The organism is Lysinibacillus sphaericus, assembly GCF_000600105.1.
GTDB classification, from domain to species: domain Bacteria; phylum Bacillota; class Bacilli; order Bacillales_A; family Planococcaceae; genus Lysinibacillus; species Lysinibacillus sphaericus.
This window is the reverse complement of sequence record NZ_CP006837.1, coordinates 2,825,906-2,883,576: the sequence shown is the minus strand read 5'-3', so window position 1 is coordinate 2,883,576 and position 57,671 is coordinate 2,825,906. Positions and strand designations below refer to the sequence as shown.

56 protein-coding genes, 2 pseudogenes and 1 riboswitch (2 of these 59 running past the window's edge) are annotated in these 57,671 nt (G+C 38.1%); of the genes and pseudogenes, 50 read left to right on the top strand and 8 right to left on the bottom strand.

The genetic code is table 11. The annotated features are described in order from the left end of the window. Together T479_RS13785 and T479_RS13780 are read left to right on the top strand one after the other, a co-directional pair. A protein-coding gene (locus T479_RS13785) for a hypothetical protein (RefSeq protein ID WP_025219939.1) crosses the window boundary here: on the top strand, window positions 1-1,440 show its 3' portion. It extends 1,413 nt beyond the left edge of the window; only the last 1,440 of its 2,853 coding nucleotides appear in the window; the start codon falls outside the window, past its left edge; it ends in the stop codon at window positions 1,438-1,440. Window positions 1,441-1,723: 283 nt separating this feature from the next. Next, entirely contained in the window at window positions 1,724-2,701 is a 978-nt protein-coding gene (locus tag T479_RS13780) for a glutaminase (protein ID WP_025219938.1), read from the top strand. A 362-nt stretch (window positions 2,702-3,063) separates the two neighbouring features. Here the strand turns inward: T479_RS13780 and T479_RS13775 are convergent, their stop codons facing one another. Continuing rightward, window positions 3,064-3,513, bottom strand: coding sequence for a hypothetical protein (locus T479_RS13775; RefSeq protein WP_025219937.1), 450 nt, complete (start codon window positions 3,511-3,513; stop codon window positions 3,064-3,066). A 743-nt stretch (window positions 3,514-4,256) separates the two neighbouring features. Beyond that, entirely contained in the window at window positions 4,257-5,603 is a 1,347-nt protein-coding gene (locus T479_RS13770) for an amino acid permease (RefSeq protein ID WP_025219936.1), read from the bottom strand. Window positions 5,604-5,774: 171 nt separating this feature from the next. Beyond that, window positions 5,775-5,851: riboswitch (glycine riboswitch) on the bottom strand. A gap of 229 nt (window positions 5,852-6,080) precedes the next feature. Between T479_RS13770 and T479_RS13765 the strand changes: the two genes are divergently transcribed. Further along, complete coding sequence (locus tag T479_RS13765) at window positions 6,081-6,995, top strand: tetratricopeptide repeat protein (protein ID WP_025219935.1); 915 nt, start codon at window positions 6,081-6,083, stop codon at window positions 6,993-6,995. Window positions 6,996-7,168: 173 nt separating this feature from the next. On the opposite strand, the gene T479_RS13760 is transcribed toward T479_RS13765, so the two are convergent. Then, entirely contained in the window at window positions 7,169-7,555 is a 387-nt protein-coding gene (locus T479_RS13760; RefSeq protein WP_024361208.1) for a rhodanese-like domain-containing protein, read from the bottom strand. A gap of 124 nt (window positions 7,556-7,679) precedes the next feature. Between T479_RS13760 and T479_RS13755 the strand changes: the two genes are divergently transcribed. The 9 genes and pseudogenes from T479_RS13755 to T479_RS13710 all read left to right on the top strand — a co-directional run bounded on the left by T479_RS13755 (window position 7,680) and on the right by T479_RS13710 (window position 16,470). Beyond that, entirely contained in the window at window positions 7,680-8,510 is an 831-nt protein-coding gene (locus tag T479_RS13755; RefSeq protein WP_024361207.1) for an octanoyltransferase LipM, read from the top strand. 191 nt (window positions 8,511-8,701) lie between these two features. After that, window positions 8,702-9,493 (top strand): annotated as a pseudogene (locus tag T479_RS13750) (ribonucleotide reductase N-terminal alpha domain-containing protein); the annotation flags it as partial. Between the two features lie 209 nt (window positions 9,494-9,702). Continuing rightward, the gene (locus T479_RS23265; RefSeq protein ID WP_081769910.1) at window positions 9,703-10,554 is read left to right on the top strand and encodes an LAGLIDADG family homing endonuclease; all 852 of its coding nucleotides are present in this window, start codon (window positions 9,703-9,705) and stop codon (window positions 10,552-10,554) included. A gap of 77 nt (window positions 10,555-10,631) precedes the next feature. Next, window positions 10,632-12,413 (top strand): annotated as a pseudogene (locus T479_RS13735) (vitamin B12-dependent ribonucleotide reductase); the annotation flags it as partial. A gap of 553 nt (window positions 12,414-12,966) precedes the next feature. After that, window positions 12,967-13,317: a hypothetical protein gene (locus T479_RS13730; RefSeq protein ID WP_227665464.1), complete on the top strand. Its 351-nt coding sequence runs from the start codon at window positions 12,967-12,969 to the stop codon at window positions 13,315-13,317. A 178-nt stretch (window positions 13,318-13,495) separates the two neighbouring features. Next, complete coding sequence (locus tag T479_RS13725) at window positions 13,496-14,023, top strand: sigma-70 family RNA polymerase sigma factor (RefSeq protein WP_025219934.1); 528 nt, start codon at window positions 13,496-13,498, stop codon at window positions 14,021-14,023. Continuing rightward, window positions 14,013-15,011 (top strand): LCP family protein, encoded by a 999-nt coding sequence (locus T479_RS13720; protein WP_025219933.1) that lies wholly within the window; start codon window positions 14,013-14,015, stop codon window positions 15,009-15,011. Before T479_RS13725 ends, T479_RS13720 begins: the two co-directional genes overlap by 11 nt. 112 nt (window positions 15,012-15,123) lie before the next feature. Next, the gene (locus T479_RS13715; protein WP_025219932.1) at window positions 15,124-15,381 is read left to right on the top strand and encodes a DUF1871 family protein; all 258 of its coding nucleotides are present in this window, start codon (window positions 15,124-15,126) and stop codon (window positions 15,379-15,381) included. 180 nt (window positions 15,382-15,561) lie between these two features. Continuing rightward, a complete protein-coding gene (locus tag T479_RS13710; protein WP_025219931.1) occupies window positions 15,562-16,470 on the top strand; it encodes an NAD(P)H-dependent flavin oxidoreductase in 909 nt (302 codons plus the stop codon). A gap of 103 nt (window positions 16,471-16,573) precedes the next feature. On the opposite strand, the gene T479_RS13705 is transcribed toward T479_RS13710, so the two are convergent. After that, a complete protein-coding gene (locus T479_RS13705) occupies window positions 16,574-17,548 on the bottom strand; it encodes a DUF1385 domain-containing protein (RefSeq protein ID WP_029747087.1) in 975 nt (324 codons plus the stop codon). A 174-nt stretch (window positions 17,549-17,722) separates the two neighbouring features. Here T479_RS13705 and T479_RS13700 point away from each other — a divergent pair, with 174 nt between their 5' ends. From T479_RS13700 to T479_RS13640, 14 genes are all read left to right on the top strand, one after another. Then, complete coding sequence (locus T479_RS13700; protein ID WP_024361195.1) at window positions 17,723-18,148, top strand: hypothetical protein; 426 nt, start codon at window positions 17,723-17,725, stop codon at window positions 18,146-18,148. Between the two features lie 62 nt (window positions 18,149-18,210). Further along, complete coding sequence (gene aroQ / locus T479_RS13695) at window positions 18,211-18,645, top strand: type II 3-dehydroquinate dehydratase (RefSeq protein WP_024361194.1); 435 nt, start codon at window positions 18,211-18,213, stop codon at window positions 18,643-18,645. A gap of 2 nt (window positions 18,646-18,647) precedes the next feature. Further along, window positions 18,648-19,709 carry a M24 family metallopeptidase gene (locus tag T479_RS13690; protein ID WP_024361193.1) on the top strand — a complete coding sequence of 354 codons (1,062 nt, stop codon included), beginning with the start codon at window positions 18,648-18,650 and terminating at the stop codon, window positions 19,707-19,709. 17 nt (window positions 19,710-19,726) lie between these two features. Further along, window positions 19,727-20,284 carry an elongation factor P gene (gene efp, locus T479_RS13685; RefSeq protein WP_024361192.1) on the top strand — a complete coding sequence of 186 codons (558 nt, stop codon included), beginning with the start codon at window positions 19,727-19,729 and terminating at the stop codon, window positions 20,282-20,284. A gap of 146 nt (window positions 20,285-20,430) precedes the next feature. After that, window positions 20,431-21,432 carry an NAD(P)H-dependent flavin oxidoreductase gene (locus T479_RS13680; protein WP_025219930.1) on the top strand — a complete coding sequence of 334 codons (1,002 nt, stop codon included), beginning with the start codon at window positions 20,431-20,433 and terminating at the stop codon, window positions 21,430-21,432. A gap of 99 nt (window positions 21,433-21,531) precedes the next feature. Next, entirely contained in the window at window positions 21,532-21,741 is a 210-nt protein-coding gene (locus T479_RS13675) for a hypothetical protein (protein WP_008179863.1), read from the top strand. Window positions 21,742-21,745: 4 nt separating this feature from the next. Continuing rightward, on the top strand, window positions 21,746-22,123 hold the full coding sequence (locus T479_RS13670; RefSeq protein WP_024361190.1) for a hypothetical protein: 378 nt from the start codon (window positions 21,746-21,748) through the stop codon (window positions 22,121-22,123). 12 nt (window positions 22,124-22,135) lie between these two features. Beyond that, window positions 22,136-23,047, top strand: coding sequence for a stage III sporulation protein AE (locus T479_RS13665; RefSeq protein ID WP_025219929.1), 912 nt, complete (start codon window positions 22,136-22,138; stop codon window positions 23,045-23,047). A 1-nt stretch (window position 23,048) separates the two neighbouring features. After that, a complete protein-coding gene (locus T479_RS23945; protein WP_162832708.1) occupies window positions 23,049-23,192 on the top strand; it encodes a hypothetical protein in 144 nt (47 codons plus the stop codon). Between the two features lie 62 nt (window positions 23,193-23,254). Next, the gene (locus T479_RS13660) at window positions 23,255-23,674 is read left to right on the top strand and encodes a SpoIIIAG-related protein (protein WP_025219928.1); all 420 of its coding nucleotides are present in this window, start codon (window positions 23,255-23,257) and stop codon (window positions 23,672-23,674) included. Next, window positions 23,675-24,235 carry a SpoIIIAH-like family protein gene (locus T479_RS13655; RefSeq protein ID WP_025219927.1) on the top strand — a complete coding sequence of 187 codons (561 nt, stop codon included), beginning with the start codon at window positions 23,675-23,677 and terminating at the stop codon, window positions 24,233-24,235. A gap of 200 nt (window positions 24,236-24,435) precedes the next feature. Beyond that, window positions 24,436-24,933: an acetyl-CoA carboxylase biotin carboxyl carrier protein gene (gene accB / locus T479_RS13650; RefSeq protein WP_025219926.1), complete on the top strand. Its 498-nt coding sequence runs from the start codon at window positions 24,436-24,438 to the stop codon at window positions 24,931-24,933. A 12-nt stretch (window positions 24,934-24,945) separates the two neighbouring features. Then, entirely contained in the window at window positions 24,946-26,307 is a 1,362-nt protein-coding gene (gene accC / locus T479_RS13645) for an acetyl-CoA carboxylase biotin carboxylase subunit (RefSeq protein WP_024361185.1), read from the top strand. Between the two features lie 139 nt (window positions 26,308-26,446). Continuing rightward, window positions 26,447-27,220, top strand: coding sequence for a class I SAM-dependent methyltransferase (locus tag T479_RS13640; RefSeq protein WP_025219925.1), 774 nt, complete (start codon window positions 26,447-26,449; stop codon window positions 27,218-27,220). Between the two features lie 120 nt (window positions 27,221-27,340). On the opposite strand, the gene T479_RS13635 is transcribed toward T479_RS13640, so the two are convergent. Beyond that, the gene (locus T479_RS13635; RefSeq protein ID WP_025219924.1) at window positions 27,341-27,550 is read right to left on the bottom strand and encodes a hypothetical protein; all 210 of its coding nucleotides are present in this window, start codon (window positions 27,548-27,550) and stop codon (window positions 27,341-27,343) included. 330 nt (window positions 27,551-27,880) lie between these two features. Here T479_RS13635 and T479_RS13630 point away from each other — a divergent pair, with 330 nt between their 5' ends. After that, on the top strand, window positions 27,881-28,291 hold the full coding sequence (locus T479_RS13630) for an Asp23/Gls24 family envelope stress response protein (protein ID WP_024361182.1): 411 nt from the start codon (window positions 27,881-27,883) through the stop codon (window positions 28,289-28,291). Window positions 28,292-28,363: 72 nt separating this feature from the next. On the opposite strand, the gene T479_RS13625 is transcribed toward T479_RS13630, so the two are convergent. Beyond that, the gene (locus T479_RS13625; RefSeq protein ID WP_025219923.1) at window positions 28,364-29,533 is read right to left on the bottom strand and encodes an MFS transporter; all 1,170 of its coding nucleotides are present in this window, start codon (window positions 29,531-29,533) and stop codon (window positions 28,364-28,366) included. 186 nt (window positions 29,534-29,719) lie between these two features. Next, window positions 29,720-30,562, bottom strand: coding sequence for a MerR family transcriptional regulator (locus T479_RS13620; protein ID WP_024361180.1), 843 nt, complete (start codon window positions 30,560-30,562; stop codon window positions 29,720-29,722). Between the two features lie 328 nt (window positions 30,563-30,890). Between T479_RS13620 and nusB the strand changes: the two genes are divergently transcribed. The 16 genes from nusB (at window position 30,891) to T479_RS13540 (ending at window position 46,924) form a co-directional block, all read left to right on the top strand. Further along, window positions 30,891-31,271 carry a transcription antitermination factor NusB gene (gene nusB, locus T479_RS13615; protein ID WP_024361179.1) on the top strand — a complete coding sequence of 127 codons (381 nt, stop codon included), beginning with the start codon at window positions 30,891-30,893 and terminating at the stop codon, window positions 31,269-31,271. A 34-nt stretch (window positions 31,272-31,305) separates the two neighbouring features. Continuing rightward, window positions 31,306-32,169: a bifunctional methylenetetrahydrofolate dehydrogenase/methenyltetrahydrofolate cyclohydrolase FolD gene (gene folD / locus T479_RS13610; RefSeq protein WP_024361178.1), complete on the top strand. Its 864-nt coding sequence runs from the start codon at window positions 31,306-31,308 to the stop codon at window positions 32,167-32,169. 367 nt (window positions 32,170-32,536) lie between these two features. After that, window positions 32,537-33,889, top strand: coding sequence for an exodeoxyribonuclease VII large subunit (gene xseA, locus T479_RS13605; protein WP_025219922.1), 1,353 nt, complete (start codon window positions 32,537-32,539; stop codon window positions 33,887-33,889). A gap of 2 nt (window positions 33,890-33,891) precedes the next feature. After that, window positions 33,892-34,125 carry an exodeoxyribonuclease VII small subunit gene (gene xseB, locus T479_RS13600; protein WP_024361176.1) on the top strand — a complete coding sequence of 78 codons (234 nt, stop codon included), beginning with the start codon at window positions 33,892-33,894 and terminating at the stop codon, window positions 34,123-34,125. A 5-nt stretch (window positions 34,126-34,130) separates the two neighbouring features. Beyond that, on the top strand, window positions 34,131-35,012 hold the full coding sequence (locus T479_RS13595; RefSeq protein WP_024361175.1) for a polyprenyl synthetase family protein: 882 nt from the start codon (window positions 34,131-34,133) through the stop codon (window positions 35,010-35,012). Between the two features lie 163 nt (window positions 35,013-35,175). After that, complete coding sequence (gene dxs / locus T479_RS13590; RefSeq protein ID WP_024361174.1) at window positions 35,176-37,077, top strand: 1-deoxy-D-xylulose-5-phosphate synthase; 1,902 nt, start codon at window positions 35,176-35,178, stop codon at window positions 37,075-37,077. Continuing rightward, window positions 37,077-37,895: a TlyA family RNA methyltransferase gene (locus T479_RS13585; RefSeq protein ID WP_025219921.1), complete on the top strand. Its 819-nt coding sequence runs from the start codon at window positions 37,077-37,079 to the stop codon at window positions 37,893-37,895. Before dxs ends, T479_RS13585 begins: the two co-directional genes overlap by 1 nt. Window positions 37,896-37,996: 101 nt before the next feature. After that, complete coding sequence (gene ahrC, locus T479_RS13580; protein ID WP_024361172.1) at window positions 37,997-38,446, top strand: transcriptional regulator AhrC/ArgR; 450 nt, start codon at window positions 37,997-37,999, stop codon at window positions 38,444-38,446. A 117-nt stretch (window positions 38,447-38,563) separates the two neighbouring features. Beyond that, the gene (gene recN / locus T479_RS13575; protein WP_024361171.1) at window positions 38,564-40,255 is read left to right on the top strand and encodes a DNA repair protein RecN; all 1,692 of its coding nucleotides are present in this window, start codon (window positions 38,564-38,566) and stop codon (window positions 40,253-40,255) included. A gap of 127 nt (window positions 40,256-40,382) precedes the next feature. Continuing rightward, window positions 40,383-41,330, top strand: coding sequence for a SpoIVB peptidase S55 domain-containing protein (locus T479_RS13570; protein WP_024361170.1), 948 nt, complete (start codon window positions 40,383-40,385; stop codon window positions 41,328-41,330). Between the two features lie 355 nt (window positions 41,331-41,685). After that, window positions 41,686-42,477, top strand: a complete 792-nt coding sequence (gene spo0A / locus T479_RS13565) for a sporulation transcription factor Spo0A (RefSeq protein ID WP_024361169.1) — start codon at window positions 41,686-41,688, stop codon at window positions 42,475-42,477. Between the two features lie 285 nt (window positions 42,478-42,762). Then, a complete protein-coding gene (locus T479_RS13560) occupies window positions 42,763-43,401 on the top strand; it encodes an NAD(P)-dependent oxidoreductase (protein ID WP_025219920.1) in 639 nt (212 codons plus the stop codon). A gap of 149 nt (window positions 43,402-43,550) precedes the next feature. Beyond that, complete coding sequence (locus T479_RS13555) at window positions 43,551-43,928, top strand: PH domain-containing protein (protein ID WP_024361163.1); 378 nt, start codon at window positions 43,551-43,553, stop codon at window positions 43,926-43,928. Between the two features lie 82 nt (window positions 43,929-44,010). Next, window positions 44,011-44,211, top strand: coding sequence for a hypothetical protein (locus T479_RS13550; protein WP_024361162.1), 201 nt, complete (start codon window positions 44,011-44,013; stop codon window positions 44,209-44,211). 420 nt (window positions 44,212-44,631) lie between these two features. Next, on the top strand, window positions 44,632-46,203 hold the full coding sequence (locus T479_RS13545; protein WP_025219919.1) for a flagellar assembly protein A: 1,572 nt from the start codon (window positions 44,632-44,634) through the stop codon (window positions 46,201-46,203). Beyond that, window positions 46,196-46,924 carry a glycerophosphodiester phosphodiesterase gene (locus T479_RS13540; protein WP_025219918.1) on the top strand — a complete coding sequence of 243 codons (729 nt, stop codon included), beginning with the start codon at window positions 46,196-46,198 and terminating at the stop codon, window positions 46,922-46,924. The genes T479_RS13545 and T479_RS13540 overlap by 8 nt, the downstream gene beginning before the upstream one ends. Window positions 46,925-46,977: 53 nt before the next feature. On the opposite strand, the gene T479_RS13535 is transcribed toward T479_RS13540, so the two are convergent. Continuing rightward, a complete protein-coding gene (locus T479_RS13535) occupies window positions 46,978-47,214 on the bottom strand; it encodes a DUF2627 family protein (RefSeq protein WP_010859733.1) in 237 nt (78 codons plus the stop codon). Between the two features lie 309 nt (window positions 47,215-47,523). Between T479_RS13535 and T479_RS13530 the strand changes: the two genes are divergently transcribed. From T479_RS13530 to scpA, 7 genes are all read left to right on the top strand, one after another. Further along, window positions 47,524-48,618 carry a Leu/Phe/Val dehydrogenase gene (locus T479_RS13530; protein ID WP_025219917.1) on the top strand — a complete coding sequence of 365 codons (1,095 nt, stop codon included), beginning with the start codon at window positions 47,524-47,526 and terminating at the stop codon, window positions 48,616-48,618. 239 nt (window positions 48,619-48,857) lie between these two features. After that, window positions 48,858-50,285, top strand: coding sequence for a dihydrolipoyl dehydrogenase (lpdA, locus tag T479_RS13525; protein WP_025219916.1), 1,428 nt, complete (start codon window positions 48,858-48,860; stop codon window positions 50,283-50,285). 122 nt (window positions 50,286-50,407) lie between these two features. Beyond that, window positions 50,408-51,424, top strand: a complete 1,017-nt coding sequence (locus tag T479_RS13520; RefSeq protein ID WP_024361157.1) for a thiamine pyrophosphate-dependent dehydrogenase E1 component subunit alpha — start codon at window positions 50,408-50,410, stop codon at window positions 51,422-51,424. Then, window positions 51,424-52,407: an alpha-ketoacid dehydrogenase subunit beta gene (locus T479_RS13515; protein WP_024361156.1), complete on the top strand. Its 984-nt coding sequence runs from the start codon at window positions 51,424-51,426 to the stop codon at window positions 52,405-52,407. The genes T479_RS13520 and T479_RS13515 overlap by 1 nt, the downstream gene beginning before the upstream one ends. A gap of 181 nt (window positions 52,408-52,588) precedes the next feature. Next, on the top strand, window positions 52,589-53,932 hold the full coding sequence (locus T479_RS13510) for a dihydrolipoamide acetyltransferase family protein (protein ID WP_025219915.1): 1,344 nt from the start codon (window positions 52,589-52,591) through the stop codon (window positions 53,930-53,932). Between the two features lie 132 nt (window positions 53,933-54,064). Next, window positions 54,065-55,756, top strand: coding sequence for a methylmalonyl-CoA mutase family protein (locus tag T479_RS13505; RefSeq protein WP_374116213.1), 1,692 nt, complete (start codon window positions 54,065-54,067; stop codon window positions 55,754-55,756). Next, window positions 55,753-57,671, top strand: the 5' portion of a protein-coding gene (gene scpA, locus T479_RS13500) for a methylmalonyl-CoA mutase (protein WP_024361153.1). 235 nt of this gene lie beyond the right edge of the window; only the first 1,919 of its 2,154 coding nucleotides appear in the window; the start codon lies at window positions 55,753-55,755; its stop codon lies off the right edge, out of view. Before T479_RS13505 ends, scpA begins: the two co-directional genes overlap by 4 nt.

Below are 57,671 nucleotides of genomic sequence, written 5' to 3'. Positions count from 1 at the left end.
GAGCAGGATATGATCAATCGTTTGAATGCGGAAATTAAAGCGTATATTGGTGATAAGCAATATCAAATTAAGCCTACAGCAGATTCATGGCAAGGCTATGTGAACAATATTAATAAAATCGTATCGGATTATAAAAGTTTAACAAAAAATTCAGCGGCTAAAATTATCGACTATGATCGTATTTTAATCTTGCAAAAAGACTTTAAAGCGGCAGAAAAAGTGATTAAAGATATAGATGGCTATAAAAAGCTTGCTAACACGGCTGGCGTGACAGAAAGTAAGCTGAAAACAAGCTACAGTAATACACTAAAAGCATACAATAAATTAACGACTTTACAGCAATCACTTGTTTATAATGCGCAGGAATTTTTAAATAGCTCTCCTAATATAACGGTAGGGAATAATGGCAATGAACCTACTGACAAGGCAGATGCGGAAGCACTGAAAGTTAAAATACAAGCTTTCGCCAATGTAACAAGTTATACATTTACGCAATTTGAAGCGGAAGTAGAAGAGGCAACAAAGCAATATAAAAAATTATCATCTCCAGCACGAAAATATGTAACAAACTATGATTTATTAACTACAGCGACAAAAGATCTTACTGGGGTAAGAGCATTCCATAAAAAAGTACAAGCAGCTCGAGAAGAACTAGATGTTGCAAAGCAAACGAAAAAAATTGAATCAGTCGAAGCGGCTTATGCGAAACTGCCTGCTAATCAACAGCATTTAGCGAAAGCGCAGTACGAGGATTTATTAAAAAATCGTTTAGTAGACACGACTGCACCTGATATTTCGAAATTAATACAAGATATTGCGGCAATTGAAACGGATGATTTATATAAAGTATCCATACAGGATATTCAAAACTTGGCGAACCAATATAATAAACTAAGTTCCAGCGATAAAAAACGCGTAACAAATGCGGCAATTTTAACAGCAGCTATTGCAGATGTTAAAAAGGTAGAGTCATTTATGAAGCAATACGATAAGTCGTTTGTAAGCAATCCAACAACGGTTATTAAAGCATTTGCGAAGCTAACATCTAAACAAATGAGTTTAGTCAGTGAAAATGTTCGCCAACAAATTATCGCCAAGGAGAAAGAACTTCAGCAAGCAAACGATATTGCATTAACGTTAATAGAGGACATTAATTCACTTGTCCAAAATGGCGATTATATTGCGAATTTAGAAGCGAAAGTGATGCAAATTCGCACTGCTTACGATAAACTAACTGCTTCTGAAAAAAGTGTCGTGAAAAATTATTCGAAGCTGACACAGGCAGAGAATGACTTGAAAAAAGTAGCAGAGGTTCATGCGCTATATGTACCTGATACAAATGGCAATGAAGCTGCTCGCAAAGCTTGGCAAACAGCCTATGGTAAACTCTCTAAAAAACTAGAAAATCTGTATAAGAATATGTACGCAGGCGATCTGTAAGCAGACTTCTGTGTAATCTTTAAAAATAGTATGTAAGGGGAAAGACAAACCTTACATACTATTTTTGTCTTAGTCTAACAGGGGCTAATTTGGTATTATATTTAAGGTAAGGTTTGAGAAGACATTCATTGTGTATACTAAGTCAGTAACTGTTTAGACATTTTCTTTTGTCATAATTTATGACAGACGCTACAATACATGGTTGACTTAGATGAATCAAATAGAGTCTTCGTAGTTCAAGCTATGAGGGCTCTGTTTTTAACTAGAAAAGGAGAGCACAGCAATGCGAATACATCATCATCAAGTTGAACATCACGATAGTCAATCGATAGGGCAGTGGGTTGAGCAGTTCCGTCCCTTTGCTAAGGAAGGGAAATGTGCCAGCTATATTCCAGCTTTAGCACAAAAAGATCCACAACAACTAGCCATCTCCATTATCGGACCGAATAGTGAACAAATCGTTGGAGGAGATGTAACGGAATTATTTACCCTCCAAAGTGTTTCAAAAGTTGTGACCTTTATTTTAGCTTGTATGGACCGAGGGTTGCCTTATGTTTTAGAAAGGGTAGATGTTGAGCCTACTGGGGATACGTTCAATTCCATTATTCGTCTTGAAAGTCATCAGCCTGGGAAACCTTTTAATCCGATGATTAATGCAGGAGCGATTACAGTGTCCTCAATGCTGGATGGCAATTCGCCACAGGAGAAAGTGGCGAAAATCCTGTTGTTTTTAGAACAAATGGTTGGCAAACAGTTAAAGGTAAACGAAGAAGTGTTTCAATCTGAATGGCAAACAGCTAATCGCAATCGATCATTAGCCTACTATTTAATGGATTCGGGCTTTTTAGATTGTCCAGTTGAAGAAGCATTGGAAGTTTATTTGAAGCAATGTGCAATTGAAGTCAATGTTTCGGATTTAGCAATGATTGGCTTAGTAATCGCGAATGATGGCTACCATCCACAGCGGAAAATTCAGCTCTTTCCAAAACAAGTGGCTAAATTAGCGAAAGCCCTAATGGTGACATGTGGTATGTATAATGCATCAGGTAAGTTTGCTGCTTTTATAGGTTTGCCAGCTAAAAGTGGTGTCTCTGGTGCCATTGTTGCGGCTGTTCCCAATCACGCAAGCTTGGAATCACCTTTCCCAGCTGGTTGTGGCATCGGGATTTATGGGCCAGCTATTGATGATATCGGAAATAGTGTAGCAGGTGTAAAATTACTTAAGCATGTTGCAGATGAGTGGAATATGACGATTTTTTAATGTTGATAGTGGTGAATAATTACATTACAGGAGGGCGCTTTCCATAGGCATATACGTAAACCGCAACCGTCGTAAATGACAGATTGTTGCGGCTTACGTTCCCACACAATGGAGAGAAATACATTTAATTTGTACTTGATGGCTGGTGCTATAAATTTCATATACCTTGTGAAGTCATGTTTAAGAATGTCTTTTTCTTTTATAGTGGTTCAGTCATGCCAAGTATGCCTGGATTTGAATGTTTGCAGAGTGAAAGTTTTTACTAAAAATCACTTTAACAGAATTGAAACATAGTTTCACAATCTACAACAACTATTATATTAATTTAAACATCCACCTGCTGCTGAGGCTCCTAACCACACTCATCCAATTGCAGCACCGAGAGCCCATCCTACTGGACCGCCAACACCTGCGAGTGTCATAAGTCCTGTAAATGCTGTTGTATGTGCAGCCGCCGCAAGAGCGGCTGCTCCACATCCACTAATTCTTGTCATCACAACAGCAGAATTTGCTTGATGTATAATATCCTCCTTCAGCTTTTTACCTTCTGGACTAGCGATAACATGATTTAGTTTTTCCAATGTTTGAACCAATTCACTAAAATAATCTTCACCGATTCGTGCTTTTAGTTCTTGCTCTTTTTCAATGATAACGGTTTCGCTAATTTCATCTAGTTTTAAATATTCAGTCACTATATAACTTACTTCGTCTAATGTTAAATTTGCAACTACTGCATTATTTTGTGGCAAAATTATTATACTAATCATTAATAGTAAAGTAATTAATATAAAAGATAGTTTTTTCTTCAACATTAAAATCTCTCCTATTCATGAAATAATTTTTAATCACATTAATACCCACTACAAAATGATTGATTATAAATATAAAACTATAGAAACACTCTTTGATATTTACTGTATATTTTTCTTTTTAGAAATTAAAGACATACATAGATTGATAATAAAACCTATGATTATTAATACTTGTAATAACGGCCATGTAATGCTTTCTTTAACTAAGCTTATTATGAAAAACACAATGACAACACTAACTAATGTAATCAATAGATTTTTCATTTTCATTGTTTCTGCCCCTTTGTATGAATAGTGGATGTTTGAATATCAAGTTCGCATACTTGCGCACCAAGCCTACATAGATTAACGATTAAAACATGTGGGTACAAATTTCTTAGGGAGATTATAATAAAATAACTGAAAATTTTCAATATATAAATAAATGAAATTACACTATTTTTCTTTCTATTAATCACTCTAAAAAGTAGGTTATTTTTCGTTTTATTATATGTTTATTTTGGAAAAGATGAAGTTTGTAAGAGGAGAGACTTTTGTTGAAAACGTTTATTTGTCATCCCTATTATCGCCTGACAACTTGATAGTATAAGGCGATAGCAATATTAGTTCTATAGCTACATATAGTAGTTTTGGTTAATTGGAGAACTGTAGGCGGTTTAATCATCTATTATAATGAAAGACAAGACGCAATGCATTGTGATTGCGTCTTGCTGTGGATTTGTTGCGAATTTATAAAATTGCTGTTATCTATTGTTGATATTTTTGCTTTTATAAAGAATGAAAAGAACGATAAACCAGATAGGTGTTAGTAAAAGCGCTGTTCTAGTCGCTTCGGAAATCAACATAATTACTAACAAAAACGCGAAGAAAGCAAGTACTAAATAGTTCACAAAAGGTGTCAATGGTGCTTTAAAAATCGACGCTTCGTGGAGTGCGCGGTTTTTACGTTTATAGATAATATGCGAGATTAGAATAATACTCCATACCCAAATAAAACAAATAGCACTAATCGTTGTTACGACGCTAAAGGCGTTTTCTGGCATGAGCTTGCTCAGTAATGCCCCTATTGATACAACGATGGCTGAAAGAACAAGTGCGTTACTTGGCACACTGTTTTTATTTAGCTTAGCAAAAGAAGCGGATACTTGCTTGTGACGGCCAAGATTATAAAGCATACGACTTGTAGAAAATAAACCACTATTGCCTGCTGAAGCCGCAGATGTCAGCACAACAAAATTGATAATACCTGCTGCGATAGGTATACCTGCTAATGAAAATACTTGTACAAATGGACTGCTTGTAGCAGACATTTCATACCAAGGGTTGATGCATAAAATGACTGTTAATGCGCCTACATAAAATAGTAAAATACGCAGTGGAATTTTATTAATGGCAGATGGAATATTTTTTTTCGGATCTGCTGTTTCTGCAGCAGAAACACCGACTAGTTCAACTCCTACGAAAGCAAAAACAACCATTTGGAAGGCCATTAGGAAGCCATAAATACCGTTCGGGAACAGCCCGCCATGTGCCCAAAGATTGTTTACTGATACAGTGCCAGAAGTTGTTTGAAAGCCTGTGAATAGCATGAATAATCCAATAATTATTAATGCAACAATTGTTACAACTTTAATCAGTGCGAACCAAAATTCGAGTTCTCCAAAAAGCTTTACTGTCAATAAATTAAGAAATAATAGCAGTACTAGACAGCCAATAGCGGGTATCCATTGCGGAATATTAAACCAATATTGTACGTAGACACCGACGGCAATAATATCTGCCATCGCGGTCATTATCCAACAAAACCAGTAGGTCCAACCAGTGACATACCCAGCCCAAGGGCCGATGTACTCTGTGGCGAAATCTGTAAATGATGTATAGCCTGCGTTTGATAATAGTAGTTCGCCTAGTGCCCGCATGACAAAAAATAAGGCGATCCCAACAATGAGGTAAGCCAAAATAATCGAAGGCCCTGCTAAAGCAATCGCTTTACCTGATCCTAAAAATAAGCCAGTCCCAATTGTTCCGCCAATTGCAATAAGTTGCACATGGCGATTTTTTAATTCTCGTTTTAACTGATGTTGTTCCAAGTTTATTCCCCCATAAGATGCGTAGAAGCGCTAGCTGGAAAATAAAAAAGAGACTAGTAGCAACACTAGTCTCGTAAACGTCAGAATAAAAATACCGTGACTGAAGGTTTAGTTTGTAACATATCCAATGCAACATTCGTCGTGTGGTATAGCTTTCATGGTGAAAGTTTATCTTACTCCTCTGTCCTTTTGCCTGAGATAGTGAACCCTTCGGCGACGCTAATTGCGCTCTCTCCAGAAATGCTCCTGCTATAGTTTCATCCATAGCATTCATAGCTTCAATCTTTATTTTAAGATATTATTTATCCTACCAATGACGAGCCAATAATACAAGGGTCAATTTTCAGTAGTATGCAGGTAAAAAGAAGAATTGGTTTCATGATGATATATTTGTTACAAAAAATAGTTATTTTAGACATAGAGTAATAAATACATTATCATTATTTTTACAACTACAAAGCTAAAAGAGGTGGAGGAATGGAGCGAGTAAAAGAAGCAGCACGATTGTTAGCACAAGAAGGGGTGAGTGAACAGGCCAAATTATTATTGCTAGATGCATTTTCTGAACAGCCCAATTGTATTGTTGCGCATAATTTGGCAGATTACCATAAAGAACAGGATCAATACGAAGAAGCATATCACTATGCATTGCAGGCTGTGGCATGGCAACCAAAAACGTATTCCCCATATGCATTATTAGGCGAATTGTCTATGCGCCAAGGTGACAATCATTCGGCACAGCAATGGCTAGAAAAAGCATATAACCGATTTCAATCACCGGTCGTAGCGCATAATTTAGCAACTCTATACAAGGCACAACAAAAATATGAACAGGCTGCTCAGCTTTTTATAAAATCGTATGAAAGCGAGGACTATGGGCTGATGCATGCTGTCGAATGTTTTGTGTTAGCCAACGATTTTCAGCATGCTAAAAAGTGGATAGCAATCATTGAACAAGAACAGCAACGATTTATCGGTGAAGTAGAGCTAGGAGAGTTGTACGGGCGAATGGGAGATTATCAGAAATCCGCGATGTGGTATGCAAAAGGCTACCAACATTATGCCCATACAGGTGAATGGATCGCAGATTATATATGGGTACTTCACCAATTAGGAGATGAAGCGCATAAGAAAGCAGTGATTGCAACGTTTATGGAGCAATGTACGCAAACAATAGCTGACTTGGCAAATAAGACGTTGGAATATGGCTGGACGGAAGAAGAAGTAGCAGAAGAAGAGGCGCAGCTTAGAGCGAATATGGAGCGGGTGAACAGTGCCCATTTACAGCACCACATTATGTTGCAAAATGAGCCGAGTATCGCTTCACGCTGTTATACTTTTTTCTGTCCGATGCATGATGAAGGACATGGTGACAGCGAACTAGATGGTTAGTCGTTAGACAACTACTATTATATAGAAGAAACTCTGAATATTAGCAAAAAGAATCCTTTACCAAAACATTTGGAAAGGATTCTTTTTATGAAAAAACCAAGCGCTAGTATCCTACTTCACTGAGGAAAGGACTATGTTAAATAGTCGCTATAGCCTGATTGAATTCACTTTGCTTATTGTTTTTTTGTTTTAATTTTACCAGTCCAATTACGGAAGCCGCCTTCAAGCTGGTAGATTTGATTGTAGCCACGTTTTTTTAGGTAAAGAGCAGCACGCGCGCTACGGCCTGTATTTTGACAGTATAAATATACTGGTAAATCTGGGCGGATTTCTTTATAACGTTGACGTAATGCTGTAGAAGGAACGTTTCGTGCGCCAAGGATATGACCTGCATCAAATTCTTTTTGTTCACGCACATCGATTAACTGCGCTTTACGGTAGCCTTCAATAAATTGTTCTTGTGTTAGGTTGGTTACGGCTTTTTTTAGTCGCATTGCATTAATCGCGATATATGCAATTAGCACTACTAAAACGACACCAATTGTGATAAGTATATCCAATTTCTTCTTACCCCTTTCTATCTTCTTTATTATTATAAAAGATGCGCTGGCGATAGTCCAATGAGTTTGATAAAATTAACTAGATTGTGGCTAGAAATGATTGATAGATGTAGGAGATGACATAATGACAACTTGGTATTTTCTAAATTCAGGAAAATGTAGTCCCTCTTTTAATATGGCACTAGATGAGGCATTGCTTGATTGGCATAGTGAGGGTTTAATTCCCCCTGTTATTCGTTTTTATGAGTGGGAGCCAGCGACATTGTCGATTGGTTATTTCCAACAAGCGAAAAGAGATATTAATTTAGATGCGTTACGTGAACAAGGAATAGGATTTGTTCGTCGTCCAACGGGTGGTCGAGCAGTATTACATGAACATGAGTTAACATATAGCGTTATTGTTACGGAAAGCTATCCAAATATGCCTGAATCCGTAACAGAGGCGTATCGAGTACTAAGTGAAGGGATATTGCAAGGCTTTCATAATTTAGGAATGGATGCCTATTTCAGTGTGCCTGACACAGAGGAAAAAAAGGCAGATTTGAAGCAGCCAAAAAGTGCCGTGTGTTTTGACGCACCGAGTTGGTATGAACTTGTCGTTGAAGGGAAAAAAATAGCGGGTAGTGCACAAACTCGTCAAAAAGGTGTTATTTTGCAACATGGCGCGATTTTACTTGATCTTGATGAGGATAAATTATTATCTGTTTTTAATTTTTCAAGTGAAGCGGCGAAAGAACGTATGCGCAAAAAGCTACCAGAGAAGGCAGTTGCCATTAATAGTCTTGTAAAAGAACCTGTGTCCATTGAACAATGTGTTACTGCTTTTCGAGATGGTTTTGCAAAATCGTTGCAAATTGAATTAAAACCATTTACACTTTCTGAGGAGCAATTAAAATATGTGCATGAGTTAGCGGAAAAAAAATATGCGCATGATGATTGGAACTTTAAAAAGTAAAATGTGGTATAAGAAAAATATTTTTTCACCGTTTAAACCTTGTAATGGCAAGCAGTAACCAATCTATTCGAAATTGCAAGAGTTGAATTTAAAAACTATATATAGTATCTTTTTAAAAGCGACATACACAATATGTAGTGTTTAACGGCACATGATATTGTGTATTTATTATTGTAAGGGGAGGCAAAACGATGGTACTTACAAATCATCAACCCGATGTAAACAAACAAATTGAACAGTTAAACAAAGATATTGAGCAATTCCCACAGGTTCACCCTGTCACGCCTGATATGCATATCACACATAAAGGTGTATCAAGACTTGTGATGATCGACCGCTACTCGTTTAAGGATACGGAAAAGAAAACGCTAAAAGCTGGTGATTTCGTCGTATTAACAGTGAAGGCAGATCCAAAATTCCCCGCACGTGGTTTAGGAACAATTCAACATATTGATAAGGCTACAAAAACAGCAGATATTTTGATTGAAGAAGACTACCGTAGCGCATTAGATGATCCAAAAGAGCAGGAAACAGGTGTGATTACACGTTCAATTGACGTGCTAGAAAAGCCTCTTGAAATTTTTTATGAACAAATTGCTAAACGAAATGCAACAGGGCTTGCTTCTGTTGAAAAAACAGCTGAAAAACGACAAGAATGGTTTGAAAAATTTTATCAGCAACTCGTTTCTTTAAAATTTGTACCAGCTGGTCGTGTCATATATGGAGCAGGATCTGAAACAGATGTAACTTTCTTTAACTGCTATGTAATGCCGTTTGTAGCGGACTCACGTGAAGGAATCAGTGATCACCGCAAGCAAGTAATGGAAATTATGAGCCGTGGTGGTGGTGTAGGAACAAATGGTTCAACACTTCGTCCTCGCAACACGTTAGCACGTGGTGTGAACGGTAAATCGTCAGGTTCGGTATCATGGCTAGATGACATTGCAAAACTGACTCACCTTGTCGAACAGGGTGGATCCCGTTAACCAAAACGGCGGGATTAAAATCTCGTGAATTGCTGGAACACCCTGAGAGCTTTTCTTGCTACAACGTAAACTGTGAAGTTAAGCGTGAATGCTTAAAAAAAGAAAAGATTGGGCAATCAGCAGCGAAGCATCTGGGGAAACACAGATGAACGTTCAACGACTATTGAAACTTCCTAAACTTTTAATACCACTTTGGAGGTGTAAGCATGGAAGAAGTAAATCGTAATGTACGGAGACGTCCTTACGAGGCGCGAGACAAAGAACGATTGATTAAAAAAATTATTGAGTTACATGAAGATGGAATGAGCCAAGTAGATATTGCGAAAATGCTCAGTATCGGTAGAGGAACAATTCTTAGATGGAACAAAGAATTAGAACTTTTTAAACCGAGAACACCTGGTGAAGCAGGTAAGCTGAAAAATAAAAAATATCATTATAATGAAAACTACTTCAAACAAGTTGATACAGCAAATAAGGCTTATTTAGTTGGCTATATAACCGGAGATGGAACCATTTTTGATCGTGGGACTTCTAAACGCTTAGTGTTATCACTTGCAGAGCAAGATCGACAACTACTTGAAGATATCGCTAAAGAATTATATATGTTGAATGCCATTAAATTTCGACGACGGAGAGCATCCAATGAACAAAATAAATATGCCTTAACAATTAATTCAACAGAAATGTGTAATGATTTAATAAAATTAGGGATTACACCACGAAAAACAGGGTTTGAACGTTGGGTTAACTTTGGAAGAGAAGATTTACAATGGGCATATTTAAGAGGTTTTTTTGATGCCGATGGTCATATTTCAAGTCGAGGAAGACTGGGGTTTACAGGAAATTGTCAAATGCTCCTGTCGTTGCTACAATTTCTACATGATAATCAATTAGCTTTATCTGTTCATAAACTTTATCCAAAACAAGGTTGCGTAGACTTGTACATCACTAGAAAAGATGATGTGAAAAAGATTGCTCAACAGTTATATAAGTTTGGCTCCATTCAACTCAATCGAAAATATGAAAAAATCAAATCATTCTTTGATGATATAGTCTGATCTTATGTGAAAGCATAAGAATGTGGCAGAAATGACCACATCTGAAAGGTATTTTAATATACTTTTTTTGTAACAAAAAGCGTGGGGCACAAATGATTATGCTAGCAGATTGGCATCCTGATATCGTGGAATTTATTATTTCAAAAATGCAAAATCCACGTATTTTACGATACCTAATGGAAAATACAGCAGATGAGACGATTATTCGTCTAGCGAAAGAAAAATTAAACTTTAAGCCGCTTTCAATGCAAGAAGAAGCAATGTATCAAGGCATTGTGAATTATAAAGGCATCGAAGGCTTAGGCGGATTCGATAGTGGCATTATTCGTGAAGCCGAAAATAAATTGCGTGACGGTGGAACGTACACAGTTCATAACCCAGAGTTTTTAACGGGTGCTAATATTTCTGTAACGTTAACGAAAGAATTTATGGAAGCTGTTGAAGCGGACGCTGAATTCGATCTGCGTTTCCCAGCGGTTGAAGAATATACAAAAGAAGAAATGGCTGTTTACAATAGTGAGTGGCATAAAGTTGGAGACGTACGTGAATGGGAGAAGATGGGCTATAAAGTACGCACATATCGTACGATTAAAGCAAAAGAGCTTTGGAATCTTATTAACGTCTGTGCAACATATTCGGCAGAGCCAGGAATTTTCTTTATTGACAATGCCAACGATATGACAAACGCGAAAGCATATGGTCAAAGTGTTGTTGCGACGAATCCTTGCGGTGAACAACCACTAGCACCGTATTCAGTGTGTAACTTAGCTGCTGTCAACTTAGCGCAGTTTGCCAATAAGGAAAATCAAACAGTTGATTACGAAGCATTACGTGAAACGGTTCGTGTTGGTGTTCGTATGCAAGATAACGTAATCGATGCAACGCCGTATTTCCTTGAAGAAAACCGTGTACAAGCTCTTGGTGAACGTCGAGTTGGCTTAGGAGTAATGGGCTTAGCGGATTTACTTATTTATTGTGAAAAAGAATATGGCTCAGAAGCGGGCAATGCACTTGTAGATGAAATCTTTAAAACAATTGCAGAAACTGCTTACGAGGCTTCTACAGAGCTTGCAAAAGAACGTGGCAGCTTCCCATTCCTAGTAGGGGCGACAGAGGAAGAAACAGCACGTTTACGTAAAGCCTTTACAGAAACAGGCTTTATGCAAAAAATGCCAGCGCACATTAAAGAGCAAATTTTAGCAACAGGTATACGTAACTCGCATTTACTAACAGTAGCGCCAACAGGATCGACAGGAACAATGGTAGGCGTAGCAACGGGTCTAGAACCATACTTCTCGTTCACATACTATCGTTCTGGTCGTCTAGGCAAGTTTATTGAAGTAAAAGCAGAAATCGTTCAAGAATACTTAGACCGTCATCCAGAAGCATCTGAAGATCAGTTACCTGAATGGTTTGTGACGGCAATGGAATTAAAACCAGAGGCACATGCGGATGTGCAATGCATTATCCAAAAATGGATTGATTCGTCGATTTCTAAAACAGTAAATGCACCGAAAGGCTATACGGTCGAACAAGTTGAAAAAGTGTACGAGCGCCTTTATAAAGGTGGCGCTAAAGGTGGTACGGTCTATGTTGATGGTAGCCGTGATTCACAAGTGCTGACACTAAAAGCAGAAGAAAATGATATGGATCAATTATCATTTGAAGAAGAATTAGTAGAAGAGCATGCAAAACGTCCAGTCGTATTAGTGGATACGATCCAAGCACTTGAGTCAACAACAGTTATCGGCTCAGATGTAGGGAACACATGCCCAGTTTGTCGTAAAGGCACAGTCGAAGAAATGGGTGGCTGTAACACATGTACAAACTGTGGTGCACAATTAAAATGCGGTTTGTAAAATAAAACCTAAAGTAAACCACTTCACCTTTATAGATGATTAGAGATGAGGTGGTTTTCTATTGGATAATTGTGTTAGTATTGTTCTGAATAGTAATGAAGAAAGTAACTTCAACTAAATCCATTTGGGTGGAGTGTTATTTTTTTCGAATCAGCGTTTCTCCAAGTGCGATTCCAACTGTAACAACTAAAATTGTTAGAATTAACAGAGCTTGTAAAATAAAATACCCAACTTGATCGAACATCGTATCTCTCCTCTTTTCTTAATAATACCTTCTATTATGAAATATTTACTTCCTAATTGAAGGGTCAAACGAACGAATAAAGCTCCCAATCAGTTCGATTTTTATCATATAGTTTACTTCATTCACATCATATATATGCAGTTGTTGTAATATTTCTTTAACGACAGGACGTTCAATATTTAATCAGCCTGCTGATTTTCTTAAGCGAACTAGGTGAAAGAGGATATTCTTTTAATAGGATTGAATATATCGTTAGCATAGCGATTAAGAAAAAGGTTTTCAATAAAAGGAGGAAACGACAAGTTGAAAGTGCTTTGTAAAGCTTGTAAATTAGAAATTTCTGAATCATTAATAGAATTAAAAGATTTAAATTTGATTAATAAAAATGATGGTCAAGATTACATTCCTAGAGGCTTCTATTTAATTCAACAAGAGACAGCTTACGATATAGTAAAAGGTTCTATCATTATTAACATCAAGGATTTAATCAATTCAAAACGCCATTCAAATAGAAGCAGATTAAATGGTTGTTGTGGTCTTGATGGTTGTGATGGAATGAATAGGGTCTGCTTGCATAATCACGAAATTGCTACAGAATACTCTGATTGTTGGAGGATCCATCAAGTGATATTCAACCCAGAGTTAGTAGAACTTATTTAACACTTACATATTAAACGACGAAGAGCCGTGTAGAAACCTGTATCTATGATTACGTGTGTAATTCATAAATACAGGTTTTTTTGTCAAACTTTTAAAATACTATTTTTTAAAAATTGAACCTATAATCATTTACTAATCGTCTAATAGCAGAATTTAAGAGAGGAAGGGAGGGTAGTAGATGGACAGAACAGAAAAAGATTTCTTATTAGAAAAAATGATGATTGAATATGGTGATGAGTTGGTACGATTGGCATTTTCTTATGTAAAAGATACTGAAATTGCGAAGGATATGGTGCAAAATACGTTTATCAAATGCTACAAAAACGTGGATACGTTTCGCTATGATGCCCATATAAAGACATGGCTTTATCGTATTACAATTAACGAATGTAAAGATTATTTAAAAAGTTGGCATTTCAAAATGGTACAAGTAAAAAGTTTTATTCATGAAACAGCGAAGTCGATTTACCCATCAACAGAAAAAACAGTAATCGATAAATACAATAATGAAGAACTAAAGGATACCATCTTTTCTCTGCCAAAAGTGTATCGGGAAGTGGTGTATCTCTACTACTACGAGTCGTTAAAGACAGATGAAATTGCTGAAGTATTGGATATTCCAATGAATACAGTGAAAACGAGATTAAGAAGAGCCAAACAACGATTAGAGTCGATGATAAAGGAGGCTGAACTGAATGGAAGATAAACGATTAAGAGATAAAATGCAGAAGATGTCTAATCAAGAACTGAGATTTACGCAAGAAGACCGACAGAAGGTTTTTGAACAAATTCGTAGGTTGGAAAAGAAGCACCGAGTAAAAAAGAAGTCTCTTGTTCCTTTTTCAAAAAAGATTGTGCCAGTGCTCATTTCATTATTAGTGCTAGGCTTATGTCTAGTTTTATTTATGCCATCGATGTTGCCTAAGAGCTTTCATGAAGATGGGAACAATAGTGCAACAGTAGTTCAGGAAGATCAAATTGTCACTACTTTAATTACGGTGAAAGCAGAACAGGAGGACGATAGAATACCTCTAAATCTTTTACTCACATATAGCAAAGAGAAAAACGCTATGAAAGTTCTGTCGATTCCTCGTGAAACGTATGCACCGATAGCGAACAAGGATGGGACTACCGTGTACGATAAATTATTATTTGCTTATGCTTTTGGTTCAGGAGGAGCAGAAAATGTAAGAACGACCGTTTCCAACCTATTTAATTTACCCATTGATTATTATGCGGTCATCGACTTAGAGACCTTTTCAGCATGGATCGCATCTATAAACGGTATAGATTATGACTTGCAAGAAGATACTCGCGTAAGAGCTATCACGAAAGTAGGGCTAGATTTCAAAAAAGGAACGAATCGTTTAAATGGAGAAGAGGTAGTGGCATTAATGATGGCTGCTACAGACGGGAGAAATTTAAAGGAAGAAAACTTATTAAATCTTATTCAAATTGTGGTGAATAAAACGAAAAACGAAATGGCACAATCGAAATTAAAAGAACTTTCCACTCAAATTGAAGCCAATATACCACTAGAACAATTGTTTGAAAACAACATAAATCTTCATTCAATTAAATCAGTATCGTTAAGTGCTGGCATTCGAGATGATATGATAGATGGAAAATATTATGTTACATTTGAGAAAGATTTTTTAACAGCCATTTCCGAAGAGTTAACGACATTTGAGTAATTAAACATTGGATTTATTGTAATTTATAGGAAAAACATTTTATACTAGAAGTGCGTTAATAAGTTTAACGCACTTTTTATATTTACGAGGAAAAATGTTAAAGAGGTGTAATATGGAGCACTATCGAATTGTTAAGGAAGTCATTGATAATTGGGATCCAAAGCGATTTTTGCATTACACACCTGAGGATGAATATGACCCAGAAATCAGGATGATTGTAGAGCTGCTACCAACAGTAACTTCTGTTGAAAATTTAGCGCTTAGGATACATGAAGTTTTTGTAAAAATGTTCTCGGTAGATGAAGTTTTTGCAATTTCGAATTGCTATCCAATTGCGTTGGAAATTTGGCACAACATGGGTAAGCATTAGGCAAAGGGTTTAGTGTGAGATGTAGTTTAGACAAGATACTTGCTTATTATTAGAACTCTGCTTTTTTGAGAGTGAACGATAATGAAAATTAAAATTACATAAAAACTTGCATGTAGAAAAATATTAAAGTAGGGATTTTGGAAGACAGCTCGAATGTTTATATAGAAAGGGGGAGAGAGTATGTCACGTTTACCAATTATTGTAGCACCAATGTTTTTAATTTCGAATCCAGCGATGGTCATCGAGGCAAGTCGGGCAGGGGCTATTGGTTCGTTTCCACTATTAAATGCAAGACCCGTTTCCACTTGCGCAGACTGGCTTCAAGAGATTAAAGAGGCGTTGCCAACAGAGCCATGGGCCGTCAATTTTATATGTCATCCAGTAGCGAATGCACGTTTTGAAGAAGATTTACAATTAATTGAAAAATATGAGCCACCTATTGTCATTACATCGCTTGGCAACCCGAAGCGTGTGATTGATATCGTGCATCGTTATGGGGGAAAGGTCTATGCGGATGTGGCCAATGTCAAGCATGCTGAGAAATCGGCAGCCACGGGTGTAGATGGGTTAATTCTTGTGTGTGCAGGAGCTGGTGGACATGGTGGGCAACTGAATCCATTCGGCTTTGTCGCTGCAGTCAAAAAATTCTTTAATGGCACCATTATTTTATCAGGCGCTATATCAAGTGGTGCAGATGTATTGGCAACGCAAATTATTGGAGCGGACTATGCTTATTTAGGCACTCGCTTTATTGCTTGTCATGAAGGAGATGCACCAGAGGCTTATAAAAACATGGTTATCGAAAGTACCACAGATGATGTTTTGTATACAGATGCCTTTAGTGGCGTGCCTGTCAATGTGCTAATTCCATCCTTAATAAAAGAAGGGATTGACCCGTCGACATTAACGCCAAAAGAGGCTATTGATTTAACACACCTTGTAAATGTGAAGGCTTGGCGTGATATTTGGTCGGCAGGACATGGTGTCACAACGATTGAAAAACGTGAGTCTGTGCGTGAAATTATTATGTCATTACATGAGGAATATGAAAGCGCAAAGCAACGATTGAATGTGGTACAGTCTTTGTAATCGCTGGAGGAGTGCCCTTTTAGGATGTTAGGAAAAACAAAACGCACAATGCTGTTTAACCAACAATTGTGCGTTTTTGTATTGTCTTAGTTATGGAACTTTATTAATCGTGATTTAATGTTGCAGCAATTTCAGGTTGTTGTTCAACTCGACGTAGCATATTAAATGAGGCAATCGCAACTTCGACCTGTTCGTCCATCGGCTCTCTTGTTGTCAGTAGTTGTAACCATAGACCCGGATAGCCTAAATAGCGTAACAAAGGAATATTGCGGCATGCATTTGTTGCTTGTAGTACTTCAAATGATACCCCTAATACAACAGGAATTAATAAAATACGGTCTACAATTCGTAACCACAGCGGGTCTGTAGGTACGAAGAAATATAAAAACATACCAACGAACACAGTGAATAGCATAAAGCTACTACCGCATCGATAATGTAAACGAGATTGTGCTTGCACATTTTCCACAGTAATATCCATACCAGCTTCATAGCAATTAATGACCTTATGCTCGGCACCATGATATTGGAAAACGCGTTTAATAATTGGTGTTAAAGAAATAAAATATAGATAGGTAAGCAGTAGAAGAAGCTTAATGCCACTTTCAAGTAGCACTTGACCAACTTTCCCTTCTATCCATGGTGAGAATAAATCCGCAATAAACACTGGAATTAGTGTAAATGCAAATTTACCGAATAGGAAAGAAAGAATCCCGACAACGGCTACGCCTAAAATCATTTGTAATTTTGAGCCGCTTTCTTCTACATTTTCGACTTCTTCGCCAGGTGTAACGTCATAACGGTCCCCTGAAAATTGCATATGACGTGAACCTAAACCTGCTGATTCAATAAGTGCAACAACCCCACGTACAAATGGAATTTTTTTAAGCTTTTGCAGGATTGGTTTTTGGACTTTTTTATAATGATAGTAATCAATGGAATCATCGTTACGGCGAATGGCAGTAATCGTATGTTCCTTCCCTCCGAACATCACACCCTCTAATTGTGCTTGTCCCCCGTATACAGGTGAATTGCTCAAGGCTAACACCACTCTCTTTATATATTTCAACTGTACCATTGTACTAAATTTAGCGAAAAACCTCTAGAGGTACGCATAGTAAATTTTCTTTATGGCTACACTTATCGTATAATTTTGCTTTTTTAGGAAGAGCGCTTATGTATTTCATTGCCATTGGCTAAAGACAGGACGTGTAAGCAATGTGCACGCTGCTTATTTATAGGAGGGGTAGCTTTGAAAGTAGGACTAATAACCGCTGCTGTTAATGCGATCGTGTTAGCATTATGTTTAAAAGGGCTTCATTTTTTTCATTTTATTCGTTGGAATCCAATAGGCTTCTATAAAAAATGGGAGTTGTTCGAAGATAGTTCTAAATTATTTCATTGGAGTTTTTTAACGTTAGCACTGTTTTTAGTCGGATTCTTTTTATATATGACGTTACGATATGTTCATATTATACCTGCAATCTTGACTTCATTTTTACTCGGGCTTTTGGTAACAATCACATTGGAGTGGTTTGTTTTGGATTTACCGTTACAATCCTCATCTTTTAAAAAATTATCCATCCCTTTTATGGTTGTGGTTATTTGCCTTTTGCGCTTTTTACTAGAAACAGCTAATTTTCATTACAAAGAGCATACAGCACAAAAAGGAAATTAGTTGCTGTATGCAATTGGTATGATAAAATAAAAAACAAGTACATAGAAAGAGGCGAATACTGCGTGAAGTTATTATGTTTGAATGGACCAAACTTAAATCGACTGGGAAAGCGTGAGCCACATATTTATGGCCATGAAACACTAGACGATGTCAAAAATAATGTTCAAAATCTTGCGGCTTCTCTTGGTGCTACAGTCGAGTTTCGTCAATCGAATCACGAGGGTGTTCTTGTAGATTGGGTGCACGAGGCGGAAGATGAAAAGTATGATGGGATTATCTTTAATCCAGGTGCGTATACCCATACAAGTGTAGCATTACATGATGCAATTGCGGGAGTGACCGTACCGGTTATTGAAGTACATATTTCCAATATCCACAAACGTGAGGCATTTCGCCACCATTCTTATCTTGCCCCAGCCTGTCTAGGTCAAATTAGTGGACTTGGTACAAAAGGCTATGAACTAGCACTACGCACTTTTATTGAGAGGGAGAAATAATTATGTTGAAATTACAAAAGCTTCGTAAAATACTTCAAGAACAAAACATCGATGGCATTTTAATTACGAACGAGTATAATCGCCGCTATATGACAGGTTTTACTGGTACGGCTGGCGTAGCGATTGTGTCCCAAAATGATGCTGTGTTTATTACAGACTTCCGCTATACAGAGCAAGCAACTGCACAAATTAAGGATTACCGAATTGTGCAACATGAAGCAACACTCCTAGAAGAAATTGCGACACAAGTTAAAGCGATGGGTATTAAATTATTGGGCTTTGAGAAAGATTCTGTCAGCTATGGTACATATGAGTTGTATAAAAATGTAATTCAAGCTGATTTAGTGCCCGTTTCTGGATTAATTGAAAAAATTCGCTTGATTAAGACTGCACAAGAGATTAATATTATTAAGGTTGCGTGTGAAATTGCTGACCACGCATTTACACATATTTTAGACTACATCAAGCCAGGTAAAACAGAGCTTGACGTTTCGAATGAATTAGAATTTTTCATGCGACAACAAGGAGCAACACAGTCCTCTTTTGATACAATTGTAGCGTCTGGTCTTCGCTCGGCACTACCACATGGTGTTGCAACAAATAAAGTTATTGAAAAAGGCGACTTTGTCACACTTGATTTTGGTGCGCTATACAATGGCTATATTTCGGATATAACACGTACGGTGGCAGTTGGTGAGCCATCTGAAAAATTAGTAGAAATGTACAATACAGTCCTTGCGTCACAACTTTTAGCACTTGAAAAAGTTGGTCCTGGCTTAACAGGTATTCAAGCAGATGCCATTGCACGTGACTATTTAACAGAAAAAGGCTATGGTGAGGCATTTGGTCATTCATTAGGGCATGGGATTGGTCTTGAAGTACATGAAGGCCCTGGCCTATCGAAACGATCAAATACGGTTTTAGAGCCGGGAATGGCCGTGACGATTGAACCAGGTGTTTATGTACCGGGAGTCGGTGGTGTTCGTATCGAAGACGATATTTTGATCACTGAATCAGGTAATGAACTACTAACACATTCGACAAAAGAACTTATTATCTTATAAACAATGGAGGAACACAAATGATTTCAGTAAACGATTTCCGTACAGGTCTAACAATTATTGTTGATGGCCAATTATATCGCGTGTTAGATTTCCAACACGTTAAACCAGGTAAAGGTGCTGCATTCGTACGTTCTAAATTACGTAACCTTCGTAACGGTTCTGTGAATGAAAAAACATTCCGTGCTGGTGAAAAAGTAGAGAAAGCACAAATTGATAATCGTAAAATGCAATATTTATATGCTCAAGGTGATGAGCATGTATTTATGGATTTAGAGTCATATGAGCAAACTGAACTTGCTTCAGCTGCCATTGAATATGAATTGAAATTCCTAAAAGAAAATATGGAAGTACACATTCAATCTTACCAAGGTGAAATGCTAGGTGTAGAATTACCAAACACGGTTGAATTAGAAGTAACTGAAACAGAACCAGGTATTAAAGGTGATACTGCTTCAGGCGGTACAAAACCTGCTACACTTGAAACTGGTCTTATCGTGCAAGTTCCATTCTTCGTGAACCAAGGTGACAAGTTAGTGATTAACACTACTGAAGCATCTTACGTATCACGTGCATAAGTAATATTTAGTAAACCTACTCTTTCAAAAGGGTAGGTTTTTACTTTTTTTTAATACATATATCGAGTAAAGTACAAAAATATGTAAAAATAGAAGGAGGTCGGAAAGAGAAATAAGGTTTACAATAAAAGTAAGGAGTGAATGCAATGTTAAAAAAATTTGAAATGCACTATCCAATTATTCAAGCACCGATGGCGGGGGTTACTACACCAAAATTTGTTGCTGCCTGTGCGGAAGTTGGGATACTAGGCTCAATTGGAGCGGGCTATTTAGATGGTGAGCAGACAAGGAATTTTATTCAGGAAGTAAAAAAGCTTACGCAAAAGCCATTTGCCGTAAATTTATTTGTGCAAGAAGAGCCACGCATTGATATAGATGTTCTCCAAAAAGCACGTATGGCGCTACAGCCTTACTATGATGAGCTCGGATTATCACCAGTGCAAAGTGTGATGTCAAACGAAGTTTTTGAGGGGCAATTGCAAGCAGTTCTTGATGAGCAAGTAGCTGTGTGCTCGTTTACATTTGGTATACCATCTCCAGAAGTTATTCAACGTTTAAAGGATAAAAATATTTATGTGATCGGGACAGCTACTACGCTAGAAGAAGCCATTCAAGTTGAGCAATCAGCTATGGATGCGGTTGTTTTACAAGGTGGTGAGGCAGGAGGGCATCGGGGCTCATTTACGAACCCCATGCAATTAATTGCCCGTGAAGATTTACTGCAACAAGTAGTAGGCAACATAACAATCCCAATTATTGTTGCAGGGGGCATTGTTTCTCATGAAGATGTGCAGCGCGCACTAGCGGGTGGTGCACAGGCAGTACAAATAGGTACTGCATTATTAGTAGCTGATGAATGTGAAATATCACCACTGTATAAAAAGGCTATCTTGCAGTCGAAGCCACAACAGACGACGATTACGTATGCTTTCACTGGTAAAGCAGCGCGTGGCTTAACCAATCATTTTACAGAACATATGAAGGATGCTGTTGTAGCACCGTATCCATTGCAACATCATTTAACCTCCACTATTCGTAAGGAAAGTGCAGCACAAGGCAATCCACAGTATTTATCGATGTGGATGGGGGAAAACAGTCACTTAGTGCAACCCGGTACAGTGAAAAGTATTATTGAAAAATTAGTATAGGTGCCAGTCACTCAAACAATTCTAAATTGTTTGAGTGACTGGCACTGTTCTTTTTTTTTGGAGTGCGACATATATTGCTGTACACGAGGGGGCGTATGAATGGAATTACAAGACGTATTAAGAGTCGCTGGAGTGGGACTAGTAGTAGCGCTTCTTCATGTTTTCTTTGATCAAACAGGGAAGAAAGAATTTTCATTTTTCTTATTTTTTATTGCCTACTTATATATGACAGCAGAATTGCTCCGATTTTTACGTCTATTTTTCACTGAAATTTTAACATTCTTCCAGTGGTTAACCTCATCTGGGTAAGTAAATGGAAATTGTCATTGTTGCTGTTGTCATGCTGCTTTTATTGTTGCTTATAAAAGAAGTCATACAGCCACTCCACGCGCTAATTAGTGTAATGTTTTCGTTTTTGCTGTTCAGTTTTTTGTTTACGACACTCCTATTGCCTTTCGTCAAACAAATTCTCGATATGCTTTCATTTTTGCCTTATGCAAAAGCCATTGTAATGAGTGCTAGTCTTTTTTATGTAGGGCAATGGGTGTCGATGTTATTAGTGGAGCATAGCTATAAAGTTTTAGGTAGTATCGTTTTCGATGCAGTTAAAATTGTTATTTTACTGTATTGGTTTAAAGAATTTGTGGTTGTTTTACAGGGGGTGTCATCTATTTTACAAAGGTTAAACTAAGGGGCGAAGCCAGTGCAGGAGCAACTACTTTCGTTTTTCGTCGATCCATTTTTTCTCTTGCTCAAGATGACGCTCATATTGTGTGGCTATGTCATCATTACATTAATTGTCAACATGCTTTTACCAGAATTTGAAAAAGGGACAAGAATCCTTTTTTTTCTTATTGTATTAGCCACGATTGGACCAGTAGTCGTCAACTCATTTCAACTTATTGATGAAATTGCACAAGGACTTTCTCATATATTCACAGCCTTTTATCCAATTCTTACTTCTAGTTTTTTGCTATCCAGTAGTATTACTGCAATTGCTTCTTGGCAGCCTTTTTTGCTTTTTTTTGTACAAGTCTTAACGATCATTAGTAGTAAATGGCTTATCCCAGGTGTACTCTTTGCTATTGTCTTTGATGTATGCAGTGTCATTGTCAAAGAAATATCTTTTACAAGAATTGCAGAATTAATTCGTTTTACTATTATGAGTATTGTTTCTGCGTCTGTTATTTGCTACATCATTTTAATGTCGGCAAGTGGTGTTGCTGCATTTAGTGTCAATAAGGCTGTTGCAGAGCCAGTGAAAAAGTTAATAGAAGAAAATATTCCAGTAGTCGGTTCTTTTATCGTAGATAGTTTTTCAATGTTTCAGCATATGACCCAATTTTCTACTTCAATTAGTAGTATAAGTGCTTTTATTGCCGTGATAACTGTATCGTTTATTCCGACAGTCCAGCTTGTGGTTAGTGCGTATTCATTAAAACTATTAGCCGCTATTTTAGAACCAATTGCTTTTGATGATATATGTAAATTACTTGATCATGTTAGTAAATCTCTCTTTACATTATGTGCAGTATCATTTCTAATTGCTTTTTCATTTATGTTTTCTTGTTTTTTCCTTATTGTTTTCGTGCAAGTGCTGGCAGGGGGGAGATAGATTGATTCTTTTATTGGCATTGCTCTTTATTTGTCAATTTTTCGTATTTCTGACGGATGATAAACAAATAATTTCACTAACAAAACTTGTCATTACGTTAGTATTTTTGCAATTGCTATTAAAGATTCCATTTATCAATTCATAGGAGGAAACAAGCGTACATACACTTGAAAAAGAGAAGATGAAAGGAGGCAATGTACAAGTGATGTGGAAAAGGCACGAAAAAAAACAACGTCATTTATCGTCTTAATGTTGATTGCTGCCTCCGTGGGAATTTTCATCGTGTTACCTATGTATCAAACGAATTCATCAAATGAGCGAGTAACACCGAATACGAGTGAAGAAAAACTTGAGCAAACGCTTAAGGCAATGCAAGGTGTTGGGGAGGTTAAAGTATATTTTTATTACGGAGAGATGACAGATGCCAAGGATGAAAATAAACTATTTAGCCAGTATTTTCGAGGGACTGACCAAGGTACGAAAGATGTAACAGGAATGCTAATTGTTTCAGAAGGAGCATCAGATATATTTGTAAAAAATGAAATTCGTGCGGTCGTTAGTCAAGTGATGCAATTACCTATTCATCGAATTATTATTGTTCCAATGGAAAATAAGGAGGAAAAGTAAATGCGCGTACGTAGAAGAACAGTTTGGTTTATGACATTATTAAGTCTTGTAGCAGTCATTTCAGTTTATTATTTGGTGGATCCTGCAAAACAGTTTAATGGCTTAACGATTTTTACAGATGATACATTACAACAAACAGCAATTACGGGTGTTACAGATCAGGAGGCTACTAGTAAGCAAGATGCCACACAAGAAGTATTGTCTCCAAGTCATTTATTTGAAGAAATGCGTATGCAAGTAAATGATGAAAGAAGCCAATTACGTGAACAATTAACGCAAAAAATTGCGTCTGAAGAATATACAGCTGAAGAAAAAAATGAGGCTTTCAATGAAATCGATGGCTTGATTAAACAGGAATCGGCTGAAGCGATGCTTGAAATGTTGATTAAGTCTTTAGGCTATAATGATGCGTTTGTTAGAGCGGAAGGTGAAAAAGTTTCCGTAACGGTTATGGCAGAAGAATTATCAAAATCACAAGCAAATGAAATTATTTATTTAGTAAAAACAGAGTGGGAAGGCGCAAATGACGTTCAAGTTAAATTCAGTGCAAATAACTATTAAATAATAAAGAAAAAAAGGAATATTCTGTTTATTAATTAATCATTGTTATATATCAGCATAATGAAAAGGCTTTCGTTTAGTAAAAGAAAGCCTTTTATTTTGTTTATATTTACTTAATTTTCATTTTAGTGTTTCAAATTGTTTGAAAAAAATATAGAATAGTGATTGTAGTAGATTTTATTTCATAAGGAGAGTTAGAAATGTTCAAAATTCAAGAAATTCGTGAAATTATCAAATTAGTAGATTCTTCTTCAATCGACGAGTTCGTTTATGAAGTAGATGGCGCAAAGGTTAAATTAAAAAAGAATGGTGTTGTCGTAACTGAAACAGTAGCACCTAAAAAACAAGAAACAGCCCCTGTTGTACAACAAACTGCACCAGTAGCACCAGCAGCTCCAGCGAAAGTTGAAGAAGCACCAGCAGCTCCAGCAGCAGCACCTGCAAGCAACGACCCATCGTTACATAAAATTGTATCACCAATGGTTGGTACGTTCTATGCAGCTCCAAACCCAGATTCACCAGCATACGTAAAAGTTGGCGACAAAGTAGGCGATGAAACAATCGTTTGTATCGTAGAAGCGATGAAGCTTTTCAACGAAATCGAAGCTGAAGTTAAAGGTGAAATCGTTGAAGTACTTGCCAAAGATGGCGATTTAGTAGAATACGGTCAACCATTATTCCTTGTAAAAGCTGAGTAAGGAGTGCAAACCATGAAAAAAGTTTTAATCGCAAACCGCGGCGAAATCGCTGTTCGTATTATTCGTGCCTGTAAAGAATTAGGCATCAAATCGGTTGCTGTATATTCTGAAGCAGACGCAGATGCATTACATGTGAAGTTAGCAGACGAAGCATATTGCATCGGTCCGAAGCTATCTAAAGATTCTTATCTAAGCTTCCCAGCATTGTTAAGCGTAGCAGAAAAAACAGGAGCAGACGGTATCCACCCAGGTTACGGTTTCGTTTCTGAAAATGCTGATTTCGCTGAAGCATGTGAAAATGCGGGCATTAAATTCATTGGTCCTTCATCTGATTCCATCAAAATTATGGGGATTAAAGACGTTGCTCGTACAACAATGGAAGCAGCAGGCGTTCCACTTGTACCAGGTACTGGTATTGTTCCAGATATCGAAACAGGTAAAGAATGGGCTGCGAAAATTGGTTACCCAGTTATCATTAAAGCAACTGCTGGTGGTGGCGGTAAAGGTATCCGTGTAGCACGTACAGAAGAAGACCTTGTAAAAGGTATTGATATTACGCAAAAAGAGGCTGCTGCAGCATTCGGTAACCCTGGCGTATATTTAGAAAAATTCATTGAATACTTCCGTCACTGTGAAATTCAAGTGTTAGCTGATGGGTACGGTAATGTCGTACATTTAGGCGAACGTGACTGTACTGTTCAACGTCGTATGCAGAAATTAGTAGAGGAAGCTCCATCTCCTGCTCTATCTTCTGAACGCCGTGCAGAAATGGGTGCAGCAGCGGTGAAAGCAGCTCAAGCATGTAACTATGAAGGTGCTGGTACAATCGAGTTCATCTATGACTATCAAGAGGACAAGTTCTACTTCATGGAAATGAATACACGTATCCAAGTAGAACACCCTGTAACAGAAATGATTTCTGGTGTCGATCTTGTTCAACAACAATTAAAAATTGCATCAGGTGAGAAACTTCCATTCACACAAGATGATATTAAATTAAATGGTTGGGCAATTGAATGCCGCATTAACGCAGAGAATGCATACAAAAACTTTATGCCATCAGCTGGTACTGTAGATACTTATGTAACACCAGGTGGCTATGGTGTACGTATTGACTCTGCTGTATATGCAGGTTACACAATTCCTCCATATTACGATTCAATGGTAGCAAAACTGATTGTTCATGCGGATACGCGTGAAGAAGCAATTGCGAAAATGAATCGTGCGCTAGGTGAATTTGAAGTAGCTGGTCCTGGTATCAATACGACAATCCCATTCCACCAAGCATTAATGAACAACGACGTCTTCAAATCTGCGAAATTCAACACGAAATTCTTGGAAGAAAATGACGTATTAGGAACAAGTAAGAAATAATTAACAAACGATGGAATAGAATCGAATATCTATTTCTTAAACCTTCTGGCTTTTAGTAGTCAGAAGGTTTTTTATTTAGTAGATATCTATTTTTGTTTTATGTTAACATTGTAAATAAATTGAAAAGAGAGGAGAAGATATGGTTATGTATAATTTTGAAGAATACGATGACCCGATTTTATATGACATAGAAAATGAGAGCTATTTGGCAGAATTGCCCTTTTTGTTAAAGTGGGCGTCAACTACACAAGGAACAATCATTGACTTAGCTTGTGGAACGGGGAGACTGACGATTCCACTTTCTAAAAATGGTTATCAAATGATAGGAGTAGACATCCATAAAGGTATGTTAAATGAAGCAAAGAAAAAATCAGCGGATTTTGATTTGCCGATTGAATGGGTGGAACAAGATTGTACAAAATTGCAATTACCAACGAAAAGTCATTTCATTTATTCAGTTGGGAATTCATTTCAACATTTTTTGACGAACAATGCGCAAGATAGTTTACTTTCTTCAGTGAATAAACATTTGGAAATGGGAGGCATCTTCATTTTTGGTACGAGGTTTCCTAGCGCAGAGGAATTACTTCAACCAAGTACGGAAGAATATTGGAGAACGTATACTGATCGCGATTCGCTTCATATTGTTGATGTCTATACAATTAGTCATTATGATGCTTTAAGTCAAATCCAACACTATACAACAATTAGAAAGTATAAAAATAGTGAAGGTCAAATGGTGGATGAAAAGAGCACAAAGATAAGCTTAAGATATGTATATCCAAAAGAAATGGAACGAATTTTATTGTACAACGGTTTTGAAATTGTAGATGTATTTCAGGACTGGAAAGAAACCGTTGCTACGAATGACAGTTACGAGTTAATCTATGTTTGTAAAAAAATAAGCAACTGAAAAGTTTGAAGGTTTTTTATAGACACGCTATTGCAATGACAGAACGGAAGAACTATCAAAAAGAACTTGCGTATAAGGATAACCAATAACGCAAGTTCATCATTACAAGCGTAAAAAATTTTATAGATTACTAACTAAGAAAAAATTCAACAACCCACCTACAATTGAAACAATAATAATACTCCATGCATATTTCTTACGTTGTTTGACGCCTACTATGCCCATAACAACCCCTAATAATGGTGATAATAATAAACCGATGATATAAGCAAAAATATTGTAGGTTTTATAACCATAAAGTTCGTTTTTCTCAATTGTTTCATTATCCATCTTCAATCCCCCACCATAAAACATCTGGAATATTTTTCTATCGTAAAGTAATTGTAGCACGAAGGTAGTGTAAGGTGTAGATAGAATCGTTAAGATATCGATAGTGATAAAACTTGTGTTATTAGCAGTCAACAATAAAAAGCCCATTGAAAGCAAAGTAGAAGCCGGCGATTAACTTTCAATGTCTAATCAATGAGGAAGAAAATTCTAGGATTACTTGTATGTAAAAAAATGAAAACGTCTTTTCTAAGCCAAACCTTCCTTTTTATAGTATAATAAGCATAACAACAGCATTTGCTTGCGATGTGTAAGGGAAAGGATGATATTTGTATGGCAGAGAAAGTAGGACAATCTTTCGTACAACCAACACCTTCTGGTAAAGAAGAGCTTGGGAAAATTGAAGTAGCTGCAGAAGTAATTGAAATTGTAGCTGGAATCGCAGTAAACGAGGTAGAGGGTATCGCAGCAACGCGTGGTAATATAGCAACTGGCGTCGTTGAACGCTTCGGTAAGAAAGTACACAATAAGGGCATAAAATCTGGTGTAACAGAACATGGAAAAATTACCATTGATGTATTTTGTTCTGTAAAATATGGCTATTCAATTCCGAAAGTGGCAAAGGATGTACAAACGCAAATTCGCCAAGCAATTTTAAATATGACTGCACTTGAAACAGCAGAGGTGAATGTCCATATTACAGGTATTCACTTCGAAAAAGAGGAAACAGTAGTACCAGAATAAAAAAAGAGGAGCTGCCATCTTGGTGATATTTCACCATAGAAGGCAACTCCTTTTTAAATTGGTTAAAAGGTTTTATAGCGCGATATCTTTTGGTTTCTTCCAGAACAGTGCAAGTATTACGCCGAAAACTAACACGATGGTAGCAAAGTAATATGGATAATTTAAGTCAATGTCGAATAATATTCCCCCAATAATTGGTCCGAATATATTTCCGAGACTTGTAAACATAGAGTTCATGCCCCCAACAAAGCCCTGCTCATTTCCTGCGATTTTTGATAAATAGGACGTAACAGCAGGACGAATTAAATCGAAGCCGACAAAAATAAAGAATGTCACAAATAATATTGCGAAATAATGATTAACGATTGTCATGGCAAAAGTCAGCGTGGCAGACAGAATGAGGGAGTATCGAATAACATTAATCTCGCCCATTTTCTTCGTAAGCCAGTCAAACAATAGTAATTGGGCAATGGCACCAATAATACCACTACCGGTAATGATAATAGCAATATCAGATGGTGTAAATGCAAATTTATGATCAACGAATAAACTAAAGAGTGATTCGAATGCTGCAAGACCAAATGAAAGGACAAAAATAAGCACAAATGCAATGAAATACAAAGGGCTAAAAATTCGTTTCGCACTGCTGAAAATAGAAGATGCGGCTTCTGTATCATCCGTAGCACGTGTCGGTTCTTTTAAAAATGTGAGCGATAATAACGCTGCTACGAAACCGAGAACACCGGCAGCGAAGAAAGGTAAACGTGTACCGTATTCTGCTAAAAATCCACCGAGCCCTGGTCCTATAATAAAGCCAGTACTAATAGCTGCACTCATATAGCCAAGTGCTTTCGGACGTTGCGCCATTGTTGTAATATCAGCAATAAATGCTGTTACTGCGGGCATAATAAAAGCAGCACTTACACCACCAAGCATGCGCGATAAAAATAAAATTTCAATGGAACGGCCCATCCCAAATAATAGCTCTGAAAGGCCAAAAATAAATAGACCAACAACAATCATGATTTTTCGGCCAATACGGTCCACCAGTTTCCCTGCAATTGGCGATACAATCAGTTGTGTTATGGCAAATGCTGCCACCATATAGCCAACGACAGAGCCTGTAATATTAAGCTCGTTCATAATAGTTGGTAATACCGGGATAACCAAACCTATTCCTAAAAAGGCGATAAAGAGATTGGCTAATAAAATAGTTAATGTTATAGCTTGTTTCTTGTTCATTTTTCTCTCCTTCAACAGTTCACGATACACGAGATTCATAATCTACTAGAATATTTTCCATCTAATACAATAAACCCTATAGTTACTATAGGGTCAAAAGATTTGTTTTTATTTTTTTAGTGTGGAAGTAAAACGGCATAGTTATGCAATGCACTAGAATTATTCTTACTTAAATGAGGAAGGTGATTAAAGCGTCGTACTTTGTCTGATTTTTAATTCTACAATAAACTTCTTTTCCTGCTCATCAGTTAAGGTTGCTGGCATATATAATTCGTAAACGGTGGATTCAAATGCTGTTTGTTGCGCATCTACATACTTTTTAAGTTTTTCGTAAAAGGAAAAATACGTATCGGGGTGATAAATAAAAGCAATGCAAGCATACTTACCTGCTGGTACAATGGTTTGTTTCATATTCGTTGTCAGTTTAGAAAATCTACGTTCCGTTAATAGTGGAGTGAAAATCGCATCATAAAAAATGTCATTTACATCTTTGTAATGAGCGAGCGGATAAATACATCCATAGCGACTATTTAAGACACTTCCTTCATTCTCGATAATTTTTGTTAAAATGCTGTAGTATGTATTGGTGCTAGAAGTGGGTGTCAGTTCAGTCGTAGTCACTTGTAATATTGGCATTTCTTCTTCAAAACGCGTGTAAACTTCGCCGAAGATGGGGATGTCAATTTGCTCTTGCATTTGCTTTTTTGTTTTCAACAGCGTGTATCTTACTTCATTCAGACGTGAAATTTTTTCTTCCAACCGTTGTTCTTGTTGTTCTAAAAAAACAAGCAGCTCTTCAGGCGTTAGCATAAGCGCCTTTTTAATGTCTTCAAGTGATGTCCCGATATATTTTAGTGACTTAATGATATCTAAGTAAAAAATCTGACTGTCTTTATAATAGCGGTAATTGCTAGCGGAATCAGTATAAGCAGGCTTAAACAAGTCAATTTGGTCGTAGTAACGAAGGGTCTGCACAGAAAGGTTTGCTAATTTTGCAACTTCCCCGATTGTATAATAATGTTCTTTCATCTGTTTTCCTCCACTAGTAAAAAATGTTGCGTTTGTGTCAAACTCTCGCTAAAGAAAGTGTATTTTTTTATTATAGCATTCAGCAAAGAAATGGCTCGATAAGATTGCATCCTATTATAAAAAGTTTCCGTTATATATTGTAAGAAGGTCCACAAATTAAAAATAAGGTAGCACTACATTTTTAACATTTCAAGAAATTAGAACTTAAAATAAGTAGAAAGTTGCTTGAAAAAGGTTTCAGATTATTGAAAACTTGCTTGAATCCGTGTTTCTCGTACGAATTTATGCTATTATAAATCTTAATGCCACTTAAGAAGGAGAGCTTTACATGAAACGACATGAAGCACGTGAAAAAGCGTTGCAAGTTTTGTTTCAGCTAGACAATACAGATCTTACAGTCGAAGAAGCAAAAGCACATATTAAAGGTCAACCGACAAATGCTTTCTACGAAAAGATTGTAAATGGAACAGCTGAACATTTAGAGGAAATTGATGCGGCATTAACGCAGCATCTAGAAAAGTGGTCACTTGCCCGTCTGCCAAAAATTGAGAGAACAGTTTTACGACTAGCTGTATACGAGCTTTTATACATGCAAGAAACACCAAAAAGAGTAGTACTTAATGAAGCAATCGAGTTATGCAAAACATTTGGAGACGATAAATCGTCAAAATTTGTTAATGGCGTACTTTCTAAATTTACAGAACAATAAAAATGTGTTGAATTGGAAGGAGTAACTAAGGTTTATGTCAAGTGCAATTATTAATGGTAAAGAGATTGGTCAAGAAATTCGTAGTTCAGTAGCCGAGCGAGTAGCTCGTTTAAAGGAGCAAGGTTTAATTCCAGGCTTAGCGGTTGTTCTAGTTGGGGACAACCAAGCTTCAGCTACATATGTGAGAAATAAGCAAAAATCTTGTGAAGCAATTGGGATGTTTTCAGAGTTAATTAAACTGCCAGAGGAAACGACACAAGAAGAGCTGTTAGTGCAAATTGAATTATTAAATAATCGTGAAGATATTCACGGGATTTTAGTACAATTACCACTGCCTAAACATATTGATGAGGACACAGTTATTGCGACAATCGCTGTTGAAAAAGACGTAGATGGCTTCTCGCCAGTTAGCGTTGGGAAAATGATGCTTGGCCAGGAAACATTTTTACCATGTACTCCGTTTGGCGTGATGAAGCTTCTTGAATATTCAGGAATTGAAATCGCTGGAAAACATGCAGTCATTGTAGGTAGAAGTCATATTGTAGGGAAACCAATGGGACAACTATTGCTACAAAAAGATGCGACGGTGACATACACGCATTCAAAAACACCAGATTTACCTTCATTCACAAAACAAGCGGATATTTTAATTGCAGCTGTAGGACGTGCGAACTTTATTACAAAAGAGCATGTGAAAGAAGGTGCTGTTGTTATTGATGTCGGCATTAACCGCGATGAAAACAACAAGCTATGCGGCGACGTAAACTTTGCAGAGGTTGACGGTATCGCATCTCACATTACACCAGTTCCAGGCGGTGTCGGCCCGATGACAATCACGATGTTACTCTTCAACACAGTGCAAGCGGCAGAAACAAAGCTTGCGAATAAAATGAAGTAATTACTTACAATAGAATTTCGTATGCTTAGAGAGCCATCTCATTACTTTTGAGGTGGCTCTCTTTTTGCAAGTACATCGTGTGCGGATAAAATATTGCAAGAATCGCCACTAAATCTGTGTAAAACGCCACATCATTAAAAGAGAACGCCACTAAACTAGTTTGAATCGCCACTAAAAAGGACACATAGTAGCCACTTTCATCCGAGCCAAGTTTGGAATAAATATGTTACAGTAATGTTTTAAAATAGGATGAAAGACAGACGTTTTTTCTCGTGAAACTGTATTTTTACACGTCAGGCGCGACAAAAAATGTTATGATAAGTGTAGTTTTGTGAAAAACTTGATTTTAGTAAAGGAGCCGAAAATAATGTCATCAGCTTCTTATTTAACTGTAAAAGCGTTAACGAAATATATTAAACGAAAATTCGATGCAGATCCACATCTTCGCGAAGTTTATGTCAAAGGGGAATTATCGAATGTTAAAGTACACCAATCTGGGCATATTTACTTTACGTTAAAGGATGATGGCGCACGGATTGCAGCTACGATGTTTAAAACTGCAGCAACAAAATTAGCATTCGAGCCTAAAGAGGGTATGCAAGTATTTATCCGAGGAGATGTAAACGTTTACGAAGGCTATGGTACATATCAATTATATGTGCAGGAAATGCAACCAGATGGAATCGGAAGCCTGTTTGTTGCTTTTAATCAACTGAAAGAACAGCTTCAAAAAGAAGGGCTTTTTAAACCAGAATGGAAACAGCCAATTCCAAAGTTTCCTGAAAAAATAGGTGTTTTAACATCCACTACTGGAGCCGCGATTCGAGATATTTGTACAACCTTAAAGCGACGGTATCCGCTTGCTGAAATTCTCATTTATCCGACCCTTGTACAAGGGGCACAAGCAGCACCAAGCATCGTACACAATATTGAACGCGCTAATCAAGATGCTGTTTGTGACGTCTTGTTAGTAGGACGGGGTGGAGGATCAATTGAAGATTTATGGGCGTTTAATGAGGAAGCTGTAGCACGTGCTATTTTTGATAGTCGGATTCCAATTATTAGCGCAGTAGGGCACGAAACGGATACGACGATTGCCGATTATGTAGCAGATTTACGTGCACCGACGCCGACTGCTGCTGCTGAAATGGCAGTTCCTGACCAGCAAGAATTGTATCAACGAGTGTTGACTCAAAAATCGCAGCTTCACCAAATCGTGAGGGCGCAACTTATAACGGAGCGACAACGTCTAAATAAGCTACAACAGTCCTATCCTTTATCGATGCCAGAAAGATTGTATCGTCCGTTTACCGAACGGTTAGCGCAGCTTGAAACAACTTTACAAAAAGCGATGCAAGTAGATTTGATGAAAAAAGAAGCACAACTTCAAAAATTGCATAGCGCAGTAGAGCAGCAATCACCAAAAAAAGCGCTCGTTTTTCATCAAAGGGAATTAGAACAGCGCATTCAACAGCTAACACGTTCTGCAACACATTACGTAACAAAGCAAAAACAACAATTTGAGGCATCGGTAAGAACACTCGAAGCATTAAATCCGCTTGCTATTTTAACAAGAGGATTCACAGTCGCATATAAAGATGACAAAGTGTTGAAATCGTCTACTGACTTAAAGCGGCAAGATCAACTAACATTGGCCTTCCACGATGGGAAAGTAATAGCCGAAGTGACAAATGTCTTGCCAAATAGTAAGGAGGAATAGCAATGGCGAAGAAACAACAAACATTCGCAGAAGCAATGACGGCACTTGAAGAAATAGTCCGCCAATTAGAGCAGGGTGATGTGCCATTAGAAAATGCTATTGATTTATATAAGCAGGGCATGGAGCTTTCACAGTTTTGCCATAGTAAACTACAGCATGCCGAGGAACAGTTAATTTCAATTGTTCAAGAAACAGGCGAAACAACAGTATTTGATCCGCTAAAGGGAGAGAACTAGTTAAAATGAACGAACAATTAAAACATTTTATTCAGAGCAACACACCACAAGTAGAGGCTGAGATGTTTGCACTTGTTGAGAAAATTGACGCACCAGCTCATTTAAAAGAGTCGATGCTATATTCATTAAAGGCAGGAGGCAAACGTATTCGCCCACTGTTTGTATTAGCAGTTTTAGAAATCTACGGTAAAGACCTAAAAGCAGGGCTTACAGTCGGTGCTGTTATTGAAATGATTCATACGTATTCTTTAATTCACGATGATTTACCGAGCATGGATAACGATGATTTCCGTCGTGGCAAACCAACTAACCATAAAGTGTTTGGTGATGCCCTTGCAACACTTGCAGGCGATGCGTTAAATACGCTAGCGTTTGGCATTTTAGCGCGCATGGATCTTTCAGCGGAGCAACGAATAGAACTTGTCAATCTTCTAAGCGTAGCAGCAGGTGCTGAAGGGATGGTTGGCGGTCAAGTGCTCGATATGGAAGGTGAGCAACGTCAACTAAGCCTAACGGAACTAGAACATGTACATGTCAATAAAACAGGTGCACTTTTACGATTTAGTATTGAATCGGGTGCAGTATTAGCCAATGCTTCTCAAGAAGACCGTGCTACTTTAAAAGAATATGCGCATCATATTGGGCTGGCATTCCAAATCCAAGACGACATTTTAGATATTGAAGGCACAACAGAGGAATTAGGCAAAACAGCAGGGAAGGATGTAGCGAGCGATAAAAGCACATATCCTGCATTACTAACGTTAGCTGGAGCCAAAGAAAAACTTGCTGACCATTATCAGCTAGCTATTGCAGCACTGGATAACTTACAAGTAGATGTCAGCTTACTGCGTGAGTTTGCGGCCTATATTGTTCATCGTAAAAACTAAGAGAAAAAATGGGCGTTAAAGGGAAAGAATATGCTAGAATAGGTGAGGACGTTTGCCAAGAGGCAAACAATAAGTGTTCGTACTTTTAGCATATGGATAACACTGTTATAATGGTGGAAACACGATTGCGGTGAATAATTTATTGAAAAGGTGTGTGAGAAAGGTGGATTTAAACAAGATTTCTAGTCCATCCTTTTTAAAAAACTTAGATAAGAGAGAGCTTGAACAACTTGCAAAAGAAATTCGAACTTTCTTAATTGAAAAATGTTCTGTCACAGGTGGTCATATCGGACCGAACCTGGGTGTTGTGGAGCTGACAATTATGCTTCATAAAATGTTTGACAGTCCAAAAGATAAGTTTTTATGGGATGTTGGCCACCAAGCTTACGTGCATAAAATTTTGACAGGTCGTGCGAGTCAATTTGACACTTTACGTCAGTTCAAAGGGCTTTGTGGTTTTCCAAAGCTTGTGGAGAGTGAACATGATGAATGGGAAACGGGTCATAGCTCGACATCGTTGTCAGCAGCCATGGGTATGGCAGCAGCACGTGATATTAAAAACGAAAAAAACTTCGTCGTACCGATTATTGGGGACGGAGCTTTAACTGGCGGTATGGCGCTTGAGGCATTAAATCATATAGGGCATGCAAAAACTAATATGATTGTCATCTTAAATGACAACGAAATGTCCATAGCACCGAATGTTGGCGCATTACACAACGTATTAGGTCGCTTACGAACTGCCAAAGAATATTCAAAAGCCAAAGAAGAATTAGAATCGTTAATTAATAAAATTCCGGTTTTAGGTGGGAAGCTAGCTTCAACTGCTGAACGCTTGAAAGACAGTTTGAAATATCTAGTCGTTTCTGGTGTCTTCTTTGAGGAATTAGGCTTTAAATATTTAGGGCCAATTGATGGTCACGACTTTGAGGCGCTTGAAACGACTTTATCCTATGCTAAAAAAGTAAAAGGCCCAGTGCTTGTGCATGTCATTACGAAAAAAGGAAAAGGCTACAAACCAGCAGAAGACGATACAATCGGGAATTGGCATGGGACAGGGCCATATAAAATGGAGACCGGTGCCTTTGTTAAATCTGAAACAAAAGGTCCTGCGTGGAGTAGTTTAATCGCTGAAACTGTTCGTAAAATTGCACATGAAGATGAACGCATTGTGACGATTACGCCAGCGATGCCTGTTGGCTCAAAATTGCAAGGGATTCAAAAAGACTTTCCTAAACGCTTTTTTGATGTCGGCATAGCTGAACAACATGCCGCAACGATGGCTGCAGGTCTTGCTACTCAAAAAATGAAGCCATTTTTAGCGATTTATTCAACGTTTTTACAGCGTGCATATGACCAAGTTCTACATGATATTGCGCGTCCAAATTTAAACGTTTTCATTGGAATTGATCGTGCTGGCTTAGTTGGTGCAGATGGTGAAACACACCAAGGTGTATTTGATATAGCATTCCTTCGCCACATTCCCAATATGACGATCATGATGCCAAAGGATGAGAATGAAGGTCAACATATGGTGAAAACAGCCATTGATTATAACGGCGGACCGATTGCCCTTCGTTATCCACGTGGAAATGGGATAGGCGTCCCACTCGATGAGGAGCTTATGGCTTTACCAATAGGTAGTTGGGAAGTGCTACGTGAGGGGAAAGATGCGACGATATTAACATTCGGCACAACTATTCCAATGGCAATGGAAGCAGCGCATATGCTCGCGCAACAAGGCGTAGAAATTGAAGTGGTGAATGCTCGCTTTATTAAGCCGATGGATGAAGACATGCTGCATCGTATATTTACTAGCAATAAACCAGTGCTAACGATTGAAGAAGCGGTATTACAGGGGGGCTTTGGTAGTGGCGTCTTGGAATTTGCACACGACCATAGTTATTTCACTGCAATCATTGATCGAATGGGTATTCCAGATCAATTTATTGAGCATGGAAACGTAGACCAACTGCTAGCGGAAATCCATATGACAGCAGAAGATACAGTAGCACGTATGCAAGTGTTACTACAACAAAAACAGCAAGTAGGTTTGAACAAATAATGACAAAACAACCGAAAGAACGTGTAGACATTTTACTTGTAGAGCGTGGGCTCTGTGAGACGCGCGAGAAGGCAAAACGGTCCATTATGGCGGGTCTTGTCTTTTCTAATGAAATACGCATCGACAAAGCAGGAGAAAAAATTGCAATCGATGCACCGCTGCAAGTAAAAGGGTCAGATTTAAAATATGTGAGCCGTGGTGGCTTGAAACTAGAAAAAGCATTGCAAATTTTTGATATGTCTGTAGAGGGGAAGCTGATGCTTGATATCGGCTCCTCTACAGGTGGTTTTACAGATTGTGCATTACAAAATGGTGCGCGACATTGTTATGCCTTAGATGTTGGCTCCAATCAGCTTGCGTGGAAAATTCGTTCAGATGAACGTGTAACAGTTATGGAAAAAACGAATTTCCGCTATACAACAGCGGCAGATTTAACGGAAGGTTTACCAGAGTTTGCTACAATCGATGTGAGCTTTATTTCACTATCATTGATTTTACCGGTACTAAAAACGGTTTTAATGCCAGGTGGGGATGTCATGGCACTTGTTAAACCACAGTTTGAAGCAGGTAAAGAGAATGTTGGTAAAAAGGGTATCGTCCGTGATAAAAAAGTCCATCTCTATGTTCTAGAAAAAACCGCTGCTATGGCAACGGAAGTCGGCTTTGTTGTGAAGGATGCTTCTTTTTCGCCGATTACTGGCGGTGAGGGGAATATTGAATTTTTATTCCATTTAGTGAATCCTATAGGGGATGAAAGTATTCCACCATATACAGCTTTTAATGCACTCGTTGAAGAAGCGCATAGTGCACTAAAATAACACGTGCTCATTAAGTAGAGCCGTGTTTTTTCTTGTGCTTTTATGCTGAAAATGGTAGTGTAATTATACAAATATTTAACTATTTATAAGAGGTGAACGATATGAATAAAGGGCAAAGACATATACGGATTCGTGATATTATTGCAAATCATGAAATTGAAACACAAGATGATTTAGTCGATTTTTTAAAGGATGCAGGCTATAATGTGACACAAGCAACGGTCTCACGTGATATTAAAGAACTGCACTTAGTAAAAGTACCTTTGCAGGATGGACGCTATAAATATAGCTTACCCGCAGACCAACGATTCAATCCAGTACAAAAATTACATCGTGCATTAGCGGATGCTTTTGTGAGCATTGACGGAGCATCGCATTTCTTAGTAATGAAAGCACTCCCAGGTAATGCAAATGCTATTGCGTCATTACTGGATCATTTAGATTGGCCTGAAATTTTAGGTACGATTTCAGGGGATGATACTATTTTAATTATTTGTCGCGATGAAGCCGAGCGAGAAAATACAAAAAATCGCTTATTGGACATGCTATAAGAGAGAAACAAAAATCCAAAGGTTAACAGTTGCTTGCCTGTTTTAAAAAAAGCGGTCATTTTGCATCTGATAGCACGAGAATAATAGCAGTTGAATTTAATTCAGAGGTGACAATTTGTGTTAAGAGAGCTTAGTATTCGAAATTTTGCCATCATCGAGGATTTAACGGTTAGTTTTTCGGATGGTTTAACTGTACTAACAGGAGAAACTGGTGCTGGGAAATCCATTATTATTGATGCGGTACATTTACTTGCTGGTGGTAGAGGCAATTCAGAATTTATTCGTCATGGTGCTAAAAAAGCAGAGTTAGGCGGGTTGTTTCAAATTTCAAGCACTGCACATCCTGTATATAAGAAATTGGAGGAAGCAGGCATTGAAATAGAAGAAGATTCTATTATTTTACGCCGCGATTTAAATGACTCTGGTAAAAGTGTTTGTCGGGTAAATGGCAAATTGGTCCCTTTATCGGTTTTACGAGATATTGGTGCAAGTTTAATTGATATACATGGTCAGCATGAAAATCAAGAACTAATGGATGAAAAACAACATATTCATTTATTGGATCAATTTGCAGAAGAGCAACTATCACCGATTCTTGAACAATATAGTATTCAATATAACGAATATCGGGCATTAAAAAAAGAATTAGCCACCATTTCTATTGATGAGCAGTTAATGGCGCAACGCATTGATTTGTACCAATTCCAAATGAAAGAATTGGAAGATGCAAATTTAAAGCTTGGTGAAGAAGATGAGCTGTTAGATGAACGTCGTCGTCTAATGAATTTTAATAAAATTTTCGAACGCTCGAGTGCTGCCTATGAAGCAATTCAGGGGGAGACAAAAGGGCTTGACTGGATCGGTACAGCGATGGGCGCATTAGATGATGCGGCGGTCATCGATGAACAGTTTAAAGAGGCATCTGAGTCGGTAACAACTGCTTTTTACGCTTTACAGGATGCCGCCTATCAGGTAAAAAATGTATTAGATGAGTTAGAATTTGATCCTGCGCGATTAAATGAAGTGGAGCAACGCTTGGCACTTTTCCAAAACTTAAAGCGCAAATATGGCTCCACTGTTGAAGAAATGCTCGCCTATTATGAGAAGATTAAAACAGAGCTTAGTGAGCTTTTGAATCGTGATGAAATATTGCAATTAAAAGAACGAAAAGTACTTGAAATGGAAGTAGTATTAAGTGAATTTGCTGAAAAACTTTCGCATGTTCGAAAAGCAGCAGCCAATGATTTAAGCGAGGCTATTATGGCAGAGCTACGTGAATTACATATGGAAAAAGCAAAGTTTATTGTAAATTTTGATGCTTTACCTTACTTTGATGTCAATGGTAAAGACCAAGTGATCTTTTATATTTCAACGAATGTCGGGGAACCACCGAAATCTTTACCGAAAATTGCTTCAGGTGGGGAATTGTCGCGTATGATGTTAGCATTAAAAACGATTTTTTCTTCTTCCAATGGTGTAACATCCATTATTTTTGACGAAGTGGATACTGGCGTAAGCGGTCGTGTAGCGCAAGCAATCGCTGAAAAAATTGCAGCCATTTCTGTTAATTCTCAAGTTTTGTGTATTTCGCATTTACCTCAAGTGGCGGCGATGGCTGACCATCATTACTTCATTAAAAAAGAGGTTGAACATGATCGGACATTTACTTCTTTAGCAGAAATCGATACAGATGCTCGTATTGAAGAAGTGAGCAGAATGATGTCAGGTGCAGAAATTACCGATTTAACTTTACAGCATGCGACAGAATTGTTAAAGATGGCAAACGAACGAAAAAAACAAATGCGCTAAATTAATAAGAAAATCCAGAGGCAATCCAATGTTTCTGGGTTTTTTTCATTTTGCACAAATATTTACCGCTTATAAGAACCGCACAACAACACATAGTATAAAGACAAAATTCAAAAGGAGGTGTCGTATGAATCGTCGTTGGCGTCAATTTGTCATTTTGCCTATGCTCATCGTTTTGTTATTTATGCCCATTCAGGCTTTTGCGGCCAAAAAATTAATACCGATGGGTGAAGCAATTGGAATTCAGCTTCAATTATCACATGTCTTTGTTGCGCATGATGTGTTATTAGCTTCCAATCAGTGGATGAAAGGAGGCGCCGTTATCGAAAAAATAAATGATACAACGGTAAAAACACTTGCTGATGCCAAGCAAGCCATTGCTCGCCATGGGCAACAAAAATGGACGATAAAAAGTGAAGGTAAAGCATTAACAGTTGACTTACAAAAGCAAGAAGCAGAACATGTCATCTCTTTTTTAAAGGATGAAACAGATGGAGTAGGGACATTGACATACATTGATCCAGAGACATTAAATTACGGAGCATTAGGCCACCAGATTGTCGACTCAACTCTCCAAGAAGCACCTGTCTTCCGAGCAGGCTCCATTTTCTTAGCATCCATTCATCAAATCCGTAAAAGCCTACCTGGTCAACCCGGCTATAAAATTTCCTCCATTGAAAAACATCAGGAACGATTAGGGAGTATTGATAAAAATACGGTTTATGGAATTTTTGGCCGATGGGAAGATAGCTATCAACAAAGATTGCCCAAAGCCATCGAAATTATGCATGCAAAAGATATAAAATTGGGGAAGGCTGAAATTTATACAGCTATTGAAGGAAGTAAAGTCGAAACATTTTCCATTGAAATTACAAAAGTTGAAAATGAACGGCTTGAATTTATCGTTTCTGACGAAAAGCTTATTGAAAAAACAGGTGGCATTTTACAAGGTATGAGTGGTAGTCCCATCATACAAGATGGTCGTTTCGTTGGTGCTGTCACACATATGTTTGTTGAGGAACCGAAAAAAGGGGCTGCTATTACAGTGGCAGAAATGTTAAGAAAATCTTCATGAATTGGATGGAGCTGCCTCTGGTAGCTCCGTTCTTTCATGGGTAAAATAGTATATTTTAGCTCTTTCCCCAAGTATTTCATGGTTTTTGTGAACACTTTAGCGATACTTAAAAAAAAGTGTAGTTTTATCAGCATTTTTTCACTAAAATAAGTGATAAGTGTATTCGACAATTTGCTGTTAAGTATCGTAACTTGTCGAGAAAAAAAGAAAGTATCGGACTACATACTCATTTTTGGAAATTGAAAAGGTTTTTAACCCAAAAATGTCGAAAATTCCACAGTGTGTCAAAAAGACATTAGGGGTAACGGTTTTATGCTTTGAACAGTCAAAGCAAAGTCCAGAAGGAGGAATGGAAATGACAAAGGTAAAAGTGGCGATAGCAGATGATAATCGAGAATTATTAAAAACAATGGAGCATTATTTTCAAGGACATCCCGAAATTGAAATAATTGCAACGGCCTCGAATGGGAAAGTATGTCTTCAAATGCTTGAAGAATACACACCTGATATTTTATTACTGGATATAATTATGCCTCATCTAGATGGATTAGCAGTATTGGAAGCGATGTATCAAAATGATCGTATGTCTTCGATACAAGTCATTATGCTCACAGCATTTGGTCAAGAAGATGTAATGAAACAGGCAGTGGATTTAGGAGCATCGTACTTTATGCTAAAACCATTTGAATTCGACCAGCTTGTCCAAAAAATATTACATTGTGCTGGCCAAAAGGCTTCTATACCGAAAAAGGCGAGTGTATTACAGCCGACAACTCCTCAAAAATTAAATCAGCATCAGCTTGATAGTACCATTACAGCGATTATTAAAGAAATTGGCGTACCTGCTCATATTAAAGGTTACTCGTATTTACGGGAAGCGATACAAATGGTGTTTGAAGATATCGAGTTATTAGGGTCTGTGACGAAAATTCTTTATCCAGAAATAGCAAAGAAATTCAATACAACACCGTCACGTGTAGAACGTGCGATTCGTCATGCCATTGAAGTCGCATGGAATCGTGGCAATTACGAGTCCATTTCGTCGATGTTTGGCTACACCGTACACCACTTAAAGTCGAAGCCGACAAATAGCGAATTCATCGCCATGATTGCGGACAAGATTCGTATTGATATGATGGCGAGTTAATTAACAGTTATAACAGCTTACAGGACTTATTTAGAGAGATTTTTAATATTATACCAACTAACTATTAGTGCATTACTAATTGATAAATATTTAAATAAACTATAAACACATTCATTTCTGGGATATCCCATTTATGGAGGTGTTTTTTTTTGCTGAATATTGAGAGCAGAACATGAATCTTGATTATGCGGCAAAGGACCAAGCGAACGTTGGATGGTGTTGGAAATTTGAATCTAAACAGACGTTTGACCGTATACCTAGTATCATGAGTTTTGGAGGGATTTTATGGTTAATGCTTACAAGGTGGCTCTTATTGGTGGAACGGGGAAAGTAGGGCGTTATATTGCTTCTAAAGCGGTAGCGAAAGGATATCAAGTCCGCATGTTAGTTCGAAATCCAGAAAAAGTAATAGACAAGGACAGTAGGATTGAAATCGTCAAAGGGAATGTAAAAAATGTAGAAGATATTCGTAAGCTACTAAAAGATTGTCAAGTAGTTATAAATACCTTTGGTCAACCAATCAAAGAGAAGGCGATGTATAGCAGTATCACTAAAAATATACTCGATGTAATGACTGAATTACATATTGATCGTTACATTGGTGTAACAGGTGGCTCTCTAACAATAACAGGCGATCACAAAAGTACGTTAAATAGAATAGGGGCAGCGTTGTTTAAAATAATGTACTCTAATATGATGGGAGACAAGAAGAAAGAATGGGATATTTTGACCAATCATCCACATATTCAATGGACGTTAATTAGACTACCATTTATAGTAGATGGCGCAGAAAGAGGAAATTTGAAAGAACATTTAACGGATATGCCTGGCACAAAAATAACTAATCAAGATATTGCGACTTTTATCATTCATCAAATCGACAATTTAAACTATGTACATAAAGCACCGTTTATTGCAAATTAATTTAAATTCCCCCAGTTTATTTATTCTGCAAAGTACAGTGGCAAATTAATGATGGATTGTATCCTATCATTAATGAACTATGAATGGTATTATTGTTACAAAATGTAATATATACTATATAAAGCTTGAAAAATTGGAGGGAAATAGATATGGGGTTATTTGATGGATTAATGGGCAATGCAAGTGAAGTCAATCTAGATAAATTGCAGGAAGAAATGAAAGAGATCTTAATACCGAATGAGACCATTCAAAATGCGTATAAAATTATTAGAGATACGTTTATTTTTACGAATAAGCGGTTAATTTTAATCGATAAACAAGGGGTAACGGGTAAGAAAACCGAATATCATTCAATTCCTTACAAAAATATTTTGCATTTTTCAGTGGAAACGGCGGGCACATTTGATTTGGATGCAGAGCTGAAAATTTGGGTTTCAGGCAGCCAATTGCCGATACAGAAAAATTTTAATAAATCGACTAACATTTATAAAGTGCAAAGTGTTTTAGCAGAATATGTGCTAGGTTAGTATTCAATGGGCGGTTAACAGGGTTAAAGCTGTTAATCGTTTTTTTGCCTTTTTGACTATAATAGGGACGGAGGGATTATAAATGAAAAGCGTAAATTTTCAACTTGACCATCATAACGCATTAGAAATAACACAAATTAATGAGCAGTTATATGAGATGCGACTAAGCGTTAATGGAAGCATCAGTGTTTTCTATTTAACGCGTGAACAATTATGCACGGATAGCAGAATTGAAGCATTTCAAGATAGATTAAGCAGTGACTTATTTACAGATAATAAATGACTAAAAGCCCAGAGTCTTTGTGTAGGATACTTAAGTAAATTTGCAAATAAATAGTAAGTTAAAACGGTACTTTATGCAGTAATGTTCTACTTTAAGAAGTTTTTTAGTAGACAAGACCTAATGCAAAAAAATTAAAATGAGGATTTATGTGAATATAGCTATTTCTTTTTCAAAGTGTTCATAAAAATAACCTAAAAATTTACTGGGTTTTTATGCAATAATAACATTTCCAATTGCAACGAAGGAAAACATGTTTTTTTTATAGTATATATCGTCTATTTTTTAGAGGAAAAAGGTTTGCACTGTGTACAGAGCTTACTGATAAAGTAGGGGTATTTTCTTTATGAGTAGTGACAATTGTCTCTAAACAAATGTAAATAGATTGTATATACTTACATATAGAGGGAAGGAGGAGGTAGCGTGATTCTAGTTCGAAATGATAACTTCGAAATATCGGAAGAAAACGGAAAGGTATTTATGCTTACATACAGCGCTGGGTTTCCATTAAAAGAATTTGATGGCGTCTTACGTAGTCACCCACGACTAAAGTTATCTAATTTTTCTATATTAAAAACTGTACTAGCGACAGAAAGCACAAGTCCTGTTGAGATTGGACGCTGGCTTCCAAATGTTGAAGCTGAAATTGCTCGAGATAAAATGTCTGCCTCTATATTTATATATGAAACAGCTGATTATATTCAAAAGAATAAAGAAAAATTAACGGAACAAATTTTGGAAACATTAGCGGATCAAGGCATTATTTATGGCATTTTAGACTTTGATATTTCAAAGGTTGAACCTGGCAAAGCGTTTTTAATTGCGCAAGGAACGTCACCTGTGGCAGGTACGGATGCACAAATTACATATTTACCTAAACCTGAAAGAAAACCTGTCATTCGTGAAGATGGGAAAGCCGATTACTACGACATGAATTTTATTTCAGAAATTTCAGAAGGCTCTTGGCTCGGTGAGAAAATTCCTGCAACGATGGGCAAGCCTGGTCAAAATGTACTCGGTGAAATGATTGCGGCAGCACCTGGTCGTGATTTTCCTATTCGATATGACAAAAAATCAGCGTATGAAGTAGAAGAAGATGGTAAAATCGTCATTCGTTCGAAAATAGCGGGTGTGTTAGATGATGTCAAAGGTGCGATTGGTGTAAATCGCCATCTACCAATTCATGGAGATGTAGGCGTTGAGACGGGGAATTTAGAGTTTAATGGCTCTTTAAGCATTAAGGGAACCGTTACAACTGGCTATACTGTTATTGCAACCGGAGATATTTCCATTGAAGGTGCGGAAGGGGTAAGCGGCGCAAAACTAATTAAATCAATCGAAGGTGATGTATACATTCGAGGTGGTATTTTTGGTTTGGGTTCAACACTCGTTGAAGCCGGTGGCAATATTTTCGTGAAGCATGTCAATGAAGCTATTTTAGTCGCAGATGATAGTATTCATATCGGTTTTTATTCACTTGGATCACAACTTACTGCCCATTCCATTTTTGTCGATGAGCGCAGAGGAAAAATCATTGGTGGGCGTGCTGTTGCAAAAAATACAATTGTTACAGCCATTTCGGGAAACCGTCTAGAGCGGAGAACGGATTTAATCATTGAAAGTGTCAATAAACAGGAAAGTTATGCAATGATGCAAGACAAAGCAACACAGTTAAAGCAATTGCAATCCGATATTTCAGAGCGTGAAGCGAAGATTACAAGTTTACTACCGCTGCTTAAGCAAATGTCTACACAGCAAATTGCTGCCTTTGAAGAAACAAAGCAAAGCTTATCAAAGTTAAAAGCAGAAGCGGTGACGCTAGATCGTGAAATTAAGTTAATGATGGATGAAATGCGTCATGCTGGAAAAGAAGAAATTATTGTTACAAAGGAAGCCTATCCTGGTACCTATATTCAAATTGGCAAAAAGTCCTCGTTGTTAAATAAAATGACGAACGGAAAATTTTTACTGGAGTTTGGTGAGCTGAATGTATAATGAATCATTCATCCCTGTGTTTGCGCATCGCGGGGCGTCTGCTTATGCGCTAGAAAATAGTTTCAAAGCGTTTGAAAAAGCATTAGAGCTAGGTGCCAATGGGATTGAGTTAGATATTCAGCTATCAAAAGAAGGGATACCCGTTGTTTACCATGATCCGCAATTATCAAGATTAGTAGGCAGTAATAAGCTAGTGAATGATTGCACAATAGCGGAATTGCAGAGCTTTAAATTAGGGAAGCCGTGGAGAAGGTTTTTTTCATCGTATAGAATTCCGACATTTGAAGCGGTTTTAGCATGGGCAAATAAACACCAACTCCCACTGAATATTGAATTAAAATCGACCATTCTTGACAATCAAGATGCGCTCGTTCAACTGCTTCAAGGGCTTAAATTACCAGCAAGTAGCCATTTTTCATCGTTTCATTATGAGCTGTTAGAGGTTGTGAAACGTCATGCGCCACAGCATGAAACAGCGCTAATCGCCACAAAAAAATTAAAATGGGATTTGCTGAGTGATTATAAGGCAATTGATTGTGTTCATATGCATAAAAAGTATTATAAACCCCGCTATTTAGAGGCATGTGTAGCTAGTGCTAAGACATGTCGCTTTTATGCGATTGATGGCAGTGAAAAGTTTTTGACGAATCCACATACATCCGTAGTAGGGTGGATTACTGATTTTCCGGATAAAGTTATCCATGTACAGCTACGTCAATAAAAATAGCTATCCAGTAAGTCACAAAGTTCTGTGGCCTATTTGGATAGCTATTTTTATTTTTTTTGGAAGCGCGGAGCCACTTTTCCTTTTTTTCGATCGCGGTGTAATAAAAAGCCTGCGAAAAAGCCAAAGCCGACAACAAAGAAAATGATGCCAACAACAAATTGTAGCCATAAAAATGGGAAAGGTGAGATGAGCTTACCGAATAATGTATCACGCATAAATTTAATGCCACCTGCGGCCATTAGACCTGGAATTAGCATGACAATAAACGCAGCAAAACGAGCCATACATGTCCCTCCTCATACCTAACTTTAATTGTACCTGTGGATAATGGAATGTCAAGAAAGCCTATGAATCTAAGGCGTCTCGTAAAAGCGCAGGAAGAAGCTCAAAAACTAGTAATCGTAACTGAATTTTTAGAAAATTCTTACTTAGTAGGAAAAGTGTAATAATAGTTGCGAAATTGTGAATTTGTCAGTATTGTAAAATTAAATGGAGCGATATTATCCATTGCAAAACAGTTTTATCATTTTTTTAAAATTTGATTGGGATGGGCATTAGGGGTTGCACTTTCCAAAGCAAAGGGGCGAGTTTTCATGGAAATCTTCAAGTATATGGAAAAGTATGATTATGAACAATTGGTATTTTGCCAAGACGAAGCATCTGGGTTAAAAGCGATTATCGCTATCCATGACACAACACTTGGACCAGCATTAGGTGGTGCTCGTATGTGGACCTACGCGACAGAAGAAAATGCGATTGAGGATGCATTAAGATTAGCACGCGGGATGACATATAAAAATGCAGCTGCTGGTTTAAACCTTGGCGGTGGAAAAACGGTCATTATTGGGGACCCATTTAAAGATAAAAACGAAGAAATGTTCCGTGCTTTAGGTCGTTTCATTCAAGGATTAAACGGTCGCTATATTACCGCTGAAGATGTTGGTACAACCGTAACAGATATGGATTTAATCCATGAGGAAACAAATTACGTTACAGGTATATCGCCAGCGTTTGGTTCATCGGGTAATCCTTCACCAGTAACTGCTTATGGCGTTTATCGTGGCATGAAAGCAGCGGCGAAAGAAGCATTTGGTACGGATATGCTAGAAGGTCGTACTATATCGGTACAAGGGCTAGGAAACGTAGCTTACAAGCTTTGCGAGTATTTACATAATGAAGGTGCAAAACTTGTAGTAACAGATATTAACCAAGCGGCTATTGATCGTGTTGTCAATGATTTTGGCGCTACAGCAGTTGCACCTGATGAAATCTATTCACAAGAAGTCGATATTTTCTCACCGTGTGCACTTGGCGCAATTTTAAATGACGAAACGATTCCGCAATTAAAAGCAAAAGTTATCGCTGGTTCTGCTAATAACCAACTACAAGATTCACGACATGGAGATTATTTACACGAGCTAGGCATTGTTTATGCACCTGACTATGTCATTAATGCAGGTGGTGTAATCAATGTCGCGGACGAATTATATGGCTATAATCGTGAACGAGCGATGAAACGTGTAGATGGTATTTACGATAGTATTGAAAAAATCTTTGAAATTTCCAAACGTGATAGTATTCCAACATATGTTGCGGCAAATCGTTTGGCAGAAGAACGTATTGCTCGTGTAGCGAAATCGCGTAGTCAGTTCTTAAAAAATGAAAAAAATATTTTGAACGGCCGTTAACAACGTCTATTCGCTAAAGAGAAGTCGCATTGTCGACTTCTTCTGTTTAAATAGTAGTAAATAAATGTCTAGGCTAATAGATTCGTCATTACAATAAATGACGTACACCTTTCATTGCAATGTCTTTAAGATAGAGATTGTTGCCTGTGGCGATACAGCGCTTTTCCTCGATGGATTGCACTATGACGCCAGTTAGGAGAGAGAGGCTTTAGCACTTTTCTCATAAGGAGGAATAACATATGGCTCAAAATTATGATGTTGTTATTTTAGGGGGAGGGACAGGTGGCTACGTTGCAGCAATTCGTGCGGCACAATTAGGCTTAAAAACAGCTATTGTGGAACGTGAACGACTTGGTGGTACTTGTCTACATAAAGGCTGTATTCCGAGTAAAGCATTACTTCGAAGTGCTGAAGTATATCGTATGGCCAATAAAACCGCGAGTGAATTTGGCGTAGACATTACAGGTGTTACCTTGCAATTCAATAAGGTGCAAGCGCGCAAACAAGCAATAGTAGAGCAATTAAGCCAAGGTGTGAATACACTGATGAAAAAAGGCAAAATTGATGTTTATGAAGGAACAGGTCGAATTTTAGGACCATCTATTTTCTCACCAATGCCAGGTACTATATCAGTAGAGATGCGCAATGGTGAGGAAAATGAAATGCTTGTTCCTACCAATGTTGTCATTGCAACAGGATCGAAGCCACGAGGAATGGCAGGATTAACGGTTGATGGGAAGTATGTCATGAATTCTGACCATGCATTGCAAATGGAAGAATTACCGACTTCATTATTGATTGTTGGTGGTGGTGTAATCGGCATCGAGTGGGCATCTATGCTTTGTGATTTTGGAGTAGCTGTAACTGTAATTGAATACGGTCCTACGATTTTACCAGCTGAGGATGCGGATATTGTAAAAGAAGTGACAAAACAGCTTGAAAATCGTGGTGTGCGCATTGTGACGAATGCTCGGTTAAATACAGATAGCTTTAAAATAGAAAATGATAACGTTTTCATTTCGGCGAAGCTTCAGGATAATGAGGAACAATTTGAAGCAGAGAAATTATTGCTTTGTGTTGGACGTGAAGCAAATATACATGGCATTGGTTTAGAAAATACCGATATTGAAATCGACAACGGCTTTATTCAAGTACGCGATTCTTATCAAACAAAGGAATCACATATGTATGCCATTGGAGATGTAATCGGTGGTTTACAATTGGCGCACGTTGCCTCACATGAAGGCTTGTCCGCTATTGAACATATTGCGACAGGAAAAGTAGCGCCGTTAGATGTTTTGCAAGTACCGAAATGTGTGTATTCTTTCCCAGAAGTGGCTAGTATCGGTTTAACGGAAAGTGCTGCTCGCGAAAAAGGGTATGCATTAAAGATTGGTAAATTTCCTTTTAAAGCAATAGGTAAGGCGCTAGTTAATGGAGAATCAGATGGTTTTGTTAAAATAATAGCCGATGAAAAAACGGACGATATTTTGGGTATTCATATGGTAGGGCCGCATGTGACGGATTTAATAGGAGAAGCTTCATTAGCGAAATTATTAGATGCAACTCCTTGGGAAATTAGTCAAGCAATCCATCCACATCCATCATTAAATGAAGTATTAGTGGAGTCAGCTTTAGCTGTCGATAAGCGAGCTATTCATTTTTAATGCGTTTATAGACATTACGCCGAATTGTAACAAATAAAAAGACCGACATAAATTGTGATACTAAAGGAGCTTGTGCGCAACAGGCACTTTAGCACGTTTTCTAATGCGAAAGGGGTGTTCATATGCAAGACGTTCAACTGAAACATGAAGATTTAGGGTTAACGAATGAAGAAGTCCTTGCTATGTTCGAAACGATGTTAATGGCAAGAAGATTAGATGAGCGCATGTGGTTATTAAACCGTTCAGGTAAAATTCCATTTGTAATTTCTTGTCAGGGACAGGAGGCTGCACAAGTTGGAGCAGCATTTGCGCTAGATAAAAATAAAGATTATATTGCACCGTATTATCGAGATATGGGTGTAGTTTTACATTTTGGTATGACGCCAAAAGAGCTGATGTTATCAGCATTTGCAAAGGCTGAAGATCCAAACTCTGGCGGCCGCCAAATGCCCGGGCATTTTGGGCAAAAGAAAAACCGCATTTTGACTGGTTCTTCACCCGTAACAACACAAGTACCGCATGCTGTTGGGGTGGCGCTTGCGGGGCGCTTGCAAAAGGAGGATTTCATCGCCTTTGTTACGTTAGGAGAAGGTTCTTCCAACCAAGGTGATTTCCATGAAGGGGCAAATTTTGCCGGTGTGCATAAACTACCAGTCATTATAATGGTAGAAAACAATCAATATGCTATTTCAGTACCAGTGGAACGTCAGTTAGGTTGTGCAAAAGTATCCGATCGTGGTATTGGCTATGGCATGCCAGGCGTAACAGTAGACGGCAAATGTCCACTGCAAGTTTATAAGGTTGTCAAAGAGGCGGCAGAACGCGCTCGTAGCGGTGAAGGGCCAAGTTTAATAGAAACGGTGACATTCCGTTTAACTGCACACTCTTCGGATGATGATGATCGTCAATACCGTACAGCTGAAGATATCGCGGAAGGCAAAGCGAAGGATCCGATTGTATTGTTTGAGAAGTATTTACAAGATGCTGGCATTATGACGGAATCTCTTCGTACTGAAATAGAAGAGCGTGTGATGGCCGAAGTAAATGAAGCGACGGACTATGCAGAGGCAGCTCCTTACGCTAAACCAGAGGAAGCCTTGAAGTACGTATATGCACCAGTGGACGGAGGTGACGTGTAATGGCAGTAATGTCTTATATTGATGCGATTACATTAGCGATGAAGGAAGAAATGGAACGAGATGAACGAGTTTTCATTTTAGGAGAGGACGTTGGTCGTAAAGGTGGCGTTTTCAAAGCAACTACGGGTCTTTATGAGCAGTTTGGGGAGTATCGTGTGTTAGATACACCGCTTGCGGAAAGTGCGATTGCAGGAGTTGGTATTGGCGCGGCAATGTACGGCATGCGTCCAATTGCTGAAATGCAGTTTGCAGACTTTATAATGCCTGCTGTGAACCAAATTGTATCGGAAGCTGCGAAAATCCGTTATCGCTCCAATAATGACTGGACTTGTCCTATAGTAGTCCGTGCTCCTTTTGGTGGTGGGATTCACGGAGCGCTTTATCATTCACAATCGGTAGAAGCACTTTTTGCTGGAACACCCGGTTTGAAAATTGTTATTCCTTCCACTCCGTATGATGCGAAAGGCTTGTTAAAGGCAGCAATTCGTGATGAAGACCCGGTATTATTCTTTGAACATAAGCGTGCGTATCGCCTAATCAAAGGGGAAGTCCCATTAGACGATTATACATTACCAATCGGCAAGGCAGATGTGAAGCGAGAAGGGGAAGACGTTACGGTCATTACGTATGGTCTAGCCGTTCATTTCGCTTTACAGGCAGCCGAGCGTTTAGCGGCAGATGGCATCTCTGTCCATATTTTAGATTTACGTACAGTGTATCCGTTAGATAAAGAAGCTATTATTGAAGCGGCAAGTAAAACAGGAAAAGTATTGCTTGTAACAGAAGATAACAAGGAAGGCAGTATTATAAGTGAAGTTGCGGCCATTATCGCAGAACATTGCTTATTTGACCTTGATGCGCCTATTCAACGTTTAGCTGGACCAGATGTACCTGCAATGCCATATGCGCCTACAATGGAAAAGTTTTTCATGATAAATCCTGAAAAAGTAGAGCGGGCATTGAGAGATTTAGCTGCATTCTAAAAATCTCCTCAGGAGATGCATATCTAATTAGTAGTCTCTTTTGAGTAGGCTTAAAGGCTTGCGAAAAAAAGTTGAAGCTTCTCAAAATAGTTATCTCGAATTTTGCAATGGCATGCCGTACATGGACAATTCAAAATTCGGGTTGACTAGATGGGGGCGTAATTGATGGGAGGAAAAGATAATGGCGATTCAAAGCATTACGATGCCACAGCTCGGTGAAAGCGTAACAGAAGGTACAATCGAAAAATGGCTCGTACAACCAGGTGATACAGTAAAAAAATATGATCCATTAGCAGAAGTTGTGACGGATAAAGTAAATGCAGAAATCCCATCTTCTTTTGAAGGGGTCATTACAGAACTACTTGCAGAAGAAGGGCAAACGTTACCAGTTGGAGCAGTGGTTTGTTCCATTGAAATCGCAGGTGACGGTGAAGTGCCAGCGTCTCCACCAGTGAAAAAGTCAACAGTAAGTGCTGCAATATTAAATGCAGGGATTCAGAAGAAACAAGAGTCTCCGAAGGAAGTTACTGCACCTATTGCATCTGCAAATTCAGTGAGACAGCAAAAAAACCGCTATTCGCCTGCTGTACTTAGACTGGCGCAAGAACATGATATTCCACTTGAGCAAGTTGTTGGTACAGGAGAGGGTGGCCGTATTACACGAAAAGATCTACAACAACTCATTGACGCAGGAAATATACCAACGCCAAAAGATGTAACACCTTCTGAGCCAGTTGCAGTTGCAACAACGGCTAGTAGCCAACCTGTTGCCGCTGTCGAAACACCAACAAAACCAATCGCATCCTCGCCAGTGTTGCAAACAGGCGACATTGAAATTCCGGTAACGAATGTGCGCCGTGCCATTGCGAATAATATGGTACGTAGTGCTCAAGAAGTCCCACATGCTTGGATGATGATGGAAGTTGATGTAACGGATTTAGTGGCTTATCGGGATAGTATAAAGATGGACTTTAAGCAAAAGGAAGGTTTTAATATTACCTACTTTGCGTTCTTTGTAAAGGCCGTTGCACAAGCTTTAAAAGAGTTCCCAATGATGAACTCTATGTGGGCGGGTGATAAAATTATCCAAAAACATGACATAAATATTTCCATTGCGGTAGCAACAGACGATGCACTTTTTGTCCCTGTTATAAAACACGCTGATGAAAAGTCCATTAAAGGGATTGCTAAAGAAATTCACGAGCTTGCCCAAAAAGTACGCACAGGAAAACTGACAATGGACAATATGCAAGGTGGTACTTTTACAGTTAATAATACGGGTGCTTTCGGTTCTGTGCAGTCGATGGGTATTATTAATTATCCGCAAGCTGCCATCTTACAAGTGGAAAGTATTGTAAAAAAACCAGTTGTTTTACCTGGTGGAATGTTTGCAGCACGCGATATCGTAAATTTATGTTTATCTTTAGATCATCGTGTATTAGATGGATTAGTTTGTGGTAAATTCCTAAATAGAGTAAAAGAAATACTCGAAAATACAAATAAATCTTCGACGTCAGTCTACTGATGACTTGTCGGAAACCTGTTGTATAACGGTTTCCGATTTTTTTTTGCTTTTCGAGTCGCAATTTGTCATGTAGAATAACAAATAGAAACTACTAAGGGGGGAAGCTGATTAAGCGTCCGCATGTCAAACAACATGAAAAATATTGAATTTGAAAAGCCGTCCTATTCAGAATGGCAAGATGCAGCAATCAAAGCTTTAAAAGGGAAACCATTCGAGTCTCTTTTAACGAAAACAAGTGAGGGTGTTACTTTAGAACCACTTTATACACAAGAAAGTTTAGTAGCAAAACTTGGAGATGAACTAGATAAACAAGTTGCCACAATCCGTTCCCTGCAAAATAGTCAAGTATTTCGTGTGGCACAGCAAGTTTATGCAGAAACAAGTGAAGCATTTTTCGCTCAACTTGATGATAGTTTAGCTCGTGGTAATGAGATTGTGACAATTGATAGCCGTGTAAACTTTGAATGGTCTGAAGAAATATTGGCACAACTAGCTCCTTATTTCTCTGAATATTCGTTTAAAATAACGGTAAAAGACGAGAATGATCCATTGTTAGCAGTATTTGACAACATCACAAATGAACAGCGTGAAACTGTGAATGGGTATATTGTAGCTAAAAACCCTATCAAGCTTGAAGGATTGCCAAATGTACGAACAATTAGTGCAAACACAGTAACTTACCATAATGAAGGCGCTAATGCCGTACAAGAATTAGCGTATGCACTTGCTATTGCAGCAAAATATGCAGAGCAAGAAGAAAACTTTGAAGCTTTTGCACAAAAATTTTATGTTTCATTTGCGATTGATACACAATTCTTCACAGAAATTGCGAAGTTACGTGCATTTAAAGTACTTTGGAAAGCGTTCTCATCCGCTTATGGTGTGGAAGAGAATGTGAAAATTCCAACGCTTGCGGAAACTTCTCTACGAAGCTTCTCGAAATTGGATGTTTACGTAAATTTACTACGTGCAGCAAATGAAGCGCTTTCTGGATTAATTGGCGGTGCGGATGTATTTACAGTTCACCCACATGATGCATTAACGAAGCCTACAGAACAATCCGTTCGTATTGCTCGAAATGTATCTTTAGTGTTAAAAGAAGAAACAAATGTTTTAAAAATAACAGATCCTGCCGGTGGTTCATACTTCATTGAATCATTAACAGCGGACTTCGTAAAAGAAGCTTGGGCATTATTCTTAGAAATTGAAGCTGCTGGTGGAATGGACGCGTATGCGGCATCCGGTAAATTGGCAGAAGCATTAGAAGTATCTTACCAAGCGCGAATTAAAGCGGCACAAACACGCAAACAATCGGTTATTGGTACGAATATTTATGCAAATCCAGCAGATGTACTTGAAAGTGAAACGAACCCATTATTTGCAGATGTGAAGCGTATTTCGATTCCGTTTGAGCAACTGCGAGCACAAATGACTGCTGCCAATGTGAAAACAGGAATTCTAGCATTAGGTTCACTAAAAAGTTCAAAACCTCGTGCAGACTTTGTATCTGGTTTCTTAAACACTGTTGGTCTAGTACCAGAAAAAAGCGAACCAGTAGCAACAGTTGAGGAAGCGCTCGCTTGGCTAAATACAACAGAAGCAAAATATGTTGTTATTGCAGGCAATGACGATACTACAAAAGAATTAGTACCAGCGATTTTAGCTAAAAAACCAGCAAACGTCATTGTAGACGTTGCAGGTAAATTTAAAGACGAAGAAGAAGCTTGGTTAGCAAATGGCTTAAACGGCTTTATTTTCGCAGGACAGAACATCATTGAAAAATTAAATTCAGTGTTCGCTAGCATGAAGGAGGTCCAACGATGAGCAAGCCTAATTTTAGTGCAATTGAAATCGAAAAAGTATTATCAACTGAAGCTCCTGCGGCGTCAGATGAAAAATTCATGACAAATGAAGGTATTGAAATTAAAGATATTTATACAAAAGATGACATTAAAGATGTGAAACATTTACATGATGTAGCTGGTATAGCACCGAATACACGTGGACCATACCCTACTATGTATGTTGCCCGTCCTTGGACAGTTCGTCAGTATGCAGGTTTCTCTACTGCTGAAGAATCAAATGCCTTTTATAAACGTAACCTTGCAATGGGTCAAAAAGGGCTTTCAGTTGCCTTTGACTTAGCAACGCACCGTGGTTATGATTCAGACCACCCACGCGTTACAGGTGATGTTGGTAAAGCTGGGGTTGCCATTGACTCTGTCGAAGATATGAAAATTTTATTTGATCAAATTCCGTTAGACCAAATGTCTGTATCTATGACGATGAATGGTGCTGTACTGCCAGTACTTGCCTTCTACATCGTTGCTGCTGAAGAGCAAGGGGTAACACCAGACCAGCTAGCTGGAACAATTCAAAATGATATTTTAAAAGAATACATGGTCCGTAACACATATATTTATCCACCTGCAATGTCGATGAAAATTATTGCGGACATCTTTGAATATACTGCGAAATTCATGCCGAAATTTAACTCTATTTCTATTTCGGGCTACCATATTCAAGAAGCAGGTGCTACAAATGATATTGAACTTGCCTACACGCTAGCCGACGGACTTGAGTATGTTCGTACAGGGTTAAAAGCGGGTATTGATATCGATGCCTTTGCACCACGTTTATCATTCTTCTGGGCGATTGGTATGAACTATTACATGGAAGTGGCAAAAATGCGTGCTGCACGCCGTATTTGGGCGCAAATGATGTCTACGTTCAATCCAAAAAATCCAAAGACATTAGCATTACGTACACACTCACAAACTTCTGGATGGTCTTTAACAGAGCAAGATCCATTCAATAACGTGACGCGTACATTAATCGAAGCCAATGCTTCTTCAATGGGGCATACGCAATCTCTTCATACGAACGCACTTGACGAAGCAATTGCTTTACCAACAGATTTCTCTGCACGTATTGCACGTAATACGCAGTTATTCTTACAAGAAGAAACAGCCATGACAAAAGTGATTGATCCATGGGGTGGTTCATATTATGTTGAAAAACTAACAGATGAAATCACTGAATCTGCTTGGGCGTTAATCGAAGAAATTGAAGAACTTGGTGGTATGGCAAAAGCGATTGAAACAGGTCTTCCAAAGATGAAGGTTGAAGAAGCTGCGGCGAAACGTCAGGCGAAAATTGACTCGAAATCAGAAACAATCGTTGGTGTGAACAAATATCGTCTGGACAAAGAAGAGCCAATCGACATTCTTGATATCGACAATACACTAGTACGTCAAAAGCAAATTGAGCGTTTAGATGCTATGAAAGCAGCTCGTGATGAGGCAGAAGTACAAAAACATCTTGCACGCTTAACGAAAGCTGCACAAGATGGTGAGGAAAACCTACTTGCAGTAGCGGTAGATGCAGCGCGTGCTCGTGCATCACTGGGAGAAATTTCTGATGCAATCGAAGTTGTATCTGGTCGTCATAAAGCCATCATCCGTTCCATTTCAGGCGTCTATTCTGCTAACTTCTCTGATGAAGAACAAATTACTGAAGTGAAAAATATGACAGATGAGTTCCTTGAAAATGAAGGTCGTCGCCCACGTATTTTAGTTGCGAAAATGGGACAAGACGGACATGACCGCGGTGCAAAAGTTATTGCAACTGGCTATGCTGACTTAGGGTTTGACGTAGATATTTCACCACTATTCATGACACCTGAAGAAACTGCGCAAATGGCTGTTGAAAATGACGTACATTGTATCGGCGTATCATC

What these genes read in the sequence shown, in the direction of transcription:
- T479_RS13620 (WP_024361180.1), bottom strand. Translation starts at nt 30,562, where the DNA reads ATGAAAGAACATTATTATACAATCGGGGAAGTTGCAAAATTAGCAAAC.
- nusB (WP_024361179.1), top strand. Translation starts at nt 30,891, where the DNA reads ATGAAACGACATGAAGCACGTGAAAAAGCGTTGCAAGTTTTGTTTCAG.
- T479_RS13625 (WP_025219923.1), bottom strand. Translation starts at nt 29,533, where the DNA reads ATGAACAAGAAACAAGCTATAACATTAACTATTTTATTAGCCAATCTC.
- T479_RS13570 (WP_024361170.1), top strand. Translation starts at nt 40,383, where the DNA reads ATGAATCGTCGTTGGCGTCAATTTGTCATTTTGCCTATGCTCATCGTT.
- T479_RS13540 (WP_025219918.1), top strand. Translation starts at nt 46,196, where the DNA reads ATGTATAATGAATCATTCATCCCTGTGTTTGCGCATCGCGGGGCGTCT.
- T479_RS13530 (WP_025219917.1), top strand. Translation starts at nt 47,524, where the DNA reads ATGGAAATCTTCAAGTATATGGAAAAGTATGATTATGAACAATTGGTA.
- T479_RS13520 (WP_024361157.1), top strand. Translation starts at nt 50,408, where the DNA reads ATGCAAGACGTTCAACTGAAACATGAAGATTTAGGGTTAACGAATGAA.
- T479_RS13510 (WP_025219915.1), top strand. Translation starts at nt 52,589, where the DNA reads ATGGCGATTCAAAGCATTACGATGCCACAGCTCGGTGAAAGCGTAACA.
- T479_RS13505 (WP_374116213.1), top strand. Translation starts at nt 54,065, where the DNA reads ATGAAAAATATTGAATTTGAAAAGCCGTCCTATTCAGAATGGCAAGAT.
- T479_RS13780 (WP_025219938.1), top strand. Translation starts at nt 1,724, where the DNA reads ATGCGAATACATCATCATCAAGTTGAACATCACGATAGTCAATCGATA.
- spo0A (WP_024361169.1), top strand. Translation starts at nt 41,686, where the DNA reads ATGACAAAGGTAAAAGTGGCGATAGCAGATGATAATCGAGAATTATTA.
- T479_RS13775 (WP_025219937.1), bottom strand. Translation starts at nt 3,513, where the DNA reads ATGTTGAAGAAAAAACTATCTTTTATATTAATTACTTTACTATTAATG.
- xseA (WP_025219922.1), top strand. Translation starts at nt 32,537, where the DNA reads ATGTCATCAGCTTCTTATTTAACTGTAAAAGCGTTAACGAAATATATT.
- folD (WP_024361178.1), top strand. Translation starts at nt 31,306, where the DNA reads ATGTCAAGTGCAATTATTAATGGTAAAGAGATTGGTCAAGAAATTCGT.
- T479_RS13675 (WP_008179863.1), top strand. Translation starts at nt 21,532, where the DNA reads ATGGAATTACAAGACGTATTAAGAGTCGCTGGAGTGGGACTAGTAGTA.
- T479_RS13595 (WP_024361175.1), top strand. Translation starts at nt 34,131, where the DNA reads ATGAACGAACAATTAAAACATTTTATTCAGAGCAACACACCACAAGTA.
- T479_RS13755 (WP_024361207.1), top strand. Translation starts at nt 7,680, where the DNA reads ATGACAACTTGGTATTTTCTAAATTCAGGAAAATGTAGTCCCTCTTTT.
- T479_RS13550 (WP_024361162.1), top strand. Translation starts at nt 44,011, where the DNA reads ATGAAAAGCGTAAATTTTCAACTTGACCATCATAACGCATTAGAAATA.
- xseB (WP_024361176.1), top strand. Translation starts at nt 33,892, where the DNA reads ATGGCGAAGAAACAACAAACATTCGCAGAAGCAATGACGGCACTTGAA.
- T479_RS13655 (WP_025219927.1), top strand. Translation starts at nt 23,675, where the DNA reads ATGCGCGTACGTAGAAGAACAGTTTGGTTTATGACATTATTAAGTCTT.
- T479_RS13640 (WP_025219925.1), top strand. Translation starts at nt 26,447, where the DNA reads ATGGTTATGTATAATTTTGAAGAATACGATGACCCGATTTTATATGAC.
- T479_RS13725 (WP_025219934.1), top strand. Translation starts at nt 13,496, where the DNA reads ATGGACAGAACAGAAAAAGATTTCTTATTAGAAAAAATGATGATTGAA.
- T479_RS13710 (WP_025219931.1), top strand. Translation starts at nt 15,562, where the DNA reads ATGTCACGTTTACCAATTATTGTAGCACCAATGTTTTTAATTTCGAAT.
- T479_RS13630 (WP_024361182.1), top strand. Translation starts at nt 27,881, where the DNA reads ATGGCAGAGAAAGTAGGACAATCTTTCGTACAACCAACACCTTCTGGT.
- T479_RS13690 (WP_024361193.1), top strand. Translation starts at nt 18,648, where the DNA reads ATGTTGAAATTACAAAAGCTTCGTAAAATACTTCAAGAACAAAACATC.
- efp (WP_024361192.1), top strand. Translation starts at nt 19,727, where the DNA reads ATGATTTCAGTAAACGATTTCCGTACAGGTCTAACAATTATTGTTGAT.
- T479_RS13715 (WP_025219932.1), top strand. Translation starts at nt 15,124, where the DNA reads ATGGAGCACTATCGAATTGTTAAGGAAGTCATTGATAATTGGGATCCA.
- T479_RS13535 (WP_010859733.1), bottom strand. Translation starts at nt 47,214, where the DNA reads ATGGCTCGTTTTGCTGCGTTTATTGTCATGCTAATTCCAGGTCTAATG.
- T479_RS13705 (WP_029747087.1), bottom strand. Translation starts at nt 17,548, where the DNA reads ATGGTACAGTTGAAATATATAAAGAGAGTGGTGTTAGCCTTGAGCAAT.
- T479_RS13765 (WP_025219935.1), top strand. Translation starts at nt 6,081, where the DNA reads ATGGAGCGAGTAAAAGAAGCAGCACGATTGTTAGCACAAGAAGGGGTG.
- lpdA (WP_025219916.1), top strand. Translation starts at nt 48,858, where the DNA reads ATGGCTCAAAATTATGATGTTGTTATTTTAGGGGGAGGGACAGGTGGC.
- T479_RS13555 (WP_024361163.1), top strand. Translation starts at nt 43,551, where the DNA reads ATGGGGTTATTTGATGGATTAATGGGCAATGCAAGTGAAGTCAATCTA.
- ahrC (WP_024361172.1), top strand. Translation starts at nt 37,997, where the DNA reads ATGAATAAAGGGCAAAGACATATACGGATTCGTGATATTATTGCAAAT.
- accB (WP_025219926.1), top strand. Translation starts at nt 24,436, where the DNA reads ATGTTCAAAATTCAAGAAATTCGTGAAATTATCAAATTAGTAGATTCT.
- T479_RS13515 (WP_024361156.1), top strand. Translation starts at nt 51,424, where the DNA reads ATGGCAGTAATGTCTTATATTGATGCGATTACATTAGCGATGAAGGAA.
- T479_RS13680 (WP_025219930.1), top strand. Translation starts at nt 20,431, where the DNA reads ATGTTAAAAAAATTTGAAATGCACTATCCAATTATTCAAGCACCGATG.
- T479_RS13635 (WP_025219924.1), bottom strand. Translation starts at nt 27,550, where the DNA reads ATGGATAATGAAACAATTGAGAAAAACGAACTTTATGGTTATAAAACC.
- T479_RS23265 (WP_081769910.1), top strand. Translation starts at nt 9,703, where the DNA reads ATGGAAGAAGTAAATCGTAATGTACGGAGACGTCCTTACGAGGCGCGA.
- T479_RS13585 (WP_025219921.1), top strand. Translation starts at nt 37,077, where the DNA reads ATGACAAAACAACCGAAAGAACGTGTAGACATTTTACTTGTAGAGCGT.
- T479_RS13560 (WP_025219920.1), top strand. Translation starts at nt 42,763, where the DNA reads ATGGTTAATGCTTACAAGGTGGCTCTTATTGGTGGAACGGGGAAAGTA.
- T479_RS13720 (WP_025219933.1), top strand. Translation starts at nt 14,013, where the DNA reads ATGGAAGATAAACGATTAAGAGATAAAATGCAGAAGATGTCTAATCAA.
- T479_RS13670 (WP_024361190.1), top strand. Translation starts at nt 21,746, where the DNA reads ATGGAAATTGTCATTGTTGCTGTTGTCATGCTGCTTTTATTGTTGCTT.
- accC (WP_024361185.1), top strand. Translation starts at nt 24,946, where the DNA reads ATGAAAAAAGTTTTAATCGCAAACCGCGGCGAAATCGCTGTTCGTATT.